The following is a 54,762-nucleotide window of genomic DNA, read 5'->3' as shown; positions in this document are numbered from 1 at the left end:
GGCGACAGCAAGAAGATCGTCAAGGTCATCGATACCGGCTATGCCGTGCATATCTCGCGGATGTCCGCTTCCGGCCGCTACCTGCTGGTGATCGGCCGCGACGCGCGGATCGACATGATCGACCTGTGGGCCAAGGAGCCGACCAAGGTCGCCGAGATCAAGATCGGCATCGAGGCGCGCTCGGTGGAAAGCTCCAAGTTCAAGGGCTACGAGGACCGCTACACCATCGCCGGCGCCTACTGGCCGCCGCAGTTCGCGATCATGGACGGCGAGACCCTGGAGCCGAAGCAGATCGTCTCCACCCGCGGCATGACCGTAGACACCCAGACCTACCACCCGGAACCGCGCGTGGCGGCGATCATCGCCTCCCACGAGCACCCCGAGTTCATCGTCAACGTGAAGGAGACCGGCAAGGTCCTGCTGGTCAACTACAAGGATATCGACAACCTCACCGTCACCAGCATCGGTGCGGCGCCGTTCCTCCACGACGGCGGCTGGGACAGCAGCCACCGCTACTTCATGACCGCCGCCAACAACTCCAACAAGGTTGCCGTGATCGACTCCAAGGACCGTCGCCTGTCGGCCCTGGTCGACGTCGGCAAGACCCCGCACCCGGGGCGGGGCGCCAACTTCGTACATCCCAAGTACGGCCCGGTGTGGAGCACCAGCCACCTGGGCGACGGCAGCATCTCGCTGATCGGCACCGATCCGAAGAACCATCCGCAGTACGCCTGGAAGAAAGTCGCCGAACTACAGGGCCAGGGCGGCGGCTCGCTGTTCATCAAGACCCATCCGAAGTCCTCGCACCTCTACGTCGACACCACCTTCAACCCCGACGCCAGGATCAGCCAGAGCGTCGCGGTGTTCGACCTGAAGAACCTCGACGCCAAGTACCAGGTGCTGCCGATCGCCGAATGGGCCGATCTCGGCGAAGGCGCCAAGCGGGTGGTGCAGCCCGAGTACAACAAGCGCGGCGATGAAGTCTGGTTCTCGGTGTGGAACGGCAAGAACGACAGCTCCGCGCTGGTGGTGGTGGACGACAAGACCCTGAAGCTCAAGGCCGTGGTCAAGGACCCGCGGCTGATCACCCCGACCGGCAAGTTCAACGTCTACAACACCCAGCACGACGTGTACTGAGACCCGCGTGCGGGGCACGCCCCGCACGCTCCCCCCTACGAGGAACCGTGATGAAACCGTACGCACTGCTTTCGCTGCTCGCCACCGGCACCCTGCTCGCCCAGGGCGCCTGGGCCGAAGACCCCGAAGTGCTGTTCAAGAACAAGGGCTGCGTGGCCTGCCATGCCATCGATACCAAGATGGTCGGCCCGGCCTACAAGGACGTCGCCGCCAAGTTCGCCGGCCAGGCCGGCGCCGAAGCGGAACTCGCGCAGCGGATCAAGAACGGCAGCCAGGGCGTCTGGGGCCCGATCCCGATGCCGCCGAACGCGGTCAGCGACGACGAGGCGCAGACCCTGGCGAAGTGGGTCCTGTCGCAGAAATGAACGCCCCTCCGGACTTCCGGCGCGCCGCCAGCCACGCCTTGTGGCTGGCCCTCGCGCTGACGTTCGCCTGTCCTCTTCCGGGCCTGGCCGACGAGCATCCCGATGCCTGTCGCCAGGCCCAGTTGCGTCACCTGCTGTTGCAGGACTGCGGCTCCTGCCACGGCCTGCGCCTGACCGGCGGCCTCGGCCCGGCGCTGACCCCCGAGGCCCTGCGCGGCAAGCCGCGCGAATCGCTGGTCGCCACCGTGCTCATGGGCCGTCCGCAAACCCCGATGCCCCCCTGGGCCGGCCTGCTCAGCGAAGACGACGCCGGCTGGCTGGTGGACCGCCTGATCGAAGGAGAGATCGCCCCATGAACCTGCGTCCCCTCGCGCCGCTTTTCCTCGCCCTGCTCGCCGGCTGTAGCCAGCAGCCGCCCTTGCGCGGCAGCGGCGACCTCGGCGTGCTGATCGAACGCGCCGACGGCAGCGTGCAGATCCTCGACGGCACGGCGAAGACCTCGCTGGCGCGGGTCGAAGGCCTCGGCGACCTGTCCCACGCCTCCCTGGTGTTCTCCCGCGACCAGCGCTACGCCTACGTATTCGGTCGCGACGGCGGCCTGACCAAGCTCGACCTGCTGGCCCAGCGCATCGACAAGCGCCTGATCCAGGGCGGCAACAGCATCGGCGGAGCGATCAGCCAGGACGGTCGGCTGGTCGCGGTATCCAACTACGAGCCGGGCGGGGTCAAGGTGTTCGACAGCCGCACCCTGGAGCTGGTCGCTGAGATTCCCGCCACCCGCCTCCCCGGCCAGGACAGGAACTCCCGGGTGGTCGGCCTGGTCGACGCGCCCGGGCAGCGCTTCGTGTTCAGCCTGTTCGACAGCGGCGAGATCTGGATCGCCGACTTCAGCCAGGGCGACACGCCGCACCTGACCCGCTTCCGCGATATCGGCAAGCAACCCTACGACGCCCTCATCAGCCCCGACGGGCGCTACTACATGGCCGGGCTGTTCGGCGAGGACGGCATGGCCCAGCTCGACCTCTGGCACCCGGAGCGCGGCGTCAGGCGCGTACTCGGCGACTACGGCCGCGGCCAACGCAAGCTGCCGGTGTACAAGATGCCGCACCTGGAGGGCTGGACCATCGCCAGCGACCAGGCCTTCGTCCCGGCGGTCGGCCATCACCAGGTGCTGGTGCTCGACGCGCGCGACTGGAAGCAGACCGACGCCATCGACGTCGCCGGCCAGCCGGTGTTCGTCATGACTCGACCGGACGACCGGCAGATCTGGGTCAACTTCGCCTACCCGGACAACGACAAGGTGCAGGTCATCGACAGCGAGACCCACGAAGTGATCGAAACCCTACGCCCTGGCCCCGGCGTACTGCACATGGAATTCAGCGGGCGCGGCGACCAGGTCTGGATCTCGGTGCGCGACGCCGACCAGTTGCAGGTCTGGGACCCGTACCGCCTGAAGCGCATCGGCAGCCTTCCGGCCCGCAGCCCGAGCGGCATCTTCTTCAGCCACCGCGCCCAGCACATCGGACTCTAGGAGGCACCATGGACGACCTCTCCCGCCGCCTCCTCGCCCGCTACCAGAAAGGCCTGCCGATCTGCGCGGACCCCTATCGACGGATGGCCGAGACCCTGGGTTGCAGCGAAGCCGAGGTGCTCGAACGGCTGCGTCGCCTGGAAGCCGACGGCGCGTTGTCGCGGGTCGGCCCGGTGCTCCGCCACCAACGCGCCGGGGCCAGCACCCTGGCTGCCCTGGCGGTGCCCGAGGAGCGTCTGCAACGGGTCGCCGAGCGCATCAGCCAGTACGCCGAGGTCAACCACAACTACCAGCGCGAACACCGCTACAACCTGTGGTTCGTGCTCACCGCCGGCGACCGCGCGCAACTCGACCGGGTACTGGCGGAGATCGCCGCCGACACCGGCCTGCAACCCCTCGACCTGCCGATGCAGGAAGCCTACTGCATCGACCTCGCGTTTCCCCTGGAGGCCAGCCGATGAACCCCGTCGAACCCCTCGCCGCGCCGCAGCGGCAACACCTGCGCTACCTGCTGGAACAGGGCCTGCCGCTGGCCAGCCGGCCCTATCGGGTGCTCGCCGAACGCATCGGCGCCGGCGAAGACGAAGTGCTGGAACAGGTCCGCCGCTGGGACGAAGACGGCCTGTTCCGCCGCTTCGGGGTGATCCTCCACCACCGCGCCCTGGGCTATACCGCCAACGCCATGCTGGTGCTGGACGTCGCCGACGCGGAGGTCGACGCCGTCGGCCGCGCCCTCGCCCACGAAACGATCGTCTCGCTCTGTTACCGCCGCCCGCGTCGCCTGCCGATGTGGCCATACAACCTGTTCTGCATGATCCACGGCCGCGAGCGCGGCGAAGTGGAACGCCAGATCGAGGCCCTGCTGGAGCGCCACGCCCTGCGCCAGACACCGCACCGCTGGCTGTTCAGCCTGCGCGCCTACAAGCAGTGCGGCGGCCGCTACACCGCGCCGCCGGCCGACCTGGAGCGCCGCCATGGATGAGTTCGACCGGCGCCTGCTGAACCGCCTGCAACACGGCCTGCCACTGGAGCCGCACCCCTACGCGCTGCTTGCCGCCGAGCTGGATTGCCGCGAGGAAGACATCCTGCGCCGCCTCGATGACCTGCTCGACGACGGCACCCTGACCCGCTTCGGTCCGCTGTTCGATATCGAGCCCCTCGGCGGTGCCTTCACCCTGGCCGCCATGAGCGTGCCGGAGGCGCGTTTCGAAGAGATCGCCGCGCTGCTCGCCGGCTGGCCGCAGGTCGCCCACAACTACCGTCGCGAGCACGCCCTGAACATGTGGCTGGTGGTCGCCTGCGACAGCCCGGCGGAGGTCGCCGAGACCCTCGCACGGCTGGAGCGCGAGAGCGGGCTGGCGGTACTCGACCTGCCCAAGGAGGCGACCTACCATGTCGGCCTGCATTTCCCCCTCTGACGCCCTGCTCGCCCGCCGCCTGATCGAACTGACCCAGGCCGGCCTGCCGCTGGTCGCCGACCCTTGGGCGTGGATCGCCGCGCAACTGCGGCTGAGCGAGGCGGAGACCCTGGCGCTGCTGAAGCGCCTGCGCGACGCCGGGGTGATCCGGCGCATCGCCGCGGTGCCCAACCACTATCGCCTTGGCTACCGGCACAACGGCATGACCGTCTGGGACGTCGCCGACGAACGCATCGAACGCCTCGGCCGGCTGGTCGGCGGGCTGTCCTTCGTCAGCCATTGCTACCGGCGCCCGCGCCATCTGCCGCAGTGGCGCTACAACCTGTTCGCCATGGTCCACGGCCGCAGCGAAGCGGAGATCGAAGGCTACCGCCAGCAGATCCGCCTGCTGCTCGGCGAGGACTGTCGCGCCGACGAGATGCTGGTGAGCAGCCGCATCCTGAAGAAGACCGGCCTGCGCCTGGCGCAGAAGGAGGAACGTCCATGCTGAGGATCAGCCATTACCTGCGCAGCCTCGCCGAGGACGCGCCGACGCCGCGCCGCGCCGGCGGCAGGCGCGCCCCGGTGGTGATCTGGAACCTGCTGCGGCGCTGCAACCTGACCTGCAAGCACTGTTACTCCACCTCCGCCGACAGCGACTTCCGTGGCGAGCTGGAGACCGCGGAAATCCTTCGCGGCATCGACGACCTGCGCGCCGCCGGAGTGCGCGTGCTGATCCTCTCCGGCGGCGAGCCGCTGATGCACCCGGACCTCTTCGAGATCGCCGCCCATGCGTGCCAGGCCGGGATGTTCGTGGCGCTGTCGAGCAACGGTACGCTGATCGACGAAGGCAACATCCAGCGCGTCGCCGAGGCCCGCTTCGACTACGTCGGCATCAGCCTCGACGGCCTGCGCGAGACCCACGACCGCTTCCGCCAGAAGCAGGGCAGCTTCGACGCCGCGCTGGCGGCCATGCGCCTGTGCCGCGAGGCGGATATCCGCGTCGGCATGCGCACCACCCTGACCGAGGAGAACGCCGCGCAACTACCGGCACTGCTCGACCTGATGCGCGAACTCGACGTGCAGAAGTTCTACCTCTCGCACCTCAACTACAGTGGCCGCGGCCGCCGCAGCCGCGCCCTCGACGCCCACCACCGGCGCACCCGCGAGGCCCTCGCGCTGCTCTTCGAACGGGCCGACGAGGACATCCGGCAGGGGCGCGACAGCGACTTCGTCACCGGCAACAACGACGCCGACGCGATCCTTCTCCTCGACTGGCTCAAGCGCCGCCGCCCGCAGCAACTGGCGCGTCTCTGCGAGCTGCTGCTGGACTGGGGCGGCAACGCCTCGGGCGAGGGCATCGCCAACATCGACAACACCGGCGAGGTGCATCCGGACAGCTACTGGTGGCACCACAGCGTCGGCAACATCCGCCATCAGCGCTTCGCCGACTTCTGGTTCGAGCGCCCCGACCCGCTGCTCCTGCAACTGCGCCAGCGCCCGCGACCGGTGGTCGGGCGCTGCAGCCAATGCCGCTGGCTGGACATCTGCAACGGCAACACCCGCACCCGCGCCTGGGCCGGCGGAGAACTCTGGGGCGAAGACCCCGGCTGCTACCTCAGCGATCAGGAAATCGGCCTCGAGCGCATCGCGCTGCACGCCGTCTAAGGAAAGCCTCATGAACACTACCGTGATTCCGCCGTCCCTCCTCGATGTCGATTTCCCTGCCGGCAGCGTCGCCCTGGTCGGCGCCGGCCCCGGCGATCCGGGCCTGCTCACCCTGCGCGCCTGGGCCCTGCTGCAACAGGCCGAGGTGGTGGTCTACGACCGCCTGGTCGCCCGCGAGCTGATCGCCCTTCTGCCGGAAAGCTGCCAGCGCATCTACGTCGGCAAGCGCTGCGGCCACCACAGCCTGCCGCAGGAAGAAATCAACGAGCTGCTGGTGCGCCTGGCCCGGCAGCAACGCCGGGTGGTCCGCCTGAAAGGCGGCGACCCGTTCATCTTCGGTCGCGGCGCCGAGGAGCTGGAGCGCCTGCTCGAAGCCGGCGTCGACTGCCAGGTGGTCCCCGGCGTCACCGCCGCCTCCGGTTGCAGTACCTACGCCGGCATCCCGCTGACCCACCGCGACCTCGCCCAGTCCTGCACCTTCGTCACCGGCCACCTGCAGAACGACGGCCGCCTCGACCTCGACTGGGCCGGCCTGGCGCGCGGCAAGCAGACCCTGGTGTTCTACATGGGCCTGGGCAACCTCGCCGAGATCGCCGCGCGCCTGGTCGAGCACGGCCTCGCCAGCGACACCCCGGCGGCGCTGGTCAGCCAGGGCACCCAGGCGGGCCAGCAGGTGACCCGCGGCGCCCTTTCCGAGCTGCCGGCGCTGGCGCGGCGCTACCAGTTGAAGCCGCCGACGCTGATCGTCGTCGGCCAGGTGGTGGCGCTCTTCGCCGAGCGCGCGATGGCGCATCCGTCACACCTGGGCGCCGGCTCGCCGGTCAGCCGCGAGGCCGTCGCATGCGCCTGATCGGCCTCGCCCTCGGCCTGCTCCTCGGCGCCCCCGCGCAGGCCGGCGAAGCGCCGGGGGAAGCGCTCTACCGCCAGCACTGCCAGGCCTGCCACGGCGCCGGGCGGCTCGGCGGCAGCGGCCCGACCCTGCTCCCGGAAAGCCTTTCGCGGCTGAAGCCGGCGCAGGCCCGCGAGGTGATCCTGCACGGACGCCCGGCAACCCAGATGGCCGGCTTTGCCGGTCAATTGGACGACGCCGCGGCGGACGCCCTGGTCGCCTATCTCTACCAGACGCCGCCGCGCGAACCGCAGTGGAGCGCCGAGGACATCCGGGCCAGCCAGGTTCAGCCGCATCCCCTCGCCACCCTGCCGTCCAGGCCTCGCTTCGAGGCCGACCCGCTGAACCTGTTCGTGGTGGTGGAATCCGGCGACCACCACGTGACCATCCTCGACGGCGATCGCTTCGAGCCCATCGCCCGCTTCCCATCGCGCTACGCCCTGCACGGTGGTCCGAAGTTCTCCCCGGACGGGCGCCTGGTGTACTTCGCCTCGCGCGACGGCTGGGTGACCCTCTACGACCTGTACAACCTGAAGGTGGTCGCCGAGGTCCGCGCCGGCCTCAACACGCGCAACCTGGCGGTCAGCGACGACGGGCGCTGGGTCCTGGTGGGCAACTACCTGCCCGGCAACCTGGTGCTGCTGGACGCCCGCGACCTGTCCCTGGTGCAGGTCATCCCGGCGGCCGACGCCCAGGGCCAGGCCTCGCGGGTCAGCGCGGTATACACGGCACCGCCGCGACACAGCTTCGTGGTCGCCCTGAAGGACGTCCACGAGCTGTGGGAGCTGCCCTATGCCAACGGCAAGCCGGTCGCGCCGAAACGGTTAGCGGTGGCCGACTACCTCGACGACTTCTCCTTCAGCCCCGACTACCGCTACCTGCTGGGCAGCTCGCGGCAGGCCAGGGGCGGCGAGGTGATCGAACTGGACAGCGGCGCGCGGGTCGCCTCGATCCCGCTGTCGGGCATGCCGCACCTCGGCTCGGGCATCTACTGGAAGCGCGACGGGCGCTGGGTGTTCGCCACGCCGAACATCAGCCGCGGGGTGATCTCGGTGATCGACCTGCAAAACTGGAAGCCGTTGAAGGAAATCGTCACCGACGGCCCCGGCTTCTTCATGCGCAGCCATGCCGACTCGCCCTACGCCTGGACCGATACCTTCCTTGGCAAGAAACACGACGAGATCCTGCTGATCGACAAGCAGACCCTGGAAATCGCCCATCGCCTGCGCCCCAGCCCGGGCAAGGTGGCCGGCCACGTCGAGTTCACCCGCGACGGCCGCTACGCCCTGCTCAGCGTCTGGGACCGCGACGGCGCGCTGGTGGTCTACGACGCGCACAGCCTGGAGGAAGTGAAGCGACTGCCGATGAACAAGCCGTCGGGCAAGTACAACGTCGGCAACAAGATCGGCTATGCGGAGGGAACCTCGCACTGAGGCTCGGGCGAGACGCCATCAACGGATATCCCCGTATCCTCCGCGACGGACCGCGACAACCCTGTCCCATCACGGCACGAGAAAAACCAGGGGAATGGCGGATAACCGCAAGCGGTTATTCGCCCTACCGCCCGTCCCGCGCGAGGAGCCGTAGGGCGCATAACGCCAACGGCGTTATCCGCCGATCACCCTGTCCCATCACGGCCCCGAGAAAACCACGGGAATGGCGGATAACCGCAAGCGGTTATTCGCCCTACCGCCCACCCTGCGCGAGGAGCCGTAGGGCGCATAACGCCAACGGCGTTATCCGCCGATCACCCTGTCCCATCACGGCCCCGAGAAAACCCTGGGAATGGCGGATAGCCGCAAGCGGATATCCCCCCACCCGTCCCGCGCGCCGAGCCCCCGGCGCCCAGAAAAAAGCCCCGCATCGCGGGGCTTTCCGTCTCAGGCGCCAGGCCTCAGAACTGCTCGGCGTCCAGCAGGTACAGCGACTCGCTGCCGGCGCGCACGGAGGCGCTCAGGGAATGGATGCGCGGCAGCAGGCGGGCGAAGTAGAAGCGCGCGGTACCCAGCTTGCTGGCGTAGAAGTCGTCCTCGCCCTGCTTGGCCAGCGCGGTGCGCGCCATCAATGCCCACATGTAGGCATAGGCGGTGTAGCCGAACACATGCAGGTATTCGACCGACGCCGCGCCGATCTCGTTGGGATTGCCCTTGGCGCGGTCGAGCAGCCAGGCGGTCAGCTCTTCCAGGTTCTCCACGGCGGCCGCCAGCGGCTTGCTGAACTCGCCCAGGGCCTCGTCGGCGGAAGCGACGAAGGCCTTGATCTCGTCGGTGAAGTGACGGGAGAAGGCGCCGCCGCTGCCGATCACCTTGCGCCCCACCAGGTCGAGCGCCTGAATGCCATTGGTGCCTTCGTAGATCTGCGTGATGCGACAGTCGCGCACCAGTTGCTCCTGGCCCCATTCGCGGATGAAGCCGTGGCCACCGAAGATCTGCTGGCCATGGATGGTGGTTTCCAGCCCCATGTCGGTGAGGAATGCCTTGGCCACCGGGGTCAGCAGCGCCACCAGCTCTTCCGCGCGCTTGCGGGTGACCGCGTCTTCGCTGTACTTGGCGGTGTCCAGCTGCATCGCGACGTAGCTGGAGAAGGCGCGGCCGCCTTCGTTCAGCGCCTTCATGGTGAGCAGCATGCGACGCACGTCGGGGTGCACGATGATCGGGTCGGCGGCCTTGTCCTTGGCCACCGGGCCGGTCGGCGCGCGGCTCTGGATACGCTCGCGGGCATATTCGATGGCGCTCTGGTAGGAGCGCTCGCCAGTGGCCAGGCCCTGGATGCCGACGCCAAGGCGCTCGTAGTTCATCATGGTGAACATCGCCGCCAGGCCCTTGTTGACCTCGCCCACCAGCCAACCGGTAGCGCCGTCGAAGTTCATCACGCAGGTGGCCGAGGCCTTGATCCCCATCTTGTGCTCGATGGAGCCGCAACCCAGGCTGTTCTTCTCGCCCAGCGAGCCATCGGCGTTGACCAGCACCTTCGGTACCAGGAACAGCGAGATGCCCTTCGGCCCGGCCGGGGCGTCGGGCAGCTTGGCCAGCACCAGGTGGATGATGTTCTCGGTCAGGTCATGCTCGCCGCCGGTGATGAAGATCTTGGTCCCGCTGATCTTGTAGGAGCCGTCGGCCTGCGGCTCGGCCCTGGTGCGGATGATGCCCAGGTCGGTGCCGGCATGCGGCTCGGTCAGGCACATGGAACCGGCCCAGATACCGGCGTACATGTTCGGCAGGTACTTGTCCTTCAGTTCGTCGCTGGCATGGGCATTGAGCGCCAGGCAGGCGCCGGCGGTCAGCATCGGATACAGGCCGAACGACAGGTTGGCCGAGTTGACCAGTTCCTCGACCTGCGCCGAGATCACCTTGGGCATACCCATGCCGCCGTAGGCCGGATCACCGCCGACGCCGACCCAGCCGCCTTCGGCGTAGGTCCGGTAGGCCTCGGGGAAGCCGGCCGGGGTGCTCACCGCGCCAGCGTTCCACTGGCAGCCTTCCTCGTCGCCCGGACGGTTCAGCGGGGCGATGGTACCGGCGGTGACCTTGCCGGCCTCTTCGAGGATCGCCGCGGCGGTCTCGGCGTCGACCACTTCGGCCAGCGCCGGCAGTTGCGCCCAGAGCCGGGAGACCTCGAACACCTCATTGAGGACGAAGCGCATGTCGCGCAGCGGAGCTTTGTAATCAGCCATGTGGGGAATCCTCGATCGTACCGATCGCCGGCCGGGGGCCAGCGGCAACAAAATGGAGGCACGAGAGGCGTGCCGCGGCCGAGTCTACACCACCAACATTTCGGACTTGTAGCGTCACGTCGTGACCGTAAAGTCTATATCGGTCTTCTATGCGACAGGCATGAGAAAGCCCGCTTTTCGCGGGCTCGAGCGAGTTCGCCGGGAGTCCGACGGGCCCGGCGGGTGCGGGAGAAACCGGGGGAAGAAGCGCCGCGCCCCTGCCCCGGCAGCCGCTAGAGCGAAAACTGCTCCGCCGACAGGCTCATCAGGCCCGCCGCGCCGGCCTGGATCGCCGCGGCGTGCGCCGCGGTGCGCGGCAGCAGGCGACTGAAGTAGAAGTCGGCGGTGGCCAGCTTGGCTTCGTAGAACGCGGCCTCGCCGCTGCCGGCATCCAGCTTCTCGCGCGCCACCAGGGCGATGCGCAACCAGAAATAGGCCAGGGTCACGTAGCCGGAGAACATCAGGTAGTCCACCGAGGCGGCGCCCACTTCGTCGGCATTCTTCATCGCCGCCAGGCCCACCTGCTGGGTCAGTTCGCCCCACTGCGCGTTCAGCGCCGCCAGTTGCGCGACCTGTCCCTTCAGTTGCGGATGCTCGGCCTGGGCCTGGCACAACTGGTGGACCAGTTTGGTGAAACCGCGCAACAGCTTGCCCTGGCTGCCCAGTACCTTGCGGCCGAGCAGGTCGAGGGCCTGGATGCCGTTGGTGCCTTCGTAGATCTGTGCGATGCGGCAATCGCGGACCAACTGCTCCATGCCCCACTCGCGGATGTAGCCGTGGCCGCCGTAGACCTGCATGCCGAGGTTGGTCACCTCCTGCCCGGTCTCGGTCATGAAGGCCTTGCAGATCGGTGTCAGGAAGGCCAGCAGGTCGGCGGCCCGCTCGCGCTCGGCGGCGTCCTGCGACAGGTGCTCGGTGTCGAGCAACTGGGCGGTGAAGTAGGCCAGCGCGCGGTTGCCTTCGTTGAACGCCTTCATGGTCAGCAGCATGCGCCGCACGTCGGGGTGCACGATGATCGGGTCGGCCGGCTTGTCCGGCGCCTTCGGCCCGGTCAGCGAGCGCATCTGCAAGCGCTCCCGGGCGTAGCGCACGGCGCCCTGGTAACTGGTCTCGCCAAGGCACAGGCCCTGCATGCCGGTGCCCAGGCGGGCGTGGTTCATCATGGTGAACATGCAGTGCAGGCCCTTGTTCGGCTCGCCGATCAGGTAGCCGGTGGCGCCGTCGAAGTTCATCACACAGGTGGCCGAGGCCTTGATCCCCATCTTGTGCTCGATGGAGCCACAGGAGACCGCATTGCGCGCGCCCACGTTACCTTCGGCGTCGGGTAGGAACTTCGGCACGATGAACAGCGAGATACCCTTGGTCCCGGCCGGCGCATCGGGAAGCTTGGCCAGCACCAGGTGGACGATGTTCTCGCTCAGGTCGTGCTCGCCGGCGGAGATGAAGATCTTCGTCCCGCTGATCGCATGGCTGCCGTCGGCGTTCGGCACCGCGCGGGTCTTGATGATGCCCAAGTCGGTGCCGCAGTGCGGCTCGGTCAGGCACATGGTGCCGGTCCAGGTGCCGGCGGTCATCCGCGCCAGGTAGAGGTCCTTCTGCGCCTGGCTGCCGTGGGCGTGGATCGCCGACATGGCGCCGCGGGTCAGGCCCGGGTACATGCCCCAGGAGACATTGCTGGCGCCGATCATCTCGCTGAGCAGCAGACCCAGCGAGTGCGGCAGGCCCTGGCCGCCGTACGCGGGATCGCTGGCGACACCGTTCCAGCCACCCTCGACGTACTGTGCATAGGCTTCCTTGAAACCCTTGGGCGTGGTCACCACGCCGTTGTCGAAGTGGCAGCCCTCTTCGTCGCCGGAGCGGTTCAGCGGCGCCAGAACCTGTTCGCAGAATTTCGACCCTTCATCGAGGATCGCCGCCACCATGTCCGGGGTCGCGTCGCTGGCGCCGAGCGCCTGGTAGCGCCCATGGAAGTCGAATACCTCATCGATCAGGAAGCGCATGTCGCGCAGCGGAGCCTTGTATTCCGGCATCTCTGTTCTCCTCGGCAGGGGCGCCCCACAGGCGCGAATCCCTCGAAGCTACTGCGCCGGGCGGGCGCCTACAATCACGCTGCGGACGCTGAATGCAACGCCATAACCCCGAGGTCGGAAGGCCAGGATGCAGCGGATCGCAGGCATGAAAAAGCCCGCCGAAGGGCGGGCTCTTTCTCACCTGGGGAACGGGCCGCCAGCGGCCCGTGCCATCAGTAACCGAGGGCGAAATCTTCCTCGGCCATCTCCATCAGGTTGCTGGCGCCGGACAGCATGGCGGCGACGTGGGCGCGGGTACGCGGCAGGATGCGCTGGAAGTAGAAGCGCGCGGTCTGCAGCTTGGCCTTGTAGAAGGCTTCCTCGCCGGTGCCGGCGGCCAGCTTCTCGGCGGCCAGGCGCGCCATGTCGGCCCAGAAGTAGGCCAGGCAGGCGTAGCCGGAGTACATCAGGTAGTCCACCGAAGCGGCGCCGACTTCCTCGCGATCCTTCATGGCGGCCATGCCGACCTTCATGGTCAGGTCGCCCCACTCCTTGTTCAGCTGCGCCAGCGGAGCGACGAATTCCTTGACGGCTTCGTTGGCTTCGTTGGCCTGGCAGAACTTGTGCACGATCTTGGTGAAGCCCTTCAGCGCCTCGCCCTGGGTCATCAGCACCTTGCGACCCAGCAGGTCGAGGGCCTGAACGCCGGTGGTGCCTTCGTACAGCATCGAGATGCGGCTGTCGCGGACGTTCTGCTCCATGCCGTGTTCGGCGATGAAACCGTGGCCACCGAAGATCTGCACGCCGTGGTTGGCGGACTCGAAGCCGACTTCGGTCATGAACGCCTTGGCGATCGGCGTGAGGAAGGCCAGCATCGAGTCGGCGGCTTTCTTCTGCTCTTCGTCCTGGCTGCGCTGGACGATGTCGACCTGCTTGGCGGCGAAGTACAGCATCGCGCGGTTGCCTTCGGCGAAGGCCTTCATGGTCAGCAGCATGCGGCGCACGTCAGGATGCACGATGATCGGGTCGGCGGGCTTCTCGGGCGCCTTCGGACCGGTCAGCGAGCGCATCTGCAGACGCTCGCGAGCATAGGCGATGCCGCCCTGGAAACCGACTTCGGCATGGGCCAGGCCTTGCAGCGCGGTACCCAGGCGAGCGGTGTTCATGAAGGTGAACATGCAGTTCAGGCCCTTGTTCGGCGGGCCGATCAGGAAGCCGGTGGCGGCGTCGAAGTTCATCACGCAGGTGGCGTTGCCGTGGATGCCCATCTTGTGCTCGATGGAACCGCAGGAAACCGCGTTGCGCTCGCCGGCGTTGCCTTCGGCGTTGGGCAGGAACTTCGGCACGATGAACAGCGAGATGCCCTTGGTGCCCTGCGGGGCGTCGGGCAGGCGGGCCAGGACGATATGGACGATGTTGTCGGCCATGTCGTGCTCGCCGGCGGAGATGAAGATCTTGGTGCCGGTGACCTTGTAGCTACCGTCGGCCTGCGGCTCGGCCTTGGTGCGCAGCATGCCCAGGTCGGTGCCGCAGTGCGGCTCGGTCAGGCACATGGTGCCGGTCCACTCGCCGGAGACCAGCTTGGTCAGGTAGGTTGCCTGCTGCTCGGCGGTGCCGTGGGCATGCAGGGTGTTCATGGCGCCGTGGGACAGGCCCGGGTACATGCCCCAGGACCAGTTGGCCTGGCCGACCATCTCGCTGATGGCCAGGCCGAGGGATTCCGGCAGACCCTGGCCGCCGTGCTCGACGTCATGGGCCAGGCTCGGCCAGCCGCCTTCGACGAACTGCTGGTAGGCCTCCTTGAAGCCGGTCGGGGTCTTCACGCCGTCGGCGCTCCAGGTGCAGCCTTCCAGGTCGCCAACGCGGTTCAGCGGAGCGATCACCTGTTCGCAGAACTTCGCACCTTCCTCGAGGATGGCGTTGACCATGTCGGGAGTCGCGTCTTCGGCGCCCGGCAGGCTCTGGTAGTGCGCTTCGTAGCCCAGCAGCTCGTCGCGAACGAAACGGATATCACGCAAGGGGGCCTTGTAATCAGGCATAGCAGTCAACCTCTACGAAGGGTTCTGGTTAATCGGCGACCGGACGGATGTCCAGAGTCTGCGGTCGCAGTGCGGGATCGCTCCCGGTCGCCTTGCCGGACGCACTCATGCGTCCCGGCTCTCAAACAGGCGTTTGAAACATACGTTTACGCCAATCCCTTGTCAAGCATCCGAACCGACCGCTCGGTCATGCCCGAAATCACTGGCAGCCACGTCCTTCCAAAGCACTTTCGTCTCTCTCAGTAAAGCCCATGGCGAAGCGCCCGGCAGGCTTCAGGGGCCGCCGGGTGACAGTCGGAAAAGGAAGGGTCGGGGCGGCCGCTGCCGGCCGCCAGGAAGTCAGGCGTGGGTATCGATCAGGGTACCGAGGGTCTCGTCGGCTACCTCGATGACCCGGGCGCCGCTCTGCGCCTCGAGCTTGCCGCGGGTCAGTTCGACCATCTGCTCGGCCTGGGGCGAACGGGCCTCCACGGTATTGCGGGCGATCTCGCTGCCGGCCTGGGCGACGCGGGCGCTGCCCGACTGCACCGCGTTGAGGCCACTGACGAAAGCGTTGCCGGAAATTTCCACCCTCTACTCCTGGGGACGCGCACGCGCCACTGCGATAGCAAGTGGCTTCTATTCAAGCAGACTTGGCCGGCGCTGGGTACCGCCCGTTGGTTATGGACGGCCCGCTGTTTATAGCCCGATACCCAGGGGCCGCAGGTCGAGGTGTGCGGCCACAGCCGCGGGAGTGGCTTCCTCCAGGCGCGGTACCCGACCCAGGCAGGGCGCCGGCAGGCGTTCGGCGAGGGTCGCCAGGTTCTCTTCCAGGCGCGAGGTAGCCGGGTCGACGACGTTGGCCACCCAGCCGGCCAGCGCCAGGCCGTCGCCCAGGATCGCCTCGGCGCTGAGCAGCGCATGGTTGATACAGCCCAGGCGCACGCCGACCACCAGCACCACCGGCAGCGCCAGCAGGCGCGCCAGGTCGGACAGGTTCTCGCGGCCCAGCAACGGCACGCGCCATCCGCCGGCGCCCTCCACCAGGGTGAAATCGGCCTGTAGCGCCAGCACCTCGCGCACCGCCTCGTGCAAGCGTGCGGCGCTCAGTTCGACGCCAGCCTCGCGCGCCGCCAGGTGCGGGGCGATGGCCGGTGCGAAGGCCAGCGGGTTGACCTGCTCGTAGGCCAGCGCCAGCGAGCACTGGCCGAGCAACACCAACGCGTCGCCATTGCGCAGGCCTTGCGCCGTAGGCTCGCAGCCGGAGGCCACCGGCTTCGCCGCGGCGGTGCTCAGGCCGGCACTCCGGGCCGCGTGGAGCAGGCCGGCGGCGATGGTGGTCTTGCCGATCTCGGTGTCGGTACCGGTGACGAAGAACGCCGGCATGGTTCAGGAATCCTTGCGCAGCACGCCGAAGACGACGCGGTAGGTAGCGGGCAGCCCCTCGGGCTGGCGGAAACGCTCGTAGGCGGCGACCAGCGCGCGGATGCGCTGGCGCCCGGTCAGGCCGTCGGGCCGCCCGGGGTTGAGGTTGTGCGCGCCCAGCGCCTTGAGTTCGTGGGTCAGGCTGCGCAGGTCGGGGAAATGCAGGAGCCGGTCCTCGTGGCGCAGGGTCAGCGGCAGCAGGCCGCTGCCGGCCGCGTGTTGCAGGTAGTCGGCGAAGGCGCGGAAGCGATTGACGTGGACGAAGCCGTCCACCACCCGCCAACTGTCGCGCAACTCGCCCAGGGTACCGACGCACAGGCTGCTGAACGCCAGCACGCCGCCCGACCGCAGGACCCGCCGCGCCTCGGCCAGGACCGCCGGGAGGTCGGCGCACCACTGGATGGCCAGGCTGGAGAACAGCAGGTCGCAACTGCCGTCGCGCAACGGCAGCCTCTCGGCGTCGCCGCCGATGAAATGGCTGGCGCCGCCGCGCGCGCGGGCATGCCGCAGCATGCCTTCGGCGATATCCACGGCTAGGCCCTCGGCCGCACCGAAGCGTCGTTCCAGGGCCCGGCTGAAATAACCGGTGCCGCAGCCGAGATCGACCCAGCGGCGCGGCGAGAAGCCTTCCGGCAATGCCGACAGCAGGCTCTCACCGACGCCGCGCTGGAGTTCGGCCACCGCGTCGTAGCTGGCCGCCGCGCGGGAAAACGACGCGGCGACCTGGCGCTTGTCGGGCAGCGCGGCAACGCCATGGGGCGCCAGCAGCGGCGAGGAATCGTCAGGCATCGTCACCCTCGCGAAGGAATCTCAGGATTGCGCCGGCCACCTCGTCCGGGCATTCCAGCGGCAGGCCGTGACTGGCCGCCAGGGTCGAGACCTCGACGTCCGGCAGCCACTCGAGCAGGGCCTCGGCGGCGGCCAGCGGCACCAGCGCATCGGCTTCGGCGAACAGGTGCAATTGCGGCCCGCGGAAGTTTTCCAGGGCGGCCCGGGTATCCAGTTGGCCGAGCAACTGCAGGCCGGCGACCAGCGCCTCGCGCTCCAGCTGCGGCAGCGCCACCTGCAGTTGCCGCGCCAGGGTCCGAGGGTCGCGCGCACCCTGGCTGACCAGCAGGGTGAAACGCTTGCGGGTCAGGTGCGGTTCGAGCAGGAAAGCCTCGAAGAAGTCCTCGAAGGTTTCCGCCGGCATCGCGTTCGGCCAGTCCTCGCGCACGCGGAAGCACGGATTGCTGGCCAGGGTCAGCAGTCCCCGGCAATCGTCGCCGCGGCGCGCCGCCAGTTCGCCGGCGAGCATGCCTCCCAGCGACCAGCCGGCCAGCCAGCTATCGCGCGGCAGGTTATCGTCGAGTTCGTCGAGCCAGTCGGCGGCGTCGTCCAGCGACGGCAGCGGCTCGATCAACACGTTCAGGTGCGGCTCGCGCTCGTGCAGCGCGTCGCGCAGCGGTTCCAGCGGTGCGCTACCCAGGCCCCAGCCCGGCAACAGGATCAAGTGGTCACGCATCGTCTCCCTCCTCGGCTTCGATCTCTGCCAGAAGGCTAGACGACAGCTGTCGCCAGCTTTCGCCGAGGGCTTCGAGCAAGCGGTCGACCTGCGCTTCGCTGTGCGCGGCGGACAGCGTGACGCGCAGCCGCGCGCTGTTGGCCGGCACGGTTGGCGGGCGGATCGCGCCGACCATGATGCCACGGGCTCGAAGCATGCCGGCCAGGGCCACGGCCTGGCGGCTGCCGCCGACCAGGATCGGCTGGATCGGCGTGAAGCTGTCCATCAGGGTCAGGCCAAGCGCCTCGGCGCCATGGCGGAAACGGGCGATCAGCGCCGCCAGGTGTTGCCGCCGCCAGCTTTCGCGGCGCAGCAGCTCCAGGCTCTTCAGGGTGGCGCAGGCCACCGCTGGCGGCTGGCTGGTGGTGTAGATGTAGGGCCGGGCGTACTGGATCAGGGTCTCGATCAGTTCCTCGCTGCCCGCTACGAAGGCGCCGGCGGTACCGAAACCCTTGCCGAGGGTGCCGATCAGCACCGGCACCTGCTCCTGGCCGAGGCCGAAGTGTTCGACGATCCCGCCGCCGCTGGCGCCCAGCGGGCCGAAGCCATGCGCGTCGTCGACCATCAGCCAGGCGCCGCGGGCCTGCGCGACGGCGGCCAGGGCCGGCAGGTCGGCGAGATTGCCGTCCATGCTGAAGACCCCGTCGGTGACCACCAGGGTATTGCCCTCGGCCTTGTCCAGGCGCGCGGCGAGGCTTGCCGGGTCGTTGTGCAGGTAGCGCGAGAAACGCGCGCCGGAGAGCAATCCGGCATCCAGCAGCGAAGCGTGGTTGAGGCGGTCCTCCAGCACCGTGTCGCCCTTGCCGACCAGCGCGGTCACCGCGCCGAGATTGGCCATGTAGCCGGTGGAGAACAGCAGCGCGCGCGGCCGCCCGGTGAATTCGGCGAGGGCCAGCTCCAGTTCGTGGTGCGGGCCGCTGTGGCCGACCACCAGGTGCGAGGCGCCACCGCCCACGCCCCAGCGCTCGGCGCCGGCGCGCAGCGCGGCGATCACCTCGGGATGGTTGGCCAGGCCGAGGTAGTCGTTGGAACAGAAGGCCAGCAGCGGCTGGCCGTCGACCACGACGTCCGGGCCCTGGGCCGACTCCAGCAGCGGCCGCTGGCGGTAGAGGTCTTCCGCGCGCCGGCTGGCGAGGCGGGAAGCGAGATCGAAGGACATGGCAGGTCGCTCGTGTTGCTGGACGGACGCAGGCGCACCCGTCCACGCAGGGCCGACATCAGCGGCTGCAACGAAGGGACGGCGGCACCCTCCCTTCCAGTATGGTCAGGCGGAAGCGGCGTTATAGAACAGCTTCGATTCGCGTTGTTCCACCAACGCCTGCTCGATGGCGGCCTGGTGCACTTCGTCGGCGTGCTCTTCGCGCTCTTCCGGCTTGATGCCGAGACGGGCGAACAACTGCATGTCCTTTTCGGCCTGCGGGTTCTTCGTGGTCAGCAGCTTTTCGCCGTAGAAGATCGAGTTGGCCCCGGCCATGAAGGCCAGCGCCTGCATCTGCTCGTTCATCTGCTCGCGGCCGGCGGACAGGCGCACGTGGGACTTCGGCATCATGATCCGGGCCACCGCCAGGGTGCGGATGAAGTCGAAGGGATCGACGTCCTTCTCTTCCGCCAGGGGCGTGCCCTTGACCTTCACCAGCATGTTGATCGGCACCGACTCCGGGTGCTCCGGCAGGTTCGCCAGTTGGATCAGCAGGCCGGCGCGGTCGTCCACCGACTCGCCCATGCCGAGGATGCCGCCGGAGCAGATCTTCATCCCCGCCTCGCGCACGTAGGCCAGGGTCTGCAGGCGCTCGCTGTAGGTGCGGGTGGTGACGATGTTGCCGTAGAACTCCGGCGAGGTATCCAGGTTGTGGTTGTAGTAGTCGAGGCCGGCGTCCGCCAGCGCCTGGGTCTGTTCCTGGGTCAGGCGACCGAGGGTCATGCAGGTCTCCAGGCCGAGCTTCTTCACGCCCTTGACCATCTCCAGGACGTAGGGCATGTCCTTGGCCGACGGGTGCTTCCAGGCAGCGCCCATGCAGAAGCGGGTCGAACCGATGGCCTTGGCCTCGGCCGCCGCCTCGAGGACCTTCTGCACCTCCATCAGCTTCTCCTTGTCCAGGCCGGTGTTGTAGTGGCCGGACTGCGGGCAGTACTTGCAGTCCTCGGGGCAGGCGCCGGTCTTGATCGACAGCAGCGTCGAGACCTGCACGCGGTTCGGGTCGAAGTGCGCGCGATGCACCGTCTGCGCCTGGAACAGCAGGTCGTTGAACGGTTGCTCGAACAGGGCACGGACTTCGGCGAGGGACCAGTCGTGACGGGTGGCGACGGAAGCGGTTGCACTCATGGGGAAGATTCCTTCGACGCTTGTATGGCGCCTTTTGTCGGGGAGCCCCGGCACGCCGGGGGTCAGGCTCAAGGGCATCATAAGTGGCTGTATGACGCTGTCAACCCAACCCAGGACACAGGGCTACATCTGATCAATATTTGATCACTCATATAGAAGCCAGCAGTCATCGACTGCTCCAATCGGCCTCGTCCTCTATGTGGCACTCGGCTCCCTAGAAGAAACGGCGCAACTACCTCGGAAAACTACAAGTAATGCTTAGGATATTTCCTACAAGAAATAGGAAATATCTTATTTATATATTCCCTGGCAGGTTTCTAACATGGAGAAACATTGAATCTCTTGCCACCCTAGCGGTGCGCAACGAAAACAAGTTATCCAGACTTGAACCATGAACGCAACCAACCACCCTAAATATAGCCATTCAAAGCGCAGCGGAAGTATAACGAAAAATATATTCGACCCTTCCGACCAACCACTTTCCAAAACACGATACGGGTTTCATTCGGGCACATTCAGGAATATGAATGGAAAGCACCTCTTCCAGGTCCGAAGTTGGCTTCGGATGGTTCTTGCATCGATATTCGCCTGGCTGTGCATGTCCGCCCATGCCGATCTCTCGTTCGACGGCCAGAACCGTTTCGTGATGAAAGGCAAGCGCCTGCCGATCACGCTGGTCAACGAGGGCAAGGAGCCGGCCCTGGCGGAAATCTCCCTGGATTGGGGTACCGACGGCAAGGGGCAGGCGCTGCCCTTCGCCGTGTCCAGGCCGCTGCTCCGCCTGGGCGCCGGCCAGCGGGCCAAGGTGGAGGTGCTCTACCAGGGCCAGGGCCTGCCCACCGACCGCGAGACCTACCTGCTGTTGAGCGTGCTGGACGTGCCGCACGCGACTGGCAAAGGCGATGCTCTGCAAATCGCTCTGCGCCATCGTTTCAAACTGTTCTACCGACCGTCCTTGAAAGCTACCGTCGAGCAAGCCATGGCTGGCTTAACCTGGTCCTACGATCCTGAGGGTAGTCCCAGGACGCGGAATCCCTCTCCCTATTACGTGACCCTCAGCCAGGTGGAGTTTCTCGATGCGCCCGGGCGGCTCTGCGCCCCACCCATCGATCACCTGATGCTGGCTCCTTATACCGAACACTCATTCGACAGCATCGATTGCCAGGCCATCAAGGCTCGATATGAGGTAGTCAGCGACGCCGGCAACCTACGACCCTTTCAGGTCATATTGCCAACGAATGGGAAAGCTACCGCCAATCCACTCTGACCTAGAAGAGTTTCCCTATGAAGTTAACCATCCAACTCCTGTTCCTGGGACTGCTCCTGGCTCTATCCCAAAAAAGTCTCGCTTTGACTTGTCTGAAAAACGCGACGGACGTATCTGATCAAATCTCGATGGATACGACCGTCGCGGTACCCATTGCGCTTCCCAAGGACACCATTCTCTGGCGTTCCCCCAACTACAGTGTCAATATAAGTTGCTGGGCGAACCAGTTCTGGAACGCCGAAGAGGAGATCTATTTCTACCTCAGCCCCAAGGATCCTGGCTTGAGCATGATCGGACCCGACCTGGAGGTCGGACTGAACCTCGACGGGAAGGACATACGGTGTACGCAGGTCGATCGCTGCCGAATCAAGCTTCCCTATAAGACCCTGCCCTGCCGGAGCAATGCGCCTGGCGGCTGCCCACATCTGAAAACAAACTTCACGCTGCACTACAACTTCTTCATTTCCAAGCGAAGCCTTCCCGGCACCAGCAAGGAAGGGCCGATCGCTGGCCACGATAGCTACGTGATTTTCCAACTGGATGGTATTGGAGGTCCTATCGCCGACAACTTCCGCATGGTGCTCAATGGCCTGAACCAACTACGCTATGTCGCATGCTCGTCTACCCTGAGCATTTCACCCAAGACACTCGACTTCGGCCTCCTTCAAGCGCTTCAAGCCGCCACCAACCAGACCATCAAGGAAAAGCCCTTCCAGATCACTGCAAGCAAGAACTGCAATAGCGCCTATGGCCTGGGAGCACTTCTGAGACCCGTGAATTCTTCCAGCACCGTAGGCGACACGTTGGTGCCGGGAGACAACAAGTCCGTAGGCATCACCGTGCTCAGGCAAGAAGACCGTAGCATCGTCCCCTTCAACAAAGAATTCCAATTGGTGGAACACAGCAAAGACCAGGTCGTGGTGAAGAACTTCCTGGCCCAACTGAAATGGATGACCAACGCACCTACGTTGGGTCGATTCAATGCCACCGCTGCGATAGATATCTATTACAAGTGAGCGGGAGGCCGCTTCGCAGGCGGAAGCGGCCGGTATCGACGACTCAGCGCAGGAAGAAGTGCTGGAGTCGTTGCACTTGCCAGTTGTAACGGCGACGCGCCTCGAGACCTTCCTCCAGGCTGACGGGGACGAAACGCGCCTTCTGGTTCGGTTGCATCTGCGCCAGCCGGTTCAGGTCGGGGCTGATCACCGTGCCCAGCGTGGCATATCCCCCACCGGACACCGCATCACGATGCAGGACGATGGGTTCGAGCCCGCCCGGTACCTGGATCGAGCCGATGGGATAGCAGGCGTCGACGATGTTGGACGGGTCCGAGCCTGCGCCGAATGGCTGTTCGCGCGGCTCGAACCGGAGCGCCGTGCCGCCCTTGAAGCGGTAGCCGGTGCGGTCCGCCTCCGAACCGACGGTCCAGGTCTCGGCGAAGAAACGCTCGACCGCGTCGGGGGTCAGGCGATGGACGTAGAGTCCGGGAACCACCCGCAAGCTCACCTCGCCGCCGACCTCCACCTGCAGCGAACGCGGCAGCGCCAAGCCCTCCACGGCAGAGGGCGAGGCAGGCCCCAGAGGCAGCAGGTCGCCCTCCGCCAGCCGTCGTCCCTGCAAGCCACCGATCGCCCCCAGACCGTAGGTCGAACGACTGCCCAGCACCTCGGGTACCGCGATGCCGCCGTCGATGGCGAGATAGCCACGGGCGCCGGCACGGATGAAATCGAACCCCAGGACCTGGCCGGCGCGAACCCGGAAGGAAGTATCCAGCGGCATCTCCGCGCCCTCCAGGCGAGGCGTCATGCGCGCCCCGCACACGGCCACCAGGGCGTCGCGCTGGAACTCCAGCTGCGGCCCCAGCAGCGCGCACTCCAACACGGCGGCGGTCGGTGCGTTGCCCACCAGCAAGTTGGCAGCGCGCAGGGCATACTGGTCGAGCGCGCCGGACGGCGGGATGCCCAGGTGATAGTGGCCTTCGCGGCCGGCGTCCTGCACCGAGGTGGCGAGGCCGGGCTTGAGCACCTTAATCGACATACAGCACCTCCTGCAGATGTTGCGTGCAGCCTCGCGGATCGGCAAGGAACGCGTCGAGATCGAAACTCACCGGACGGATGCGCAGGTCGAATGTGCCCGCTTCGACTTCGGCCGCCATGCGCTCGTACTCGGTCCGCTCGATGGGGCGGAACTGGACGATGTCGCCAGCGCGGAAGAACACCATCGATTCCTCGAGATAGGGCAAGCCCTGGCGGGGATCGAAGATCGGCGCCGGAGTCACGCCGAACATCTGATAGCCGCCGGCACCGCGCACCGAATAGATGCAGCCGAAGCAACCGCCGTGGCCGAGGGTCAGCTTCGGCGTGTCGATGCGCGGACGCAGGTACTTGGGCACCTGCAACTGCCGCTCGCGCTCGACCATCTGGTACATGAACGGCAGGCCGGCGACGAAACCGACCATCGAGACGAACCACGGCGTGCCGCTGTGCGCCTGGATGAACGCCTGCACGTCGGCGTAGCCGTTGATCCGCGCAGCGTACTCGAGGTCGGTGGAGTCCGGGTCCTGGTGACGGTCGCGGAAGCGCATCAGGGTCTCGTGGGTCCAGGGATCGTTGTACAACACCGGCACTTCGACGATACGCGTCTCGATGCTGCGCGCGGCGACCGCCTCGACCTCCAGGCCACGCACCGTCTCCAGCAGCGCCTGCGGGGCCAGCCGGTCGGGGTCGAAGCGGACCTGGAACGAGGCGTTGGCCAGGCATACGTCGAGCACCCCGGGCAATTGCAGGGTCTCGATGGCGCGGGTGATCGCCATGCCGCGGAAGAAGGCTTCCAGCGACATGGACTCGGCGACCTCGGCGAACAGGTGCTCGTCGCCGCCGAAGCTGTAGCGGATGTTGGCATGCATCTCAAACCTCCTGCGCGGCGGCGGTCCGCTCGGCGAGCCAGGTTTCCAGGGTAGCGGTATCGAACTGCGCGGCCTGTACCCGCGCATCGGCGAGCAGCCAGCGGTGCAGCGGCAGGGTAGTGGCCATGCCGGCCAGCACGGTGCGCTCCAGCGCCTGGCGCGCGCGGGCGAACGCTTCGTCGCGGTCGCGACCATGGACGATCAGCTTGGCCAGCAACGAATCGTAGTACGGCGGCACCCGGTAGCCGGGATACAGGTGGCTGTCCACTCGCACGCCCTCGCCCTGCGGCCATTCCAGGCGCTCCACGGTGCCGGGGCTGGGGAAGAAATTGCGCGTCGGGTCTTCGGCGTTGATCCGCATCTCCAGCGCCGCGCCGTTCAGGCGAATGTCCTCCTGGCGCCAGGGCAGCGCCTCGCCGGCGGCGATGCGCAGCATAGCCTGGACCAGGTCGATGCCGGTGACCATCTCGCTGACCGGATGCTCGACCTGGATACGGGTGTTCATCTCGATGAAGAAGAACTCGCCGCTGTGCGCGTCGAACAGGTATTCCAGGGTGCCCGCGCCACGATAGCCGAGACTCTGCGCCAGGCGCACCGCGCTCTCGCAGAGGGCCTGGCGCTGCGCGCCGTCCAGCGCCGCCGAAGGTGCCTCCTCGAAGACCTTCTGGCGCCGCCGCTGCAGCGAGCATTCGCGTTCGAACAGATGCACCGCGCGCTCGCCATCGCCGAGGATCTGCACTTCGATGTGCCGCGCCTGGCGGATGAAGCGCTCCAGGTACACCGCCGGCGAACCGAAGGCGGCCTGCGCCTCGCGCTGGGCGATGGGGAATTCCCGACGCAGTTCGTCGGCGTCGTGGGCGATACGGATGCCACGCCCGCCGCCGCCGGCGGAGGCCTTGACCAGCAGCGGATAGCCGACCTCTTCGGCACAAGCCAGCGCCGCGTCGAGGTCGCCCAGCTCGCCGGGCGAGCCCGGCACCACCGGCACCCCGGCGGCCATCGCGGTACGCCGCGCCTCGGCCTTGTCGCCCATGCGGCGGATGGTCTGCGCCTCCGGACCGACGAAGACCAGGCCGGCCGCCTGCACCGCTTCGGCGAAGGCGGGGTTCTCGGAGAGGAAACCGTAGCCGGGATGGATCGAGTCGGCACCGGTTTCCCGCGCCGCCATGAGAATCGCCTCGATATCCAGGTAGCTCCGGTCGGCCCGCGCAGGGCCGATCAGGCGTACCTCATCGGCCAGCCGCGCGGCCAGCGAATCGCGATCCGCCTCGCTGCACACCGCTACCGTGGGAATGCCCAGTGCCTGCGCGGCGCGGATGATGCGCACGGCGATCTCGCCGCGATTGGCCACCAGCAGCTTGTTCAGTCGCTTGTGCATGGCATCCTCCTCAGGTAGCGCTGGCGATCACCGCCAGCACCTGGCCCGGCTCGATGGCCTCGCCATCTTCCACGTGGAACGCCTGGAGTATGCCGGCCTGCCCGGCCTGCACTTCGGAAAACTGCTTCATCACCTCGATCAGCCCGATCACGCTGCCGGCCTCGACCGCCTGCCCGACCTCCGCGTAGGGCGGCGCGTCGGGGCTGGCCTTGCGATAGAAGGTGCCGGGCAAGGGGGACTGCACGTTATGTTCGGCCATGACGAATCCTCATTATTCGAACGTTGTAGGAAATGGCAGAAAAGCTTGTCGCGAGGCTCGCCGAGGCGAGCGGCGCTCAACGCGGCGCCTTGATGCGGATGCCGGCGCCCTCCAGGCGCGCACGGGTGCTGGCGACCAGCTCCAGGGCACCGGGGGTATCGCTGTGGATGCACACCGAGTCGAAGGCGATGTCGAGGTCCTCGCCCTCGACGGTGCGCACCTTGCCCTCGCGGCAGGCGCGCAGGACCTTGTCGGCGACCTGCTGCGGATCGAGGGCGGCGACCCGCCGGGTGAAGACGATGGAGCCGCTGCGGTCGTAGTCGCGGTCGGCGTAGAACTCGCGCACCAGCGGCTGGCCCAGTTCCCGGCCGATGCGCCAGGTGGCCGAACCGGGCATGCAATAGAGCAGCAGTTCCGGTTCCAGGCGTTGCAGGGTCTCGACGAACAGGCGCGCGGCGACCTCGTCCCGCGCCAGGTGCATGTAGAGCGCGCCGTGGGGCTTGACGTGTTGCAGCGACAGGCCCTGCAGCCGGGCGAATTCGCGCAGTGCGCCAAGCTGGTAGAGCATGTCGTTGACCAGCTCAATGGCCGGCGCGGCGATGTGCCGACGCCCGAAGCCGACCAGGTCGCGGAAGCCCGGATGGGCGCCGATGGCCACGCCATGCTCGGCGGCCATCTCCACGGTGCGGCGCATGCTGCTCGGGTCGCCGGCATGGAAACCGGTGGCGATGTTGGCGCTGCTGATCAGCGGCATGATCGCCGCGTCCACGCCATCGCCGATGGTCCATGGGCCGAAGCCTTCGCCCATGTCGGAATTGAGGTCGACTTCAGTCATTGCCCGCAGGCCTCATCTGTCTTGTTGTTGGATGGAGCCACGGTAAAAGCCGGAAAAGGTATTGGGTAGATTTATTATTCGATAGACTGGTTTCTGAAAAACAGATACCTCCTCCGGATGCTCCCCATGGCCCTGACCCTCCGCCAGGTTCGCTACTTCATCGCCACCGCCGAGCTCGGCCAGATATCCCAGGCCGCCATCCACCTGAACATCTCGCAGTCGGCGGTGACCAGCGCGATCCAGGAACTGGAGGGCATGCTCGGCGTCGCCCTGTTCACCCGCACGGCCCAGGGCATGAACCTGACCGACAGCGGCCGGCACTTCCTCAACCACGCCTATTCGATCCAGCGCAGCGTCGACGACGCGCTCAACAGCCCGCAACCGGACACCCGGGTCGAAGGCACCCTGAAGGTCGCCGCCAGCTATACCGTGATGGGCTATTTCCTCCCCCACCACCTGCAACGCCTGGCGCAGTGGTACCCGGAACTGGAGCTGCAACTGTTCGAGGACGAGCGCGCCAGCATCGAGCGCGGCCTCCTCGACGGTCGCTACGACATCGCCGTGCTGCTCACCGGCAATCTCACCGAGCCCGGGATCGCCGCCGAAACCCTGTTCAACTCCGAGCGCCGGTTGTGGCTGCCCAGCCGCCATCCGCTGGGCGAGAAGGCCGACCTGGGCCTTGCCGACGTGGCCGGCGAGCCCTACATCATGCTCACCGTCGACGAGGCCGGGCAGAGCGCGCTGCGCTACTGGCAACAGAGCGGCCACCGGCCACAGGTGATCCTCCATACCAGTTCGGTGGAAGCGGTGCGCAGCATGGTCGCCAACGGCTCCGGCGTGGCCATCCTCTCCGACCTGGTGTACCGGCCCTGGTCGCTGGAAGGCAAACGCATCGAGACGCTATCGCTGGTCGACCCGGTGCCGTCGATGAGCGTCGGCCTGGCCTGGCGCCGCGACACCGAAGCGAGCGCCGGGATGCGCGCGTTCCGCGAATACTTCCGCCAGTCGTTCCTCGCTCCGCAGCAAAGCAGCAGCCGGCGCTGAACCCGGCGGCTAATCTCTGATCCAACGCTGGGAACACTCAGGACAGGACACTCATGGGTACAGAAGGCTTTTTCGACGGACTGGGCGAGATGCTGGGCAGGGCGATCCGCTTCGTGGTGGACCTGCTCTCCGGCCTGCTGGGCGGCATCTGGGACGCCATGGACGACTTCCTCCACGGCCTGGCCAGGGCCATCGGCATGGACGCATCGCTGTTCAGCTTCGTCTTCCTGGTGCTCGGCCTGTTGCTGCTCTACAGCGGTATACGCGCCTTCATGCGCCGCTCGATAGTCGGCGGGGTGATCTGGACGGTGCTCGGCCTGATCGTCATGAGCTGGCTCATCCACTGATCCACGCGTCGGCCGTTTCCGCAAGGAGCGAAGGAAGGTTTCGGTTATCCACAGGCGAGTTCCGAACCCGCTGGCAACGGCTGGTCGGCGGCGCGCGCCTGCGGTTGCATGGTGCGACATCCGCCAGGAAGTCCCGCCATGTCGTTCCTGCTTCGTCCTCTCACGCGCTGGCTTTTGCCGCCGCCGGCCTGCCTGCTCTGCGCCGCCCGCAGCGACCAGCCGCCCCGCCCACTGTGCCGCGCCTGTGCCGCCGACCTGCCCTGGTCGCGCCAGCAGTGCCGGCGCTGCGCCCTGCCCCTGCCGCTGGACGGCCAGGTGTGCGGCGAGTGCCTGCGCCGCCCGCCGGCCTATGAACAGGCGATCGCGCCCTGGCGCTACGCCTTTCCGCTCGACAGCCTGATCAACCGCTTCAAGCACCAGGCGGCCTGGCCGCTGGGGCGGCTGCTCGGCGAGTTGCTGGCGGAACACCTGCGGCAACGCTACGCCGAAGGCCTGCCGCGCCCGGCACGCCTGCTGCCGGTCCCGCTGGCGCCACGGCGCGAACGTCGTCGCGGCTTCAACCAGGCGCAACAGCTCGCCGAGCGACTGGCTGGCGAGCTGGACCTGCGCTGCGATCCGCACAGCCTGCGGCGAGTGCTGGATACTCCGGCCCAGCAGGGACTGGACGCGACGGTGCGGCGGCGCAACCTGCGCCACGCCTTCGCCCTGGCGCCCGCCAGCGATGTTCGCGGGCTGCACCTGGCACTGGTGGACGACGTGCTCACCACCGGGGCCACCGCCGAGCGCCTTTCCCGCCTGTTGCGCCGGGCGGGCGCCGCGCGGGTCGACGTCTACTGCCTGGCGCGCACGCCGAAGCCCGGCTGAGCTGGGCTAAACTGCCGCGCAACCGATACGGGAGAGGATCCATGCGCGCACTGCTGGTCGCGGCCTGCCTGTTGCTCGGCGGTTGCAGCCATTTCGCCGAAGACGACTGGCTGGGCGAAGACAAAGCCCTGCATTTCGCCAGTTCCGCGGCCCTTGCCGCGGCGGGCATGCAGATGGCCCACGACCGCGGCCTGCGCGGCGCTCGCCAGGCACGCTTCGGCCTGAGCGTCTCGCTCGCCTTCGGCGTCGGCAAGGAGTTCTACGACAGCCGTTCCGCCGGCAGCGGCTGGAGCTGGAAGGACCTCGCCTGGGACCTGGCCGGCGCCGCCGCCGGCTACGGTCTCTACCAGGCCGCCGAGTGACGCCCTTGCGTTTTGCCCATGGCTGTTGGAGCCTTCGCCGTATACGTCCGCTCATAGCGAAGCCTCCATGTCCGCACTCTCCACTCTCGCCCAGCACGTCACCCGTCGCCCGCAACGCATCGCCCTGCTCGCGCAGATCGCCGAACTGGGCTCCATCACCCGTGCGGCGAAGGCCGTGGGCATCAGCTACAAGGGCGCCTGGGACGCCATCGACGAACTGAACAACCTGGCCGAGCGTCCGCTGGTCGAGCGTAGCGTCGGCGGCAAGGGCGGCGGCGGCGCCCGGCTGACCGCCGAGGGCGAACGCCTGCTGGCTCTCTACCGGCGCCTGGAAGCCTTGCAAGCGCAGGTGTTGCAGGCCGCGGAAGACGCCGAGGACCTCAACCTGATCGGCCGCCTGATGCTCCGCACCAGCGCACGCAACCAATTGCACGGGCGGGTCCTGTCGATCCATGGCGAAGGCTTCCACGACCGCATCGCCATCGAGCTGCCAGGCCAGCAACGCATCGAGGCGCTGATCACCCGCGCCAGCACCGAGCAACTCGAACTCGGTCGCGGCCGCCCGGTACTGGCGCTGATCAAGGCCGGCTGGCTGGACGTCGGGCTGGAACCGCGCGAGGACCAGCCGAACCAGTTGCACGGCACCCTGGAGGAAATCCTCGCGGCCAAGGCCGGTCCCAGCGAGGTGCGCATCGCCCTGGGCAGCGGTCTTACCCTCTGCGCGCTGCTGTCCGGCGAACGCCTGGCCAGCCTGGGGCTGAAGAAGGGCCAGAAGGTGATCGCCTCCTTCGATCCAGCCCAGGTCCTGCTCGGCACGCCGCTGTGAACCTGCCGGCCCGCGCCGGCTTGCGTACACTAGGGGTCTTTCGAGCCTTGGATGCCCCGTCATGTCCCATCCCTTCGACCAACTGACCCCCGACCTCGTCCTGGATGCCGTGGAAAGCCTCGGCTATCTCAGCGACGCACGGGTGCTGGCGCTCAACAGCTACGAAAACCGCGTGTACCAGGTCGGCATCGAGGACGGCGAGCCGCTGATCGCCAAGTTCTACCGACCGGACCGCTGGAGCGACGCGGCGATCCGCGAGGAGCACGCCTTCTGCGCCGAGCTGGCGGAATGCGAGGTGCCGGTGGTGGCGCCGCTGTCGCGCGACGGCGAAAGCCTGTTCGCATTCTCCGGCTTCCGCTTCGCCCTGTTCCCGCGGCGCGGCGGGCGCGCGCCCGAGCCGGGCAATCTCGACCAGCTCTACCGCCTCGGCCAGTTGCTCGGCCGCCTGCACGCGGTCGGCGCCACGCGGCCGTTCGAGCACCGCGAGGCGCTCGCTGTGGATAACTTCGGCCACGCCTCGCTGGCCACCCTGCTGGAAGGCAATTTCATCCCCAGGAGCCTGCTGCCGGCCTACGAGTCGGTCGCCCGCGACCTGCTGAAACGCCTCGACGCCCTGTTCGCCGAGGTGCCCTACCAGCCGATCCGCCTGCACGGCGACTGCCATCCGGGCAACCTGCTGTGCCGCGACGAGGTCTACCACATGGTCGATCTCGACGACTGCCGCATGGGCCCGGCTCTCCAGGACCTGTGGATGATGCTCGCCGGCGAGCGCCACGAACGCCTGGCGCAGATTGCCGAACTGGTCGACGGCTACAACGAGTTCCACGACTTCGACCCGCGCCAGCTACCGCTGCTCGAAGGCCTGCGCAGCCTCCGCCTGATGCACTACAGCGCCTGGCTCGCGCGGCGCTGGGACGACCCGGCGTTCCCGCCGAGCTTCCCCTGGTTCGGCAGCGAACGTTACTGGGGCGAGCAGGTGCTGGTGCTGCGCGAACAACTGGCGGCGCTGGACGAGGAACCGCTGCGACTGTTCTGAGCCTCCTGCGGACGGGGCGAATGGCGCGCGGCGCTATCCGTCCCGCCGCGGGGCAGGCGAGGGAACGGCAAGTGTGCCGGTGCTTTTCCGCGGGAACTGTGCGCAGACAAGCTCGCCACCCCCCTACTAGAATTCACAGGTCATCCGCGCGTGCATACCGTGCACGGCCATTCTTACCTGCCTGACGTTTCAAGGATTCTCCATGGCGACCGCCAACCTCCGTCGGGGCTATGTCCTCGGCCTGACGGCTTATGTGATCTGGGGACTGTTCCCGCTCTACTTCAAACTGCTCGAACGCATTCCCGCGGTGGAAATCATCGTCCAGCGCGCGGTCTGGTCGGCCCTGTTCGGCGCCGTCCTGCTGCTGTTCTGGAAGCACCCGGGCTGGTGGCGCGAGCTGCGCCAGAATCCGCAGCGCTTCGTCGTGCTGGCCGCCAGCGGACTGCTGATCGCCAGCAACTGGATGACCTATGTCTGGGCGGTGAACAACGGCCACATGCTGGAAGCCAGCCTGGGCTACTACATCAATCCGCTGATCAACGTGATGCTCGGCATGTTGCTGCTCAAGGAACGCCTGCGTCCCCTGCAATGGCTGGCGGTGGCCCTGGCTTCGCTGGGCGTGGCGCAGCAGGTCTGGCAACTCGGCAGCCTGCCCTGGGTGTCGCTGGTGCTGGCCCTGACCTTCGGCTTCTACGGCCTGATCCGCAAAAAGGCGCCGGTCGCCGCGCTGCCCGGACTGGTGGTGGAAACCTGGCTGCTGCTGCCGCTGGCGCTGGTCTGGTTGCTGTTTTTCGCCGACGGGCCGACCAGCGAAACGGCTTTCTGGAGCACCCCGGAAGCCCTGTGGGTGGTCGCCGCGGGCCCGGTGACGCTGGTTCCGCTGGTCTGCTTCAACGCTGCGGCAAGGCACCTGCCCTACGCCACCCTGGGCTTCCTGCAATACCTGGCGCCGACGCTGGTCCTGCTACAGGCGATCCTGCTGTTCGGCGAGCATCTGGACTCCAGCCGCCTGACCGCCTTCGCTTTCATCTGGCTCGCCCTGGCCGTCTACAGCTTCGACGCCTGGCGCAGCCTGCGCCGCCTTCCCCAGCCGGGCTGACGTTATCCCCAGGCTTGCGGAACTCCGCAAGCCTGGCGAAAAAACACGCACTCCTTCCTATCCCCCGCCAATACTGACGCTCAGCGATCCACCCCAGGCTTTTCCACAGGATCATGCACGCACTTTGTGCATATACCTGCCTTCTCCTCTCCGCAGGCACGTGGATAACTCTTCGGAAGAGGCCCTGCAAAGCGCCTGATCAGTCTTTGAGCATACCGCTGCATGCAAGGCTTACCAAGGGTTACAACGATATACACAAGGCTTATCCACAAATCTGCCCAAGGCTTTTGTGAGCAACTGTGGATGAACCGGAAAAGCCATCGATCAAAAAACGTACGGATACCTGTAATACCGATGAATAAAGGCCTGCATGGATTTTTCCCCGGCTTACCCACAGACTGCTCCACGTTATTTGTGCACAGGGGCAACGATAGCGGCGAAGGTTAATCCACAAGCAAAAGCGCAAGAGAGGCTGCTCAGAAAACGATCAAACCCTTGTATCGCCCATGGATAAAGGCCTGCAAGGTTATCCACACAGAATACCCACAGGCTGGTCCACCTGGTTTGGGAATAACCGCAACGCAGCTGGTCAAAAAACGCGCTACGACCTCCAAGCCTCGCGGCGCCTGGGCTTCAGGGTTTCACCCAAGGCTTTTCCACAGGCCCGTCCCCGGCTTTCCTGAACAACTTCAGGACGCGTCCAGCACCAACTCCACCATCAGGTCGTCGGCCAGGTCTTCCAGTCGCTCGCGCAGGGTGTCCAGCGACAGGGTCAGCGGCACCGCCAGCAGCGCATCGGCATGGAACAGCGGTTCGCTGCTCATCGGCGCCGGGCGCACTTCGGTGGACAGGCTCTCCAGGTTCACCCCGTGCTCGGCCAGCAGCCGGGTGATGTCACGCACGATACCGGGGCGGTCGTTGCCCACCAGGTCGAGGTGGATAGGCTTCCAGTTGCATACCGGCTCGATCCCGCTTTCCGCCAGGAGCACGCGGATACCGTGGCTGGACAGGCCCTGTAGCCCTTCCACCAGTTCGTCGTAGCCTTCCGCCGGCACGGCCACCCGCAGTATCCCGGCGAACTGCCCGGCCATCCGCGACATGCGGCTTTCCAGCCAGTTGCCGCCGTGGGAGGCGATGCATTGGGCGATGCGCTCGACCAGGCCGGGATGGTCGGTGGCGATCACGGTCAGGACCAGGTGATCCATGAGCTTGCCTCCTGCTGGGACGAATGGGAGTTCAGAGCTGCAGCCAGTAAGTGTAGAACTGTTCGTTACGGACATAGCCGAGGCGCTCGTAGAGCGACTGCCCGGCGTGGTTGGTCTTCGCCGTCTCCAGTTGCAGGCCGCAGGCGCCCATGCTTTCGGCGAAACCCCGGGCCTGGTTCATCAGGGCCTCGCCGACGCCCTGGCGGCGCGCCTCCGGACGGACGTAGAGATCGCTGAGCAGCCACGAAGGTCGTAGCGCAAGGGAGGCGAACAGCGGATAGAGTTGGACGAAGCCCAGCGCCCGCGCCTCGGCATCCCTGGCCAGGAACAGGGTCGAATCGCCCTGGCGCAGGCGCTCGGCGAGGAATGCGCGGACCTGCTCTTCCGGCGCCGGCACTTCGTAGAAGTCGAGGTAGGCGGAAAACAGCGGAACCAGGTCGGCGAGATCGGCGAGGGATGCGGCATGGACGGGCATGGCGAGGCTCCTGGGGCGATTCCGGGAGTATAGGCAAGGCGCTCGCAGCGCAGTGAAACATCCTGCGACGCCGCGCCGCAGTTGGGCTCGCGATAAATCGTGTACTGTTTTTAGATTTATCTGGAACAAAGTACAGTTTTTTTGCGAACATTGAGCCTGGCCAACGTGACCGTGAAGCGTCATCCAGTCGTAACGCGACGCGTAACCACTGATTTTTCCCGCGGCATCATGTAGTATGCCGCGGCTCGGACTACAAGGCCGTGCGGCCCGGGTCCAGAGCTGGTCTAGAGCAGAGTGAGGCAAACAATGACTGAACGCGTTCAAGTCGGTGGCCTGCAGGTCGCCAAAGTCCTGTTCGACTTCGTGAACAACGAAGCCATCCCCGGAACCGGCGTCTCTGCCGACACGTTCTGGACCGGTGCGGAGGCCGTGATCAACGACCTGGCGCCGAAGAATAAAGCCCTGCTCGCCAAGCGCGACGAACTCCAGGCCAAGATCGACGGCTGGCACCAGGCTCGCGCCGGCCAGGCCCACGACGCAGCTGCCTACAAGGCCTTCCTCGAGGAAATCGGCTACCTGCTGCCCGAGGCGGAAGACTTCCAGGCCGGCACCCAGAACGTCGACGACGAGATCGCCCGCATGGCCGGCCCGCAGCTGGTGGTGCCGGTGATGAATGCGCGCTTCGCCCTCAACGCCTCCAACGCCCGCTGGGGCTCGCTGTACGACGCACTCTACGGCACCGACGTGATCAGCGAAGAAGGCGGCGCCGAGAAAGGCAAGGGCTACAACAAGGTTCGCGGCGACAAGGTCATCGCCTTCGCTCGCGCCTTCCTCGACGAGGCCGCGCCGCTGGAGTCCGGCTCCCATGTCGACGCCACTTCCTACAGCGTGAAGAACGGCGCGCTGGTCGTCGCGCTGAAGAACGGCAGCGAAACCGGCCTGAAGAATGCTGGCCAGTTCCTTGCCTTCCAGGGCGACGCCGCCAAGCCGCAAGCGGTACTGCTCAAGCACAACGGCCTGCACTTCGAAATCCAGATCGACCCGAGCAGCCCGGTCGGCCAGACCGATGCCGCAGGCGTGAAGGACGTGCTGATGGAAGCCGCCCTCACCACCATCATGGACTGCGAGGACTCGGTCGCCGCGGTCGACGCCGACGACAAGGTAGTGATCTACCGCAACTGGCTGGGCCTGATGAAAGGCGACCTGGCCGAGGAAGTCAGCAAGGGCGGCAGCACCTTCACCCGCACCATGAACCCGGACCGCGTCTACACCAGGGCCGACGGTTCCGAACTGACCCTGCACGGCCGCTCGCTGCTGTTCGTGCGCAACGTCGGCCACCTGATGACCAACGATGCGATCCTCGACAAGGACGGCAACGAAGTGCCGGAAGGCATCCAGGACGGTCTGTTCACCAGCCTGATCGCCATTCATGACCTGAACGGCAACACCAGCCGCAAGAACAGCCGCACCGGCAGCGTGTATATCGTCAAGCCGAAGATGCACGGTCCGGAAGAAGCCGCCTTCACCAACGAGCTGTTCGGCCGCGTCGAGGACGTCCTCGGCCTGCCGCGCAACACCCTGAAGGTCGGCATCATGGACGAGGAGCGCCGCACCACCGTGAACCTGAAGGCCTGCATCAAGGCGGCCAAGGATCGCGTGGTGTTCATCAACACCGGCTTCCTCGACCGCACCGGCGACGAGATCCACACCTCCATGGAAGCCGGCGCCGTGGTGCGCAAGGGCGCCATGAAGTCGGAGAAGTGGATCGGCGCCTACGAGAACAACAACGTCGACGTCGGCCTGGCCACCGGCCTGCAAGGCAAGGCGCAGATCGGCAAGGGCATGTGGGCCATGCCCGACCTGATGGCCGCCATGCTCGAGCAGAAGATCGGCCATCCGCTGGCCGGCGCCAACACCGCCTGGGTCCCGTCGCCGACCGCCGCGACCCTGCACGCCCTGCATTACCACAAGGTCGACGTGTTCGCCCGCCAGGCCGAGCTGGCCAAGCGCACCCCGGCCTCGGTGGACGATATCCTGACCATTCCGCTGGCGCCGAACACCAACTGGACCGCGGAAGAGATCAAGAACGAGGTGGACAACAACGCCCAGGGCATCCTCGGCTATGTCGTCCGCTGGATCGACCAGGGCGTCGGCTGCTCCAAGGTGCCGGACATCAACGACGTCGGTCTGATGGAAGACCGCGCCACCCTGCGCATCTCCAGCCAGCTGCTGGCCAACTGGCTGCGTCACGGCGTGATCAGCCAGGAGCAGGTGGTCGAGAGCCTCAAGCGCATGGCCGTGGTGGTCGACCGGCAGAACGCCAGCGACCCGTCCTACCGGCCGATGGCGCCGAACTTCGACGACAACGTCGCGTTCCAGGCCGCCCTGGAGCTGGTGGTGGAAGGCACCCGGCAGCCGAACGGCTATACCGAGCCGGTCCTGCATCGCCGCCGCCGCGAGTTCAAGGCGAAGAACGGGCTGTAGGCCGTTCGCCGCAGCGCAACGAAAAGCCGCCCCGAGGGGCGGCTTTTTCATTTCTTCGGGTAGCCATGCACACGCTCCCAACAGTCGTCGCGCAGCTCCTCGGCGTGGCTACGGATGCTGCCCCAACCGTTCTGCCGCAGCGCCTCCCGGGCCTCTCGACGTACCACCTGCCATCCGGGGTGGGCATAGATGTCGAAGTCGAAGCAGCCCAGCGCTTCCTCGGGCAGCTCGTTGCACAGCGCCCAGACACGCCTCAAGGCATCGCGAAAACTCCCGGCCTGGTGACCCGGACAGCCTTCGAGCCACTCGTGCAACGGCACGATCTTCTCCGACCAGGTAGAGCAGCCCGGGCAACTGCCGATGGTCTCTCTCTGCATGGCACCGTCAAGGGCCAGGAAATCGAGCGCCAGGAACGCCTCTGCGCTGAGCAGGACCCATCGATGCTCATCCTGCCCGTACCACGTCCAGATGAAACTGCCCGGCTCGTTCATGTCGGCTCCTGCGCCGAGGGAAAAGGCGCGACGATAGCCTAATCAGGCTGCGCCGAGAAAGCTCAGCACCGCGCCTTCGAACGCCTGCGGGAACTCGACGTTCGACAGGTGCACCGCCGGCAGCGTAACCAGCCTGGCCCCGGCAATCGACGCGGCGATCAGCTCGCCGTGGCTGGCGGCGGTGACCGTGTCGTACGCCCCTGCGATCACCAGGGTCGGCCGCTCGATCCGCGCCAGTTGCGCGCGCAGGTCGGTATCGCGCACCGCCGCGAAGGAGCCGGCCAGGCCGTGCCGGTTGGTGGCCATGAGCATCGCCCGGAAGCGCTCGACGACGGGCTCGGCGCGCTCCAGCAGCGCCGGCGGAAACCAGTTGCCGAGGAAGCCCGCGGCGGTCTCGCTCATGTCCTCGGCCTGCAGCACCGCGGCGATGCGCTCGTCCCACTGCGCCGCTGGGCCGAGCCAGGCCGAGGTGTTGGCCAGCACCAGCCGCTCGATCCGCTGCGGCGCATGCAGCGCCAGCCACTGGCCGACGATCCCGCCCAGGGACAGGCCGAGGAAATGCGCGCGCCGCACCTCCAGCGCGTCGAGCAGCTCCAGTACGTCCTCGCCCAGCCGGGCCAGGGTATAGGGCCCCGGCGGCACGCTGGAGGCGCCATGGCCACGGGCGTCGTAGCGCAGGACGCGGAAGTGCCGGGTCAGTGCCGGGAGTTGCGCATCCCACATGTGCAGGGTGGTGCCGATGGAGTTGGAGAGCGCCAGCAGCGGTTTCTCCGCCGCACCGTCCAGGCGATAGGCGAGGCTGGCGCCGTCGCTGGTAGCGAGAAAAGACAGGTTGCCCATGGGAGCCTCCGGGGTCAGGGTGATTGCCATGCACGCCAGGCTAGTTGCGACGGCCCCTGGGAAAAACTACAAAGAATGGAACGACTCTGTCAGGGAAGCTGACATGCACGATTTCACCCTCCACGACCTCCAATGCTTCGACGCGGTGGTCGACGCCGGCGGCTTCCAGGCCGCCGCACAGCGCCTGCACCGCTCCCATCCGGCGGTGTTCGCCGCCGTTGCCCGGCTGGAGCGCCAGCTCGGCCTGGTGCTGCTGGAACGGGGCGGCTACCGGGTCGGCCTGACCGCCGCCGGTCGCTCCTTCCACCAGCGTGCCCAGTCCCTGCTCTACGAACTGGAAGGGCTGCGGGGCCACGCCGCGCACCTGGCCCAGGGCGAGGAAAGCGAGCTGCGCGTGGTACTGGGCGACCTCTGCCCGCCGCGCCCGGCCCTGGCGCTGCTCGCAGGGTTCTTCGGCAGCCAGCCGCAGACCCGCCTGCAATTGCTGTTCGAAACCGTCAGCGGCCCGCTGGAGCGCCTGCTGGACGGCGAGGCCGACCTGATCCTGCATCGCGTGGACAAGTCCGACCCACGCCTGGAATGGCTCGACCTGTGCAGGGTCGGGCTGGTCCCGGTCATCGCGCCGGGCCTGCTCGGCGATCCTCCGCCGCGACCGGTGCGCCCGGAACAACTGCGCCCCTTCGCCCAGTGCGTGATGCGCGACAGCGCCCGCCATTCGCCGCCGACGGACTATTTCATGCTCGCCGGCGCGCGACAGTGCAGCGTGCCGGACCAGCGAACGAAGAAAGAGGTGATCCTCCAGGGCCTCGGCTGGGGGCATCTGCCGGACTTCCTGGTCGACGAGGAACTGGCCGACGGCCGCCTGCTCGCCCTGGCCGGGCCGCATCTGCCAGAACGCAGCGAAGAGGCGGTGGCGGCGCGCCGGCGCGATCGCGCGCAGGGCCCGGTAGCGGAACGCCTGTGGGCGCTCCTGCGGGACAACGCTACGACGTTGCGGGGGAAAAGCGGCGACAGGGCGGAGGGCGCCAGGCGTCCTCGGTGAGAAACTGGCGGATATCGCCAGGCGCTATTCGTCCTACCCCCACACACTCCCCCGGCATCAACGCCGGCTTGCCGCCAGCTACTCCGCCATCTTGCGCAACGCCTCGCCATCCAGCCGGTAGCGCACCCACTCGTCCTGCGGCAGCGCGCCGATGGAGCGGTAGAAGTCGATGGCCGGCTGGTTCCAGTCCAGCACGCTCCACTCCAGGCGTCCGCAGTCGTTGGCCACGGCCTCGCGGGCCAGCTCGCGGAGCAGCCGGCGACCGGCGCCGACGCCACGGTATTCCGGGGTGACGTAGAGGTCTTCGAGGTAGATGCCGTTGCGCCCCAGCCAGGTCGAGTAGCTGTAGAAATACACCGCATAGCCGATCGGCCGGCCCTCGCTCAGGCACATCAGCGCGCGGGTCGGCGAACCTTCGGCGAACAGGCTGCGGCGGATGCCTTCGACATCGGTGACCACCTCGTGGCGGGCGCGCTCGTAGTCGGCCAGTTCGATGATGAAGGCAAGGATCTGTTCGGCGTCGGCCGGTACGGCGGGACGGATTTCGAGAGTCATGGGCAACCTTCCGGTGGGGGATCCGGCCATCCTAGTGCGACTGCTAAGATGCATGAAGTGCATTCTTCTCATCGGTAACTGAATAACATGCATCCCCTGCTGCGCCGCCTCGATCTCAACCTCCTGCTTGTCTTCGACGCCCTGTATCGCCACCGCAACGTCGGCACCGCAGCCAGCGAACTGGCGATCAGCGCCTCGGCCTTCAGCCATGCGCTGGGGCGCCTGCGCCAGGGGCTGGACGACGAGCTGTTCCTGCGCCAGGGCAACCGCATGCAGCCGACCCAGCGTGCCGAGCACCTGGCCGCTGCGGTGGCCGCCGCCCTGCGCGCCCTCGGCGAGGGGCTGGAAGAGTGGCGGCCGTTCGTACCGGGACAGAGCCAGCGCACCTTCGTCTTCGCCGCCACCGACTACACCGCCTTCGCCCTGCTTCCGCCGCTGATGAACCGCCTGCAGCACAGCGCGCCCGGAGTGCGCCTGCGCCTGGTCAATGCGGAACGCAAGCTGTCGGTGGAGGCCCTGGCCAGCGGGCGGATCGATTTCGCCCTCGGCTACGACGAGGAACACGAGCGCCTGCCCGAAGGCATCCAGGCCCATGACTGGTTCGCCGACCGCTACGTGGTGGTAGCGCGGCGCGACCACCCGCGCCTCGCCGGGGCGCCGACGCTGGAGGGCTACCTGGCCGAACGGCATGCGGTGGTGACGCCGTGGAACGAGGACAGTGGGGTGATCGACCGGCTGCTGGCCCGCTCCGGCCTGCGTCGCGAAGTGGCGGTGCAACTGCCGACGGTGCTGGCGGCGCTGTTCCTGGCAGGCTCCACCGATTTCCTGCTCACCGCTCCGCGACATGCCGCACAGGCACTGGCGGAAGCCGCCGGCCTCGCCCTGTATCCCGCGCCGTTCGACATTCCGCCCTACGTGCTGCGGCTCTACAGCCACGTCCAGCATGTCGGGCGTGATGCCCATGCGTGGATGATCGGGCAGTTGAAGGGCCTGGATATTTCCCGGACGGGCTGAGCTTCGCGCCGCGCACCGTCGACGGGCGCGGCGGTAACACTGGGCACAATTATTGTGCACAATTTTCCCAATACGCTCTCCTGGCGCCACGCTTTTTTCCCCTCTCCCTCGTCCGTCCGCATAAGCCCATGAATCGGTTCGAAATTCTTACCTGATCGAGGCGACAGCTTTTTCCCAAGCGGTTTCAGGGGCTTGCCGGTGAAAGGCCGGTTTCCGCAGAACACGGAAAAGTCGGTCGAGGATCGGTTGGCACATAACTGGCTTAAATCTTCGAAATTCTTGTATACAAAAACAATAGACGAACCCGACCTCGCGCCGAGTTCTTCCGACTGCCGGAGGAGACCCCCATGTCCAGCACCCCGAAGCCGCCCGCCTCGCCCCGCGAGTTTTCTCCCTCGCTGCTCGACCTCGGCACCCTGGAAAGCCTCGACAGCCTGCCGCGCGCCGGTCAGCGGAGCGCGGAGTTCTCCGCCTCACTGCTCGACCTGGGCACTCCGGCCAGTCTCGACTGCCTGCCACGCGCCGGGCTGCGCGCAGCGGAGTTCTCGGCGGCGCGCCTGGACCTGGGCACTCCCGCCAGTCTCGATTGCCTGCCCCGCGCCAGCCATCACGCCGGCCCCGAACTGCCGCCGCTGAGCCCGCGCCTGTACAGCGCCGATCTCGCCCCGACCAAGGCCGAAGGGCGCCGCTGGGGACGCTACAGCCTGTTCGCGCTGTGGACCAACGATGTGCACAACATCGCCAACTACTCCTTCGCCATCGGCCTCTTCGCCCTCGGCATGAGCGGTGCGCAGATCCTCGCCGCGCTGGCCCTGGGCGCGCTGATGGTCTACGGGCTGATGAACCTGTCCGGCTACATGGGCCAGAAGACCGGGCTGCCCTACCCGGTGATGTGCCGCATCGCCTTCGGCATCCACGGCGCGCAACTCCCCGCGCTGATCCGCGCGGTGATCGCCATCGCCTGGTTCGGCATCCAGACCTATCTCGCCTCCATCGTCCTGCGCGTGCTGCTGACGGCGATCTGGCCGGGGCTGGCCGCCTACGACCAGGACGCCATCCTCGGCCTGTCGAGCCTGGGCTGGGCGACCTTCGTCGCCATCTGGTGCGTGCAACTGCTGATCTTCGCCTACGGCATGGAGATGGTGCGTCGCTACGAATCCTTCGCCGGACCGGTGATCCTGCTCACCGTCGCCGCCCTCGCCGCCTGGATGTACCTGCGCGCCGGCGCCTCCATCGCCTGGTCAAGCGGCGAACCCATGAGCGGTTCGCAGATGTGGTTGAAGATCTTCGGCGGCGCGGCGTTCTGGGTGACCCTGTACGGCACCATGATCCTGAACTTCTGCGACTTCGCCCGCGGCTGCCCGGACCGCCGCACCATCAGCGTCGGCAACTTCTGGGGGCTGCCGGTGAACATCCTGCTGTTCGGCCTGTTCGCGGTGGTCCTCGCCGGCGCCCAGTTCAGGATCGACGGCCAGCTCATCCAGAGCCCCACCGACATCGTCGCCGCGATCCCCGACACCCTCTTCCTGGTGCTGGCCAGCCTGGCGCTGCTGATCGTCACCGTGGCGGTGAACATCATGGCCAACTTCGTCGCCCCGGCCTACGTACTCACCAACCTGGCGCCGAACCTGCTGAACTTCCGCCGCGCCGGGCTGATCAGCGCGACCATCGCAGTGCTGATCCTGCCCTGGCACCTGTACAACAGCCCCGGGGTGATCCTCTACTTCCTCGGCGGCCTCGGCGCGCTGCTCGGCCCGCTGTACGGGATCATCATGGTCGACTACTACCTGGTGCGGAAAGGCCGGGTGAACCTGCCGGAGCTGTACACCGAAAGCCGCGCCGGCGCCTATCACTACGCGGGAGGGGTGAACCCGCGGGCCATCGCCGCGTTCGTCCCGGCGGCGATCATCTCCACCCTGCTGGCATTGTTGCCGGCATTCGCCGAGCTATCGCCGTTCTCCTGGTTCTTCGGCGCCGGCCTGGCCGGCCTGATCCACTACGCCCTGGCCAAGCGCCGCACGGCCTACCGCGAAGTTTCCGGCGAAGCGATCGCGGTGGACAGCGTGCAGCACTGACAGATACCTGGCCGGCCTGGGCGCGACACCCGCCTAGGCCGGCAGTAGCGCCTGCAATTCTTCCTCGATCGCATCCAGCGCCTGGAACGACCGCTCGACGCGGGCCACCGCGACCGCCCCCTCCAGCGCCGCGAGGATCAGCCAGGCGCGCGAGGCGGCGAGCTTTTCCGCCAGTCCGTCGGCGCGCAACGCACGCTCGATGCTGGCGTGCCAGGCGCGGAGCGCCCGGCGGCATTCAGCGTGCACCGGGGCCAGCTCGGCGTCGATGCTCAGGCTGGTGGAAAGCACCGGGCAGGCCTCTTCGAAACGCGAATGCTCCAGCCAGCCACGCAGGGTCGCGGTGAACTGGCGGAGGACGTTGCGCGCATGGGGGGCCTGGGTCCCGGCGCGGTCGAGGAAGGACGCCACCTCGTCGGCGACGAAGCCGATCGCGGCGCTGGCGATCTGCGGCTTGCCCTCGGGGAAATAGTGATAGAGCGAGCCTTTCGGCGCCTCGGCGCGAGCGATGATGTCGCTCAGCCCGGTGCCGAAATACCCGCGGCTGGCCAGCAGCGAGGCGGTGGCATGGACGATCCGTTCGGCGGCATTGGACTTCTTCGGCAAACCTGACTCCCCAACTCACGGCAGACGACCGGGCAAGCATGCCCGAGCCTCAGGGCAGATGAAACACGCCGCTGGCGCTGGCCACCAGGCGCTCGCCGCTGTGCAGCCGGGCCGAGGCGAAGGCCATGCGCTGGCCGAGCTTGTCGACCCGGGTATGCACCTCCAGCCAGTCGCCGACCCGCGCGACCCCGCAGAAGTCCAGGCGCAGGCCGACGGTGACCATCGGCTGCGGCGGTTCGCGGGAGAACGCCATGGCGTAGCCGAGGCCAACGTCGGCCAGGGTCGAGAGCAGGCCGCCGTGGGCGGTGCCACCGTGGTTGCAGTGCTTTTCGTCGATGCGCAGCGCCACCACCAACTGGCGCTGGGCGTCCTGCCGGCAGAAGAAAGGACCGAGCAGGTCGAGCAACGGACTGCTGCGGAACAGCGGCTGGAACCCTTCGGGGACGTTCATCACGGTGCGGCCTCCGTTTTATATAGACTGGTCTATATAAAATATGCCCGGACGCTGGATCCACCAGCGCCGCGAAGGTCTTATCGAGGCGCTGAATGGCGCTTCATCAGGACGGCGCCCTGGGCGCCGCCCGCACTCCCTCTCAGCGGCTCATCGGACCGCGCACCGGCCGCTCGCGGGCGTGGCTGGTCGCGCTGAGCGGCGCGCCGGCCTCGCGCAGCGCCTGGCGCTGTTCGGCGACCGGGGTCTGCGCGGTGGCCTTCTCGAAACGCGCCAGATGCTGGAAGGCCGGCAGGGCGAAAGCGTCAGCCAACAGGCGCGCCAGGCGCGGCCAGCGCTCGCCGTCGACCTGGTAGCGCGCCAACTGGGCATTGCGGAACAGGCAGGCGACGGCGACATCGGCGATGGACAGCTCGCCGCACAGCCAGCCGCTTGGCGGAACCCGCCCTTCCAGGTAGTTGCAGATCGATGGCAGGTCTTCGTCGTAGGTGCGTTGCAGGATCGCCTGGTCGGGTTCGCGCTGCCAGATGCCGCGGTTGATCACCAACTGGTGGAACAACTGCCAGATGATCACCTGGCCCAGCCGCGAATCGGCGTACTCCTCCAGCCAGCGGGCCTGGGCGCGCTGGCCGATGTCGGCGGGATACAGGCTCGGCTGCGGGTAGCGCTCCTCCAGGTACTGGCAGATCACGCTGGAATCGTTGAGGACGAAGTCACCGTCCACCAGCACCGGAATCTGGCGCAACGGACTGAGGCGCTCGAAGGCCTCGTCGCCGAAGAACGGCACGATGGGGTCGATGCGGTAGGCAATGCCTTTCAGTTCCAGCAGCACCAGCACCTTGCGCACATAGGGGGACAGATAGGAACCGATGATCAGCAAAGGTTCGGCCACGGCGAGACTCCTGTTCTTGTTATGGGAACGCCGATCCTCCGGCAAACCAGCGGGACGACTCAAGTGGCTTCCCGACGGACGCCAATTGCAGGGATAGTCGCACTTTGCGATCATTTGCGAATAATTCTCGTTTTTCCATTCAATCCCGTTTCGGGATGGGGAGCGGTCGTGTCGGCGGGTGACGTCAGCAACAGCGAATTCGTGGGTAGCCTGTACCGGGACCACCGCGGCTGGCTGCTTGCCTGGCTGAACCGCAACCTCGGCTGCCGCCAGCGCGCCGAAGACCTCAGCCAGGACACCTTCGTTCGCCTCCTCGGCCGCCCGGAGCTGCCCGGCCTGCGCGAACCGCGCGCGTTCCTGGCGAAGGTGGCGCGCGGTCTGATGATCGACCACTTCCGCCGCGCCGCCCTTGAACAGGCCTATCTCGCCGAACTGGCGCTGGTTCCGGAAGCGGAGCAGCCTTCGGCCGAAGAGCAGTACCTGATTCTCGAGGACCTCCGCGAGATCGATCGCCTGCTTGGCACGCTGTCGCTGAAGGCGCGTAGCGCGTTTCTCTATAGCCGCCTGGACGGCATGCCCCACGCGGAGATCGCCGAGCGTCTCGGAGTCTCGGTGCCGCGCGTGCGCCAATACCTGGCCCAGGGTCTGCGCCAGTGCTACATCGCCCTCTACGGAGAGCCCCGGTGAGCGCCGACGATCGTCATTCGCCGGTACGCGCGCGGGTGCTCGACGAAGCCATCGCCTGGCAATTGCTGCTCGACTCCGGCGAAGCCCATCCCGACGATCACCGCGCCTTCCACCGCTGGTACGCGGCGCATCCCGAACACGAACGCGCCTGGGAACAGCTCGGCGGCCTCGACCGGCACCTGGCGAGAGCCGCCAACGGGCCGGCACGCAACGCCCTGCTGTCCGGCAACGCACGCTTCAAGCGCCGCCTGCACCGGCTCGGCGGCAGCGCCCTGGGGCTAGTGCTGGCGCTAGGCGTCGGGCTCGGCGTGGCCAACCGCTACGTCCCGGTCCGCTACCTGCTGGCCGATGCCTACAGCGCCACCGGCGAGCAGCGCGAGCTGACCCTCCCGGATGCCACTCATGTGCGCCTGAACAGCCGCAGCGCCATCGACGTCCGCTTCGACGGCGAACGCCGCCAGGTCGTGCTACTGGCCGGCGAGATCCTGGTGGAAACCGCCCATGGCGACCCGCGCCCCTTCGTGGTCAGCAGCGCCGATGGCGACATGCGCGCCCTCGGCACGCGCTTCCTGGTGCGCCGCGAGGAACCCGGCACGCGCCTCACCGTGTTGCAGTCGGCGGTGGCCGCGCGCGCGGAAACGCTCAGCGAAGAGCGTGTGATCAAGGAAGGCCAGCAGGTGCTGATCCTGCCGCAAGGCCTGCAGGCCAGCGAAGCGGCCCCGGCCCTGGCCGGCGCCTGGGCACAAGGCATGCTGGTGGTGGAGAACGCCCGGCTGGCCGACCTGGTGGCGGAACTGGGGCGCTATTCGCCGGCGCTGCTGCAGGTCGACCCGAGCATCGCCGACCTGCGCGTCACCGGCAGTTTCCCGCTGAAGGACACCCGCCTCGCCCTTCAGGCTTTGGAGCCGAGCCTGCCGGTGCGCAGCATGAGGCACAACGCCTGGTGGTTCGAAGTGGTGCCACGCTGAACCGAACGGGCCGGCGAAAAATTTTTCCCGCCGGCCCTATCACTTTTTCCGACTCGTCCGGCAAGGAGGCATTGAGACTCGTTTCCATCCAGGAGCCCCGCACATGCCTCGCCCGACGTTCCGTCCCGGCCTGCTCGCCCTAGCCATCGCCCTCGCCGTTCCCGCACCGTTCCTCCACGCCGCCCCGGCCGAACAGGCCAGGGTGCGCGACTACCGCATCGCCGCCGGGCCGCTGGCAGGCACCCTGAACCGCATCGCGGCCCAGGCCGGCCTGGTCCTCACCCTGGATCCGGCGCTCGCCGAAGGACGCAGCGCCCACGCCGTGCAAGGTCGCTTCGACGCGCCCGGCGCATTGCGCGAAGCGCTCAAGGGCAGCGGCCTGGAACTGGTGGAAAATGCCGGCGGCACCTACAGCCTGCGCAAGGTGCCGGAAGACACCCTGTCGCTGCAGGCGATGACGGTCAGCGGCGCCGAGGAAGACCCACTGGGGCCGACCAGCGGCTACGTGGCCAAGCGCAGCATGACCGGCACCAAGACCGATACGCCGATCCTCGAGACCCCGCGTTCGATCTCGGTGGCGACCCGCCAGCAGATGACCGACCGCGCCGTGCACAACCTCGACGACGCGGTGCGCTACATGCCCGGCGTCGTCGCCAGCAGTTTCGGCAGCGACTCCCGTTCCGACTGGTTGAAGGTGCGCGGCTTCAAGCCGACCCAGTTCCTCGATGGATTGCCGATGGCGACAGGCTCATACAACAACCCGAAGCTGGAGACCTGGAATCTGGAGCGCCTCGCCCTGCTCCGCGGCCCGGCCTCCTCGGTCTACGGCCAGACCCCGCCCGGCGGCATGCTCGACATGGTCAGCCTGCGCCCGCAGGGCATCGCCAGCCATGAACTGAAGGCCGAGATCGGCAACTACAACCACAAGCAGGTCAGCTTCGACAGCACCGGCCCGATCGACGACGAGGGGCGCTTTCTCTATCGCCTCTCCGGCGTGGTGCGCGACAGCAACACCCAGGTCGACCATATCGACGACAAGCGCTACAACATCGCCCCGAGCCTGACCTGGAACATCGACGACGATACCCGGCTGACCTTCCTCAGCCAATTCAACCGCGACGATACAGCCGCCACCAGCCAATTCTTGCCGTTACGCGGGACCAAATACGATGCTCCATTCGGAAAGATTTCCCATCACAAAAACCTCGGCGATCCGGACTGGGACTTCTACGACCGCACCTACTATTGGTTGGGCTACTCCTTCGAACGGCGCATCAACGATGTCTGGCAGTTCCGCCAGAACCTGCGCTACCTGCGCAACGACCTGTCGTTCCAGACGCTTACGCCAACCAGCAGTATCGATGCGGCCAGCGCCGACGGCACCTTACAGCGCATGACGACCTCGGTGGACGAGGACATCAGTCAGTTCGTGGTAGATAACAATTTCCAGGCTGACTTCGAGACCGGTGCGCTGCGCCATACTCTCCTACTGGGTATCGATCACAACCGCACCCGCACCGACTACACCTCGATCTACAACTTCACCGGTGTGCCGCCGACCAACGTCAACAACCCGATCTATGGTCAGCCAATTCCCAAGCCATCGCGCTCTAGTGCGTTCTATGACTACCGACAGAAGACTTATCAGACCGGGCTCTACGTCCAGGATCAGATCGCCCTCGACAACTGGCGCCTGACCCTCGGCGGCCGCGAGGACTGGGTACATGCCGGCGCCACGTTCTACAATCAGAACGATGCCACCAACACCAGCCGCGACAAGAAATTCAGCGGTAACGCAGCTCTGAGCTACATCTTCGACAACGGCCTGGCGCCCTACCTTTCCTATGCGGAGTCATTCCAGCCAAGCACCGGCGCCGACGATATAGGCTCCAACAAGATGTTCAAACCCACCGAAGGCAAACAATGGGAACTGGGCGTCAAGTATCAACCCGTAGGCTCCGATTCGCTGTTCACCGCAGCCGTCTACGACCTACGCCAGGAGAACGTGAGGGTCACCGACAACGTCAATGGGACACCCACTACCTCGCAGGCTGGCGAGGTTAAGGTCACCGGCTTGGAGCTGGAAGCCACCAGCAACGTCACAGACAATCTGAAAGTGATCGGCTCCTATAGCTACGCCGACACCGAAGTGAAAAAAGGCCAGTACGCAGGCAACCGCCTGCAACAGGCGCCGCGCAACCAGGCCTCGCTATGGGCCGACTACACCTGGCACGAGGGTACGCTGAACGGTTTCAGCGTGGGTGCCGGCGCCCGCTACGTAGGCTCGACCTACGGCGACCAGGCCAACACCTACGACGGCTACGCCGGCTCGTACACCTTGTACGACGCCGCCGTGCGCTACGACCTGGGCCAATTGAACGGCAGCCTGAAAGGCGTCAGCGTGGCGGTCAATGCCAACAATCTGTTCAACAAGGACTACCTGGCGTCCTGCGACGGCTACTACTGCTACTACGGCGACCAGCGCAGCGTGGTGGGCAGCGTCAGCTACAAGTGGTGAGCGACGCGTCACAGGTGCGTAACGGCGGATAACCGCTTCGCGGTTATTCGCCCTACCGCAGAACGTACCTTCCGGGCACCGGATGCCCTCCTCCCGCCTGAGGGAGAGGGCCGGGATATCGGCAGCCGGCGCAATGGGGAGGACCTGCATTCCGGGCGCCGGAGATCATCGTTCACCCCGCGATCCGACCCCACAGCGCGCTGGCGTCGTCGTGGATCTTGAAACGCGGGAAAGCCAGGGCCTGGTCGTCGCCCTGTTCGATCTCGCGCAACTCGTCGAGCATGGCGCTCACTCCGACGTCCTCGAGGCGTCGCAGCAACTGTTCGTCGGTATAGCGGCGGAAAGGCTCGACCAGCCGGTCGAAGCCGTCGGTCATCAGCACGAAGGAACGCAACGCGGCGAGCGGCAAGGTCTCGCGCTGCACCTGGCCGAGCCAGCGGTCGCTGATGTCCAGCGCCCAGTAGCCCTCGGGCTTGTTCATCAGCAGGCGGTTCTGCCGCACGCGCGGGCGGCTGGCCTTGAACAGTTCGGCGTGATCCCACTGCGGATGTTCCTCGCGCATCCGGCAGAAATGCGCCAGGGATTGCCGATCCAGTTCGTGTAGGGCCGAATCGCCGAAGCTGCGTACCTGGCCGTCGGCGCCTTCGACGAGGATCCGGCTGTCGCCGATGTTGAGCAGTTCGATTTCTCCGCCGCGAATCCGCAGCAGGCTCAGGCAGGCCGCCGGCATGTCTTCGAGGTCGTGCCAGTCGCGGCCGCTCTGGGCGCGGAAGTCGCCCTGGATATCGTTGAGCAGGCGCCGCAGCAGGGTCTCGCTGGATTGCTCGGGCTCGACTTCCAGCAGCAACCGCAGGTGCCGGTCCACCGCCTGGGCCAGCCAGCGCGCGTCGCTTTCCACGCCCAGCACGCTGCGACCGATGCTGGTGGCACCGTCGATCACCCAGGCGGCCTGCGCCGTGCAGCCCAGCGCATCGTCGTTCACCGCGCCCCCCGCGCGGCATTCCGCCCCGAGTATTTCCACTGTGGCCATTCGCAGTTCCTCCTATGCTCAATGCGCTGCCAGAATAGCAAGACAGAGCCTTTCCACGTTCCGCTCGTCGTTCCGGGAGAACCGTATGCGTCACCTGCCCTACCCGCTGCTGGGCCTGTTCCTGGCCCTGTCGTCGACCGGCGCCGCCCTGGCCGGCGAACAGTACTACCCGCTGGACAAGGGCTCCGCGCCCTACGCGGTCGCGCCCAGTGCACAGGGTGCGGTCTGGTACGGCGCGGACGGCGGGCATTCGCTGGGGCGTCTCGACCCGACCAGCGGCGAGAGCGTGCAGGTGCCGCTCGGCGAAGGCGCGCGGCCGCGAGCCATCGTCAGCGACGAGAGCGGCAACGCCTGGGTGCTCGACAGCGGCCTCAACGCCATCCTTCGCATCGGCGGCGAGCGCCTGGGCAGCGAACGTTTCCCGCTACCGGCCAAGGCCGCGCCGGCCGGGCTCGACTCCGCGGTATTCGACGACGGGCGCCTCTGGTTCACCGGCAGCCGCGGCTTCCACGGTCGCCTCGACCCAGCCAGGCGCCTGGTGGAGGTCTGGCCCTCGCCCCAGGGCAAGGCGGCGAACGGCATCTGCGTCACCCCGGACGGCGAGGTCTGGTACGCGCAGGACGACGCGCTGGTGCATGTCGATCCGCTCGACGGCAGCACCGAGCGGTTGCCCGCGCCTGAAGGCACGAAGGCCTTGCGCGGGATCGGCGCCGACTCCATCGGCAGGCTCTGGGCCAGCGACAGCGGTGGCGCCCGGCTGTACCGCTACGATCCCAGCGATGCCTCGTGGCAGAGCTGGCCGCTGCCGGACAGCCAGGCCCGCCCGGACAGCCTGCGGGTCGACGCCATGGACCGTGTCTGGCTGCACGACGCCGCCAGCGGGGCGCTCTTGCGTTTCGACAGTGAGCAGGCGACATTCCGCGTCCTGCCCAGCGACCGGCCGGCGCCCGGCAACGCCCTGCTCGGCGGTCGCCCCGGAGAAACCTGGAGCGCCGAGCCTGCCGCCGATCGTCTGCGCGTCGTCCGCGACTGATCCTTCCAAGGAGCCCGCATGAGCGCTACCCATACGCTGTTCTACGCCGCCGCCTCGCCCTTCGTGCGCAAGGTCCTGGTCCTGCTCCACGAAACCGGCCAACGCGAGCGCGTCGCGCTCGAGGAAGTCACGCCGACGCCGGTCGCGCCCATCCGGCAGCTCAACGCCAGCAACCCGGCCGGCAAGATTCCCGCCCTGCGCCTGCCGGACGGCCAGGTGCTGCACGACAGCCGGGTGATCTGCGACTACTTCGACCAGCAGCACGTCGGCGAACCGCTGATCCCCCGCGAAGGCAGCGCCCGCTGGCGACGCCTGACCATCGCCTCGCTGGCGGACGCCGTCCTCGACGCCGCGGTGCTGTCCCGCTACGAAACCTTCGTCCGCCCCGAGGAGAAGCGCTGGGACACCTGGCTCGAAGCACAGCGGGAAAAGATCGCGCGGTCCCTGGCGTGGCTGGAGGGCGACTGCATCGCCGAACTGCAGGCGCGCTTCGACATCGCCGCCATCGGCGTCGCCTGCGCCCTGGGCTATCTCGACCTGCGCCAGCCGGAGTGGGACTGGCGCGGCCGCTACCCGCGACTCGCCGCCTGGTTCGCCGAAGTCAGCCAGCGCCCGTCGATGCAGGCCACCCGCGCCTGACCCCGAGGCCCGCCGACGCCTGCTGCCGCCGCAGGCGCTCGGCGCGTTGCAGCCAGGCCGCCGAGGGGCCGGGGAACAGCAGGCCGATCCGCGCCGCCAGGCGCTCGCCGTCGCGACGGTCGTCGCGCAGGCCGACATAGCCATTCATTTCCAGCACACCAGGCGGAACAGCAGCAGGCCCAGCAACAGCGCGCTCTGTCCGAGCCCCATGCAAAGCTCCAGGAAGGAGCGCACGTGCGGATTGCCGGCGGCGCCCTCGATGCCGCTGAGGCCTTCCCAGAATCCGTCCGGCATCAGCACCAGCATGGCGTGGGCCAGGGGCTTGCCGCTGGCGATCCAGTACTCGATCAGGCCGAACTTGCCGAAGAACAGCAGAAAGATCAGGATCACGCCGCTGACCAGCAGGCCGAGGGCGGCACAGAGGGTGAACTCGAAGAACAGGCGCATGCTTTTCCTCCTTGGAAATCGGCGGCGGCCGGCGCCGCCGCCTTCGTCGTCAGGCCCTGGCGGGTACCGCCGGGAAGTCCTTGCGGCCGACCCCGTACCAGTCCAGGCGGCGGGTCAGCACCATCACCGCGGCAAGCACCGCGAACAGCAGCAGCGAGCCCATCAGCAAGGCGTAGTCCTCCGCGCTCAGCAAGCCGTAGAGCAGGCCGTACAGCCCTGCCAGGCCGGCGCTGAAGCCCAGCCCTCGGGCCACGCTGCGCAGGACGAAGCACAGGTAGAAGCCGATCAGGCCGACGCAGGCTCCGGCGGAGACCAGGTAGGCCAGCTCGAAGCCGACGTGCTCGGCCAGCGACAGCAGCAGCAGGTAGAAGAACGCCAGCGCCAGGCCGACCAGCGCGTACTGGACCGGGTGTACCGCCAGGCGCTTGAGCACCTCGAAGAGGAAGAAGCCGGCGAAGGTCAGGGTGATGAACAGCAGCGCGTACTTGATCGCGCGGTCGGCCTTCAGGTACTGGTCCACCGGATCGACCAGGCCGACGCCGAAGGCGCGCGCCTGGAAGCCGTCGCAACGCTGCTCCTCCACGCAACTGCGCAGCGCCTCTTCCATGTTGGTGGCGAAGAAGCTGGTCTGCCAGCGCGCGGTGAAGCCCTGGGCGGTGATCTCCCGCTCGCTGGGCAGGAACTCGCCGCCGAAGCTCGGGTGCGGCCAGTCGGCCTTCAGGATGACCTGGCTGTCGCGGCCCACCGGCACGATGTCCAGCCGCTCGCTGCCGAGCAACGACAGGTCGAAGGCGTACTCCAGGCGCTGCGCCTGGCGCCCGTCGACGCCTTGCAGCGGTGCGTGCACACCGCTGCCGAGCAGGCCGACCCGGCTACCCGGCTCGAAGTCGACGCTGGCACCGTTGAGGGACAGGCGCAGGGCATTCTCGATGCCGCGGATGTCGCTGATGCCCATCGCCAGGAACGGCGTTTCGAACTGGTAGTCCTCCAGGTCTTCTTCGATGCCATAGTGCGCAGGCACCTGGAAGTAGCCGGCGACCTTGTTGTCGACGTGGTACAGGCGCGCCTGGTAGATGCCGCGGTAGCGCAGCTCGGTGCGCATCTGCCCGTCGAGGGCGAAGCGGTCGGGCAGGAAGTACAGCTCGCCGCGCTGCTCGCGCTCCTGCAACACGCGCTTCTCGGTCTTCTCCTCGGTGACCCACTCGCGCACCGTCCTGCGGTACGGCACCACCAGCAGCGGGCCGGTGAGGCGCTGGCTGTAGCTGGAGCTGCGGGCGATATCCTGCAGCACGCCGTCACGAACCTCCTGGCGATCGCGGATCAGGCCGTCGATCATCAACAGGGGAATCAGCAATAGCAGGATGAGTAGGGCGATGGCGCCGAGCTTGTAGGCCAGCGTGCGGTTCATGGGGGGACTCTCCGTCGGGGTGATGGCGGAAAGTCTGCGGCGCCGCGATGGCGGGCTTCGGGTCGCCGTGTGGAGAGTCGATGGAGTTTCCGTGGAGACGCCTCAGCCGCGCGGCAGCCAGAGCAGCGCCTCGACGCCGTCGTCGCGGTTGCCGACCTGCAACCGGCCGCCATGCAGTTGCGCCACCTCGGCGACGAAGTTCAGTCCCAGCCCGGTGCTCTTGCGCCCGCTGGCCGGGCGCGGCAGCGAGTAGAAGCGTTCGGTGAGGCGCGCCAGGGCGTAGTCGGGAATCGCCGGCCCCTGGTTGAACAGGCGCAAGGCGATACCCTCGCCGTCGGCCTCGGCGAGCAGGCGAAGGATGCCGCCGGGCGGGGTGAAGTCGAGGGCGTTGTCGAGCAGGTTGGCCAGCGCCTGGCGCAGCAGGAACTGCTCGCCGCGAACCTCGCAGGGACCTTCCAGGCGGTTCTCCACCCGCAATCGCTGGCGCTGGATACGCGCCGCCTGGCCTTCCAGCAGGGACGCGGCGATCTCCCGCAGGTCGACCTTGCCGACCTCCTCCAGGCCTTGCCGCTGCTCCACCTGGGCCAGGCTCAGCAGGCGCTCGATCAGTTGTTGCAGGCGCTCGCTCTCGCCGGCGATGTTGCCGACGAAGCGCGCCCGCTGCTCGGCCGGCATCTCGCCGTCGAGCAACTCGGCGGCGCCACGGATCGCCGCCAATGGGCTCTTCAGTTCGTGGGTCAGGGTATGCACGTAGCGCTCGACGTAGTCCTTGCCTTCCAGTTGCGTGCGCATGCGTTCCACCGCGTCGGCCAGTTGCGCCATCTCGCCGCCGCGATAGCGCGGCAGCTCGGCGCGGCGCCCCTCGCTGACCGCCTGGGCGTACTGGGTGAGGCGCCGCAGCGCGCCGCTGAGCCACCAGGAGAGCAGGCCGCCGACCAGCAGCCCGAGGGCGATCAGCCCGGCACCGAGCCAGGCCAGCCGCCGCTGCGAGCGGTCGATGTAGGGTTGCAGGCTGCTGTTCGGCTTGGCCACCGAAACCACCCCGATGATCTTCCCGCCATCCTTGATCGGCGCCGCCACGTACATCACCGAGGAATCCGGGTCGTCCGGGTCTTCGCGGCTGGAGCGCGCGCCGTACTGGCCCCGGAGAGTCAGGTAGACGTCGTTCCAGCGCGAATAGTCCTGGCCGACGGCCACCCCGGCGGAGTCCAGCAGCACCTTGCCGCTGGCGTCGGTGACGTAGATGCGGTGGTTCACCGCCTCCTTGCGCAAGCCCCAGATATCCGCCTGCGGCACCCGCTTGCCGTAGTCCTCGAGCATCTCCGGCAGGTCGCTCTGTGCCAGGGTGCCGTTCTTCACGTCCTGGCGGAGGATCTCGGCGAGCAGGTTGGCGGTGTCCACCAGGGTTTCCTCGGTGGACTGGCGCACGCCGGGGCGCACTTCGTCCATCACCGTGCTCAGCACGAAGTAGCCGGTGAGACCGACGAACAGGAAGTAGACCAGGAAGATCCGAACGCCGAGCGGCATCAGGCGTGGTCCGGGCTGTAGCTGTAGCCCAGGCCGCGATGGGTCTGGATCGCTTCGCCGCGTTCGTTCACCTGGCGCAGCTTGGCGCGCAGGCTCTTGATGTGGCTGTCGATGTTGCGCTCGTAGCCGGCCTCGCTGG

General features: G+C 67.2%; 57 protein-coding genes (2 of these 57 cut by a window edge). 29 read left to right on the top strand and 28 right to left on the bottom strand.

All coding sequences use genetic code 11. The features are described from left to right. The 11 genes in view from nirS to nirN are tightly spaced (at most 50 nt apart) and all read left to right on the top strand, a layout consistent with a single transcriptional unit that may run on beyond the window. On the top strand, window positions 1-1,137 hold the 3' portion of the coding sequence (gene nirS / locus JHD77_RS05480; RefSeq protein ID WP_003111532.1) for a nitrite reductase. The gene continues 570 nt to the left of window position 1, outside the view; 1,137 of the gene's 1,707 nt are visible here — the last part of the coding sequence; the start codon falls outside the window, past its left edge; it ends in the stop codon at window positions 1,135-1,137. 50 nt (window positions 1,138-1,187) lie between these two features. Then, the gene (gene nirM / locus JHD77_RS05475) at window positions 1,188-1,502 is read left to right on the top strand and encodes a cytochrome C-551 (protein ID WP_003084872.1); all 315 of its coding nucleotides are present in this window, start codon (window positions 1,188-1,190) and stop codon (window positions 1,500-1,502) included. Continuing rightward, a complete protein-coding gene (gene nirC / locus JHD77_RS05470) occupies window positions 1,499-1,858 on the top strand; it encodes a cytochrome c55X (protein WP_031756029.1) in 360 nt (119 codons plus the stop codon). Before nirM ends, nirC begins: the two co-directional genes overlap by 4 nt. Next, window positions 1,855-3,033 carry a heme d1 biosynthesis protein NirF gene (nirF, locus tag JHD77_RS05465; protein ID WP_003084866.1) on the top strand — a complete coding sequence of 393 codons (1,179 nt, stop codon included), beginning with the start codon at window positions 1,855-1,857 and terminating at the stop codon, window positions 3,031-3,033. The genes nirC and nirF overlap by 4 nt, the downstream gene beginning before the upstream one ends. 8 nt (window positions 3,034-3,041) lie before the next feature. Continuing rightward, complete coding sequence (locus tag JHD77_RS05460; protein ID WP_023114728.1) at window positions 3,042-3,494, top strand: AsnC family transcriptional regulator; 453 nt, start codon at window positions 3,042-3,044, stop codon at window positions 3,492-3,494. Further along, window positions 3,491-4,015 carry a siroheme decarboxylase subunit beta gene (gene ahbB, locus JHD77_RS05455; protein WP_003111534.1) on the top strand — a complete coding sequence of 175 codons (525 nt, stop codon included), beginning with the start codon at window positions 3,491-3,493 and terminating at the stop codon, window positions 4,013-4,015. Before JHD77_RS05460 ends, ahbB (JHD77_RS05455) begins: the two co-directional genes overlap by 4 nt. After that, window positions 4,008-4,451 (top strand): Lrp/AsnC family transcriptional regulator, encoded by a 444-nt coding sequence (locus tag JHD77_RS05450; RefSeq protein WP_003084860.1) that lies wholly within the window; start codon window positions 4,008-4,010, stop codon window positions 4,449-4,451. Before ahbB (JHD77_RS05455) ends, JHD77_RS05450 begins: the two co-directional genes overlap by 8 nt. After that, the gene (gene ahbB / locus JHD77_RS05445; RefSeq protein WP_003084858.1) at window positions 4,426-4,941 is read left to right on the top strand and encodes a siroheme decarboxylase subunit beta; all 516 of its coding nucleotides are present in this window, start codon (window positions 4,426-4,428) and stop codon (window positions 4,939-4,941) included. Before JHD77_RS05450 ends, ahbB (JHD77_RS05445) begins: the two co-directional genes overlap by 26 nt. Continuing rightward, window positions 4,935-6,098, top strand: coding sequence for a heme d1 biosynthesis radical SAM protein NirJ (gene nirJ, locus JHD77_RS05440; protein ID WP_031756031.1), 1,164 nt, complete (start codon window positions 4,935-4,937; stop codon window positions 6,096-6,098). The genes ahbB (JHD77_RS05445) and nirJ overlap by 7 nt, the downstream gene beginning before the upstream one ends. A gap of 10 nt (window positions 6,099-6,108) precedes the next feature. Beyond that, entirely contained in the window at window positions 6,109-6,948 is an 840-nt protein-coding gene (gene cobA, locus JHD77_RS05435; protein ID WP_031756033.1) for a uroporphyrinogen-III C-methyltransferase, read from the top strand. Further along, the gene (gene nirN / locus JHD77_RS05430; protein ID WP_031756035.1) at window positions 6,939-8,420 is read left to right on the top strand and encodes a dihydro-heme d1 dehydrogenase; all 1,482 of its coding nucleotides are present in this window, start codon (window positions 6,939-6,941) and stop codon (window positions 8,418-8,420) included. Before cobA ends, nirN begins: the two co-directional genes overlap by 10 nt. Before the next feature lie 461 nt (window positions 8,421-8,881). Here the strand turns inward: nirN and JHD77_RS05425 are convergent, their stop codons facing one another. The 9 genes from JHD77_RS05425 to bioB form a co-directional block, all read right to left on the bottom strand. Further along, on the bottom strand, window positions 8,882-10,660 hold the full coding sequence (locus JHD77_RS05425; protein WP_003113245.1) for an acyl-CoA dehydrogenase C-terminal domain-containing protein: 1,779 nt from the start codon (window positions 10,658-10,660) through the stop codon (window positions 8,882-8,884). A gap of 272 nt (window positions 10,661-10,932) precedes the next feature. Next, window positions 10,933-12,729: an acyl-CoA dehydrogenase C-terminal domain-containing protein gene (locus tag JHD77_RS05420; protein ID WP_003103343.1), complete on the bottom strand. Its 1,797-nt coding sequence runs from the start codon at window positions 12,727-12,729 to the stop codon at window positions 10,933-10,935. Between the two features lie 212 nt (window positions 12,730-12,941). Beyond that, a complete protein-coding gene (locus JHD77_RS05415) occupies window positions 12,942-14,747 on the bottom strand; it encodes a phenylacyl-CoA dehydrogenase (RefSeq protein ID WP_003103341.1) in 1,806 nt (601 codons plus the stop codon). Window positions 14,748-15,086: 339 nt separating this feature from the next. After that, window positions 15,087-15,317, bottom strand: coding sequence for a hypothetical protein (locus JHD77_RS05410; protein ID WP_003103338.1), 231 nt, complete (start codon window positions 15,315-15,317; stop codon window positions 15,087-15,089). Window positions 15,318-15,425: 108 nt separating this feature from the next. Continuing rightward, window positions 15,426-16,112 (bottom strand): dethiobiotin synthase, encoded by a 687-nt coding sequence (gene bioD / locus JHD77_RS05405; RefSeq protein ID WP_003103336.1) that lies wholly within the window; start codon window positions 16,110-16,112, stop codon window positions 15,426-15,428. Window positions 16,113-16,115: 3 nt separating this feature from the next. Further along, window positions 16,116-16,940 carry a malonyl-ACP O-methyltransferase BioC gene (gene bioC, locus JHD77_RS05400; RefSeq protein ID WP_003103333.1) on the bottom strand — a complete coding sequence of 275 codons (825 nt, stop codon included), beginning with the start codon at window positions 16,938-16,940 and terminating at the stop codon, window positions 16,116-16,118. Beyond that, window positions 16,933-17,655 (bottom strand): alpha/beta fold hydrolase, encoded by a 723-nt coding sequence (locus JHD77_RS05395; protein ID WP_003103332.1) that lies wholly within the window; start codon window positions 17,653-17,655, stop codon window positions 16,933-16,935. Before JHD77_RS05395 ends, bioC begins: the two co-directional genes overlap by 8 nt. Next, the gene (bioF, locus tag JHD77_RS05390) at window positions 17,648-18,853 is read right to left on the bottom strand and encodes an 8-amino-7-oxononanoate synthase (RefSeq protein ID WP_003084826.1); all 1,206 of its coding nucleotides are present in this window, start codon (window positions 18,851-18,853) and stop codon (window positions 17,648-17,650) included. The genes JHD77_RS05395 and bioF overlap by 8 nt, the downstream gene beginning before the upstream one ends. A gap of 105 nt (window positions 18,854-18,958) precedes the next feature. Then, complete coding sequence (gene bioB, locus JHD77_RS05385; RefSeq protein ID WP_031756981.1) at window positions 18,959-20,017, bottom strand: biotin synthase BioB; 1,059 nt, start codon at window positions 20,015-20,017, stop codon at window positions 18,959-18,961. Between the two features lie 565 nt (window positions 20,018-20,582). Between bioB and JHD77_RS05380 the strand changes: the two genes are divergently transcribed. Beyond that, window positions 20,583-21,284: a fimbrial biogenesis chaperone gene (locus JHD77_RS05380; protein WP_017001557.1), complete on the top strand. Its 702-nt coding sequence runs from the start codon at window positions 20,583-20,585 to the stop codon at window positions 21,282-21,284. 17 nt (window positions 21,285-21,301) lie between these two features. After that, a complete protein-coding gene (locus JHD77_RS05375) occupies window positions 21,302-22,300 on the top strand; it encodes a fimbrial protein (RefSeq protein ID WP_003103326.1) in 999 nt (332 codons plus the stop codon). Between the two features lie 43 nt (window positions 22,301-22,343). Here JHD77_RS05375 and JHD77_RS05370 read toward each other — a convergent pair whose 3' ends face one another. The 5 genes from JHD77_RS05370 to JHD77_RS05350 form a co-directional block, all read right to left on the bottom strand. Beyond that, window positions 22,344-23,321: a biotin-dependent carboxyltransferase family protein gene (locus JHD77_RS05370; RefSeq protein WP_003103324.1), complete on the bottom strand. Its 978-nt coding sequence runs from the start codon at window positions 23,319-23,321 to the stop codon at window positions 22,344-22,346. Further along, window positions 23,311-24,189, bottom strand: a complete 879-nt coding sequence (locus tag JHD77_RS05365; RefSeq protein WP_003103323.1) for a 5-oxoprolinase subunit B family protein — start codon at window positions 24,187-24,189, stop codon at window positions 23,311-23,313. Before JHD77_RS05365 ends, JHD77_RS05370 begins: the two co-directional genes overlap by 11 nt. Window position 24,190: 1 nt before the next feature. Further along, entirely contained in the window at window positions 24,191-25,567 is a 1,377-nt protein-coding gene (locus tag JHD77_RS05360) for an acetyl-CoA carboxylase biotin carboxylase subunit (protein WP_003103320.1), read from the bottom strand. Between the two features lie 10 nt (window positions 25,568-25,577). After that, window positions 25,578-25,826 (bottom strand): acetyl-CoA carboxylase, encoded by a 249-nt coding sequence (locus JHD77_RS05355; protein WP_003084813.1) that lies wholly within the window; start codon window positions 25,824-25,826, stop codon window positions 25,578-25,580. A gap of 76 nt (window positions 25,827-25,902) precedes the next feature. Continuing rightward, on the bottom strand, window positions 25,903-26,661 hold the full coding sequence (locus JHD77_RS05350; RefSeq protein ID WP_003103315.1) for a 5-oxoprolinase subunit PxpA: 759 nt from the start codon (window positions 26,659-26,661) through the stop codon (window positions 25,903-25,905). 117 nt (window positions 26,662-26,778) lie between these two features. On the opposite strand from JHD77_RS05350, the gene JHD77_RS05345 reads away from it, so the two are divergent. The 7 genes from JHD77_RS05345 (at window position 26,779) to rarD (ending at window position 32,239) form a co-directional block, all read left to right on the top strand. Then, window positions 26,779-27,705 carry a LysR family transcriptional regulator gene (locus JHD77_RS05345; RefSeq protein WP_074231244.1) on the top strand — a complete coding sequence of 309 codons (927 nt, stop codon included), beginning with the start codon at window positions 26,779-26,781 and terminating at the stop codon, window positions 27,703-27,705. 53 nt (window positions 27,706-27,758) lie between these two features. Next, on the top strand, window positions 27,759-28,052 hold the full coding sequence (locus JHD77_RS05340) for a hypothetical protein (RefSeq protein WP_003113255.1): 294 nt from the start codon (window positions 27,759-27,761) through the stop codon (window positions 28,050-28,052). Window positions 28,053-28,190: 138 nt separating this feature from the next. Further along, window positions 28,191-28,916 carry a ComF family protein gene (locus JHD77_RS05335; protein WP_031756987.1) on the top strand — a complete coding sequence of 242 codons (726 nt, stop codon included), beginning with the start codon at window positions 28,191-28,193 and terminating at the stop codon, window positions 28,914-28,916. A 41-nt stretch (window positions 28,917-28,957) separates the two neighbouring features. Further along, complete coding sequence (locus tag JHD77_RS05330; RefSeq protein WP_003117926.1) at window positions 28,958-29,278, top strand: YfiM family lipoprotein; 321 nt, start codon at window positions 28,958-28,960, stop codon at window positions 29,276-29,278. Window positions 29,279-29,345: 67 nt separating this feature from the next. After that, the gene (locus JHD77_RS05325) at window positions 29,346-30,104 is read left to right on the top strand and encodes a TOBE domain-containing protein (protein ID WP_003084796.1); all 759 of its coding nucleotides are present in this window, start codon (window positions 29,346-29,348) and stop codon (window positions 30,102-30,104) included. Between the two features lie 61 nt (window positions 30,105-30,165). Beyond that, complete coding sequence (locus JHD77_RS05320; protein ID WP_031756990.1) at window positions 30,166-31,140, top strand: serine/threonine protein kinase; 975 nt, start codon at window positions 30,166-30,168, stop codon at window positions 31,138-31,140. 202 nt (window positions 31,141-31,342) lie between these two features. After that, a complete protein-coding gene (gene rarD / locus JHD77_RS05315; RefSeq protein WP_003103301.1) occupies window positions 31,343-32,239 on the top strand; it encodes an EamA family transporter RarD in 897 nt (298 codons plus the stop codon). Between the two features lie 689 nt (window positions 32,240-32,928). Here rarD and JHD77_RS05310 read toward each other — a convergent pair. Both JHD77_RS05310 and JHD77_RS05305 read right to left on the bottom strand, forming a co-directional pair. After that, a complete protein-coding gene (locus tag JHD77_RS05310) occupies window positions 32,929-33,444 on the bottom strand; it encodes a glycine cleavage system protein R (RefSeq protein ID WP_003084789.1) in 516 nt (171 codons plus the stop codon). A 31-nt stretch (window positions 33,445-33,475) separates the two neighbouring features. Next, entirely contained in the window at window positions 33,476-33,919 is a 444-nt protein-coding gene (locus tag JHD77_RS05305) for a GNAT family N-acetyltransferase (protein WP_003160880.1), read from the bottom strand. 306 nt (window positions 33,920-34,225) lie between these two features. On the opposite strand from JHD77_RS05305, the gene JHD77_RS05300 reads away from it, so the two are divergent. Further along, window positions 34,226-36,403: a malate synthase G gene (locus JHD77_RS05300; protein WP_003105217.1), complete on the top strand. Its 2,178-nt coding sequence runs from the start codon at window positions 34,226-34,228 to the stop codon at window positions 36,401-36,403. Window positions 36,404-36,450: 47 nt separating this feature from the next. Here JHD77_RS05300 and JHD77_RS05295 read toward each other — a convergent pair whose 3' ends face one another. After that, window positions 36,451-36,894, bottom strand: coding sequence for a hypothetical protein (locus tag JHD77_RS05295; RefSeq protein ID WP_023126929.1), 444 nt, complete (start codon window positions 36,892-36,894; stop codon window positions 36,451-36,453). A 42-nt stretch (window positions 36,895-36,936) separates the two neighbouring features. Continuing rightward, window positions 36,937-37,734 carry a 3-oxoadipate enol-lactonase gene (gene pcaD, locus JHD77_RS05290; RefSeq protein ID WP_003113259.1) on the bottom strand — a complete coding sequence of 266 codons (798 nt, stop codon included), beginning with the start codon at window positions 37,732-37,734 and terminating at the stop codon, window positions 36,937-36,939. Window positions 37,735-37,837: 103 nt separating this feature from the next. Between pcaD and JHD77_RS05285 the strand changes: the two genes are divergently transcribed. Further along, window positions 37,838-38,776, top strand: a complete 939-nt coding sequence (locus tag JHD77_RS05285) for a LysR family transcriptional regulator (RefSeq protein ID WP_191519396.1) — start codon at window positions 37,838-37,840, stop codon at window positions 38,774-38,776. A gap of 78 nt (window positions 38,777-38,854) precedes the next feature. Here the strand turns inward: JHD77_RS05285 and JHD77_RS05280 are convergent, their stop codons facing one another. Beyond that, on the bottom strand, window positions 38,855-39,331 hold the full coding sequence (locus JHD77_RS05280) for a GNAT family N-acetyltransferase (RefSeq protein WP_003084777.1): 477 nt from the start codon (window positions 39,329-39,331) through the stop codon (window positions 38,855-38,857). Between the two features lie 87 nt (window positions 39,332-39,418). Here JHD77_RS05280 and JHD77_RS05275 point away from each other — a divergent pair, with 87 nt between their 5' ends. Continuing rightward, window positions 39,419-40,345: a LysR substrate-binding domain-containing protein gene (locus JHD77_RS05275; RefSeq protein ID WP_023435396.1), complete on the top strand. Its 927-nt coding sequence runs from the start codon at window positions 39,419-39,421 to the stop codon at window positions 40,343-40,345. 347 nt (window positions 40,346-40,692) lie between these two features. Then, window positions 40,693-42,420 carry an NCS1 family nucleobase:cation symporter-1 gene (locus JHD77_RS05270; RefSeq protein ID WP_003117922.1) on the top strand — a complete coding sequence of 576 codons (1,728 nt, stop codon included), beginning with the start codon at window positions 40,693-40,695 and terminating at the stop codon, window positions 42,418-42,420. A gap of 33 nt (window positions 42,421-42,453) precedes the next feature. On the opposite strand, the gene JHD77_RS05265 is transcribed toward JHD77_RS05270, so the two are convergent. From JHD77_RS05265 to JHD77_RS05255, 3 genes are all read right to left on the bottom strand, one after another. Then, window positions 42,454-43,023 carry a TetR/AcrR family transcriptional regulator gene (locus JHD77_RS05265; protein WP_003084771.1) on the bottom strand — a complete coding sequence of 190 codons (570 nt, stop codon included), beginning with the start codon at window positions 43,021-43,023 and terminating at the stop codon, window positions 42,454-42,456. 49 nt (window positions 43,024-43,072) lie between these two features. Next, window positions 43,073-43,477, bottom strand: a complete 405-nt coding sequence (locus tag JHD77_RS05260; protein WP_003118845.1) for a PaaI family thioesterase — start codon at window positions 43,475-43,477, stop codon at window positions 43,073-43,075. A 139-nt stretch (window positions 43,478-43,616) separates the two neighbouring features. Further along, the gene (locus JHD77_RS05255; RefSeq protein WP_003084765.1) at window positions 43,617-44,366 is read right to left on the bottom strand and encodes a glutathione S-transferase family protein; all 750 of its coding nucleotides are present in this window, start codon (window positions 44,364-44,366) and stop codon (window positions 43,617-43,619) included. Between the two features lie 168 nt (window positions 44,367-44,534). Here JHD77_RS05255 and JHD77_RS05250 point away from each other — a divergent pair, with 168 nt between their 5' ends. The 3 genes from JHD77_RS05250 to JHD77_RS05240 all read left to right on the top strand — a co-directional run bounded on the left by JHD77_RS05250 (window position 44,535) and on the right by JHD77_RS05240 (window position 48,539). After that, window positions 44,535-45,053, top strand: a complete 519-nt coding sequence (locus tag JHD77_RS05250; protein ID WP_003084762.1) for an RNA polymerase sigma factor — start codon at window positions 44,535-44,537, stop codon at window positions 45,051-45,053. Continuing rightward, complete coding sequence (locus JHD77_RS05245) at window positions 45,050-46,021, top strand: FecR domain-containing protein (RefSeq protein ID WP_031756993.1); 972 nt, start codon at window positions 45,050-45,052, stop codon at window positions 46,019-46,021. Before JHD77_RS05250 ends, JHD77_RS05245 begins: the two co-directional genes overlap by 4 nt. A gap of 103 nt (window positions 46,022-46,124) precedes the next feature. Further along, complete coding sequence (locus JHD77_RS05240; RefSeq protein ID WP_031688817.1) at window positions 46,125-48,539, top strand: TonB-dependent siderophore receptor; 2,415 nt, start codon at window positions 46,125-46,127, stop codon at window positions 48,537-48,539. 172 nt (window positions 48,540-48,711) lie between these two features. Here the strand turns inward: JHD77_RS05240 and JHD77_RS05235 are convergent, their stop codons facing one another. Further along, window positions 48,712-49,569: a PP2C family serine/threonine-protein phosphatase gene (locus JHD77_RS05235; RefSeq protein ID WP_003099950.1), complete on the bottom strand. Its 858-nt coding sequence runs from the start codon at window positions 49,567-49,569 to the stop codon at window positions 48,712-48,714. Window positions 49,570-49,654: 85 nt separating this feature from the next. Between JHD77_RS05235 and JHD77_RS05230 the strand changes: the two genes are divergently transcribed. Continuing rightward, window positions 49,655-50,602 carry a Vgb family protein gene (locus JHD77_RS05230; protein WP_031756994.1) on the top strand — a complete coding sequence of 316 codons (948 nt, stop codon included), beginning with the start codon at window positions 49,655-49,657 and terminating at the stop codon, window positions 50,600-50,602. Between the two features lie 18 nt (window positions 50,603-50,620). Next, complete coding sequence (locus JHD77_RS05225; RefSeq protein WP_003117918.1) at window positions 50,621-51,241, top strand: glutathione S-transferase; 621 nt, start codon at window positions 50,621-50,623, stop codon at window positions 51,239-51,241. Here the strand turns inward: JHD77_RS05225 and JHD77_RS05220 are convergent. The 5 genes from JHD77_RS05220 to creB all read right to left on the bottom strand — a co-directional run. After that, complete coding sequence (locus JHD77_RS05220; RefSeq protein WP_003084739.1) at window positions 51,204-51,389, bottom strand: hypothetical protein; 186 nt, start codon at window positions 51,387-51,389, stop codon at window positions 51,204-51,206. The genes JHD77_RS05225 and JHD77_RS05220 overlap by 38 nt on opposite strands. Beyond that, the gene (locus JHD77_RS05215; protein ID WP_003084737.1) at window positions 51,386-51,688 is read right to left on the bottom strand and encodes a hypothetical protein; all 303 of its coding nucleotides are present in this window, start codon (window positions 51,686-51,688) and stop codon (window positions 51,386-51,388) included. Before JHD77_RS05215 ends, JHD77_RS05220 begins: the two co-directional genes overlap by 4 nt. 49 nt (window positions 51,689-51,737) lie before the next feature. After that, window positions 51,738-53,096, bottom strand: a complete 1,359-nt coding sequence (gene creD / locus JHD77_RS05210) for a cell envelope integrity protein CreD (RefSeq protein ID WP_003099944.1) — start codon at window positions 53,094-53,096, stop codon at window positions 51,738-51,740. A gap of 102 nt (window positions 53,097-53,198) precedes the next feature. Then, window positions 53,199-54,623: a two-component system sensor histidine kinase CreC gene (gene creC, locus JHD77_RS05205; protein ID WP_003113267.1), complete on the bottom strand. Its 1,425-nt coding sequence runs from the start codon at window positions 54,621-54,623 to the stop codon at window positions 53,199-53,201. Then, window positions 54,623-54,762: the final stretch of a two-component system response regulator CreB gene (creB, locus tag JHD77_RS05200; protein WP_003084734.1), read on the bottom strand. It continues 550 nt past the right edge of the window; only the last 140 of its 690 coding nucleotides appear in the window; the start codon falls outside the window, past its right edge; it ends in the stop codon at window positions 54,623-54,625. Before creB ends, creC begins: the two co-directional genes overlap by 1 nt.

Origin of the sequence: Pseudomonas sp. P20, from assembly GCF_016463925.1 — a bacterium.
Classification (GTDB): Bacteria; Pseudomonadota; Gammaproteobacteria; order Pseudomonadales; family Pseudomonadaceae; genus Pseudomonas; species Pseudomonas aeruginosa.
This window is presented reverse-complemented; position numbering and strand designations above follow the sequence as displayed.

Excerpts from the sequence above, each read along its gene's own strand:
- nirM (WP_003084872.1), top strand. The coding sequence starts at position 1,188 with ATGAAACCGTACGCACTGCTTTCGCTGCTCGCCACCGGCACCCTGCTC.
- nirC (WP_031756029.1), top strand. The coding sequence starts at position 1,499 with ATGAACGCCCCTCCGGACTTCCGGCGCGCCGCCAGCCACGCCTTGTGG.
- nirF (WP_003084866.1), top strand. The coding sequence starts at position 1,855 with ATGAACCTGCGTCCCCTCGCGCCGCTTTTCCTCGCCCTGCTCGCCGGC.
- JHD77_RS05460 (WP_023114728.1), top strand. The coding sequence starts at position 3,042 with ATGGACGACCTCTCCCGCCGCCTCCTCGCCCGCTACCAGAAAGGCCTG.
- ahbB (WP_003111534.1), top strand. The coding sequence starts at position 3,491 with ATGAACCCCGTCGAACCCCTCGCCGCGCCGCAGCGGCAACACCTGCGC.
- JHD77_RS05450 (WP_003084860.1), top strand. The coding sequence starts at position 4,008 with ATGGATGAGTTCGACCGGCGCCTGCTGAACCGCCTGCAACACGGCCTG.
- ahbB (WP_003084858.1), top strand. The coding sequence starts at position 4,426 with ATGTCGGCCTGCATTTCCCCCTCTGACGCCCTGCTCGCCCGCCGCCTG.
- nirJ (WP_031756031.1), top strand. The coding sequence starts at position 4,935 with ATGCTGAGGATCAGCCATTACCTGCGCAGCCTCGCCGAGGACGCGCCG.
- cobA (WP_031756033.1), top strand. The coding sequence starts at position 6,109 with ATGAACACTACCGTGATTCCGCCGTCCCTCCTCGATGTCGATTTCCCT.
- nirN (WP_031756035.1), top strand. The coding sequence starts at position 6,939 with ATGCGCCTGATCGGCCTCGCCCTCGGCCTGCTCCTCGGCGCCCCCGCG.
- JHD77_RS05425 (WP_003113245.1), bottom strand. The coding sequence starts at position 10,660 with ATGGCTGATTACAAAGCTCCGCTGCGCGACATGCGCTTCGTCCTCAAT.
- JHD77_RS05420 (WP_003103343.1), bottom strand. The coding sequence starts at position 12,729 with ATGCCGGAATACAAGGCTCCGCTGCGCGACATGCGCTTCCTGATCGAT.
- JHD77_RS05415 (WP_003103341.1), bottom strand. The coding sequence starts at position 14,747 with ATGCCTGATTACAAGGCCCCCTTGCGTGATATCCGTTTCGTTCGCGAC.
- bioD (WP_003103336.1), bottom strand. The coding sequence starts at position 16,112 with ATGCCGGCGTTCTTCGTCACCGGTACCGACACCGAGATCGGCAAGACC.
- bioC (WP_003103333.1), bottom strand. The coding sequence starts at position 16,940 with ATGCCTGACGATTCCTCGCCGCTGCTGGCGCCCCATGGCGTTGCCGCG.
- JHD77_RS05395 (WP_003103332.1), bottom strand. The coding sequence starts at position 17,655 with ATGCGTGACCACTTGATCCTGTTGCCGGGCTGGGGCCTGGGTAGCGCA.
- bioF (WP_003084826.1), bottom strand. The coding sequence starts at position 18,853 with ATGTCCTTCGATCTCGCTTCCCGCCTCGCCAGCCGGCGCGCGGAAGAC.
- bioB (WP_031756981.1), bottom strand. The coding sequence starts at position 20,017 with ATGAGTGCAACCGCTTCCGTCGCCACCCGTCACGACTGGTCCCTCGCC.
- JHD77_RS05380 (WP_017001557.1), top strand. The coding sequence starts at position 20,583 with ATGGTTCTTGCATCGATATTCGCCTGGCTGTGCATGTCCGCCCATGCC.
- JHD77_RS05375 (WP_003103326.1), top strand. The coding sequence starts at position 21,302 with ATGAAGTTAACCATCCAACTCCTGTTCCTGGGACTGCTCCTGGCTCTA.
- JHD77_RS05370 (WP_003103324.1), bottom strand. The coding sequence starts at position 23,321 with ATGTCGATTAAGGTGCTCAAGCCCGGCCTCGCCACCTCGGTGCAGGAC.
- JHD77_RS05365 (WP_003103323.1), bottom strand. The coding sequence starts at position 24,189 with ATGCATGCCAACATCCGCTACAGCTTCGGCGGCGACGAGCACCTGTTC.
- JHD77_RS05360 (WP_003103320.1), bottom strand. The coding sequence starts at position 25,567 with ATGCACAAGCGACTGAACAAGCTGCTGGTGGCCAATCGCGGCGAGATC.
- JHD77_RS05355 (WP_003084813.1), bottom strand. The coding sequence starts at position 25,826 with ATGGCCGAACATAACGTGCAGTCCCCCTTGCCCGGCACCTTCTATCGC.
- JHD77_RS05350 (WP_003103315.1), bottom strand. The coding sequence starts at position 26,661 with ATGACTGAAGTCGACCTCAATTCCGACATGGGCGAAGGCTTCGGCCCA.
- JHD77_RS05345 (WP_074231244.1), top strand. The coding sequence starts at position 26,779 with ATGCTCCCCATGGCCCTGACCCTCCGCCAGGTTCGCTACTTCATCGCC.
- JHD77_RS05340 (WP_003113255.1), top strand. The coding sequence starts at position 27,759 with ATGGGTACAGAAGGCTTTTTCGACGGACTGGGCGAGATGCTGGGCAGG.
- JHD77_RS05335 (WP_031756987.1), top strand. The coding sequence starts at position 28,191 with ATGTCGTTCCTGCTTCGTCCTCTCACGCGCTGGCTTTTGCCGCCGCCG.
- JHD77_RS05330 (WP_003117926.1), top strand. The coding sequence starts at position 28,958 with ATGCGCGCACTGCTGGTCGCGGCCTGCCTGTTGCTCGGCGGTTGCAGC.
- JHD77_RS05325 (WP_003084796.1), top strand. The coding sequence starts at position 29,346 with ATGTCCGCACTCTCCACTCTCGCCCAGCACGTCACCCGTCGCCCGCAA.
- JHD77_RS05320 (WP_031756990.1), top strand. The coding sequence starts at position 30,166 with ATGTCCCATCCCTTCGACCAACTGACCCCCGACCTCGTCCTGGATGCC.
- rarD (WP_003103301.1), top strand. The coding sequence starts at position 31,343 with ATGGCGACCGCCAACCTCCGTCGGGGCTATGTCCTCGGCCTGACGGCT.
- JHD77_RS05310 (WP_003084789.1), bottom strand. The coding sequence starts at position 33,444 with ATGGATCACCTGGTCCTGACCGTGATCGCCACCGACCATCCCGGCCTG.
- JHD77_RS05305 (WP_003160880.1), bottom strand. The coding sequence starts at position 33,919 with ATGCCCGTCCATGCCGCATCCCTCGCCGATCTCGCCGACCTGGTTCCG.
- JHD77_RS05300 (WP_003105217.1), top strand. The coding sequence starts at position 34,226 with ATGACTGAACGCGTTCAAGTCGGTGGCCTGCAGGTCGCCAAAGTCCTG.
- JHD77_RS05295 (WP_023126929.1), bottom strand. The coding sequence starts at position 36,894 with ATGAACGAGCCGGGCAGTTTCATCTGGACGTGGTACGGGCAGGATGAG.
- pcaD (WP_003113259.1), bottom strand. The coding sequence starts at position 37,734 with ATGGGCAACCTGTCTTTTCTCGCTACCAGCGACGGCGCCAGCCTCGCC.
- JHD77_RS05285 (WP_191519396.1), top strand. The coding sequence starts at position 37,838 with ATGCACGATTTCACCCTCCACGACCTCCAATGCTTCGACGCGGTGGTC.
- JHD77_RS05280 (WP_003084777.1), bottom strand. The coding sequence starts at position 39,331 with ATGACTCTCGAAATCCGTCCCGCCGTACCGGCCGACGCCGAACAGATC.
- JHD77_RS05275 (WP_023435396.1), top strand. The coding sequence starts at position 39,419 with ATGCATCCCCTGCTGCGCCGCCTCGATCTCAACCTCCTGCTTGTCTTC.
- JHD77_RS05270 (WP_003117922.1), top strand. The coding sequence starts at position 40,693 with ATGTCCAGCACCCCGAAGCCGCCCGCCTCGCCCCGCGAGTTTTCTCCC.
- JHD77_RS05240 (WP_031688817.1), top strand. The coding sequence starts at position 46,125 with ATGCCTCGCCCGACGTTCCGTCCCGGCCTGCTCGCCCTAGCCATCGCC.
- JHD77_RS05235 (WP_003099950.1), bottom strand. The coding sequence starts at position 49,569 with ATGGCCACAGTGGAAATACTCGGGGCGGAATGCCGCGCGGGGGGCGCG.
- JHD77_RS05230 (WP_031756994.1), top strand. The coding sequence starts at position 49,655 with ATGCGTCACCTGCCCTACCCGCTGCTGGGCCTGTTCCTGGCCCTGTCG.
- JHD77_RS05225 (WP_003117918.1), top strand. The coding sequence starts at position 50,621 with ATGAGCGCTACCCATACGCTGTTCTACGCCGCCGCCTCGCCCTTCGTG.
- JHD77_RS05220 (WP_003084739.1), bottom strand. The coding sequence starts at position 51,389 with ATGAATGGCTATGTCGGCCTGCGCGACGACCGTCGCGACGGCGAGCGC.
- JHD77_RS05215 (WP_003084737.1), bottom strand. The coding sequence starts at position 51,688 with ATGCGCCTGTTCTTCGAGTTCACCCTCTGTGCCGCCCTCGGCCTGCTG.
- creD (WP_003099944.1), bottom strand. The coding sequence starts at position 53,096 with ATGAACCGCACGCTGGCCTACAAGCTCGGCGCCATCGCCCTACTCATC.
- creC (WP_003113267.1), bottom strand. The coding sequence starts at position 54,623 with ATGCCGCTCGGCGTTCGGATCTTCCTGGTCTACTTCCTGTTCGTCGGT.